Annotated in this window: 51 protein-coding genes and 2 pseudogenes (2 of these 53 cut by a window edge); 25 read left to right on the top strand and 28 right to left on the bottom strand. The window is 62.4% G+C overall.

The annotated features are described in order from the left end of the window. The 6 genes in view from PSH80_RS14210 to nirS are tightly spaced (at most 24 nt apart) and all read right to left on the bottom strand, a layout consistent with a single transcriptional unit that may run on beyond the window. A protein-coding gene (locus PSH80_RS14210; RefSeq protein WP_057436868.1) for an Lrp/AsnC family transcriptional regulator crosses the window boundary here: on the bottom strand, window positions 1-100 show its 5' portion. Its footprint begins 416 nt before the window's first position; 100 of the gene's 516 nt are visible here — the first part of the coding sequence; it begins with the start codon at window positions 98-100; its stop codon lies beyond the left edge, outside the window. Continuing rightward, entirely contained in the window at window positions 97-555 is a 459-nt protein-coding gene (locus PSH80_RS14205; RefSeq protein ID WP_057959364.1) for an Lrp/AsnC family transcriptional regulator, read from the bottom strand. The genes PSH80_RS14210 and PSH80_RS14205 overlap by 4 nt, the downstream gene beginning before the upstream one ends. A gap of 1 nt (window position 556) precedes the next feature. Further along, window positions 557-1,729: a cytochrome D1 domain-containing protein gene (locus PSH80_RS14200; RefSeq protein ID WP_305417196.1), complete on the bottom strand. Its 1,173-nt coding sequence runs from the start codon at window positions 1,727-1,729 to the stop codon at window positions 557-559. Then, window positions 1,726-2,052: a cytochrome c gene (locus tag PSH80_RS14195; protein ID WP_169960664.1), complete on the bottom strand. Its 327-nt coding sequence runs from the start codon at window positions 2,050-2,052 to the stop codon at window positions 1,726-1,728. The genes PSH80_RS14200 and PSH80_RS14195 overlap by 4 nt, the downstream gene beginning before the upstream one ends. Before the next feature lie 16 nt (window positions 2,053-2,068). Continuing rightward, window positions 2,069-2,383, bottom strand: a complete 315-nt coding sequence (locus tag PSH80_RS14190; protein ID WP_057436867.1) for a c-type cytochrome — start codon at window positions 2,381-2,383, stop codon at window positions 2,069-2,071. A gap of 24 nt (window positions 2,384-2,407) precedes the next feature. Next, window positions 2,408-3,976 carry a nitrite reductase gene (nirS, locus tag PSH80_RS14185; RefSeq protein ID WP_305420594.1) on the bottom strand — a complete coding sequence of 523 codons (1,569 nt, stop codon included), beginning with the start codon at window positions 3,974-3,976 and terminating at the stop codon, window positions 2,408-2,410. Between the two features lie 302 nt (window positions 3,977-4,278). Between nirS and PSH80_RS14180 the strand changes: the two genes are divergently transcribed. From PSH80_RS14180 to PSH80_RS14150, 7 genes are all read left to right on the top strand, one after another. After that, window positions 4,279-5,055 carry a CbbQ/NirQ/NorQ/GpvN family protein gene (locus PSH80_RS14180; protein ID WP_120733275.1) on the top strand — a complete coding sequence of 259 codons (777 nt, stop codon included), beginning with the start codon at window positions 4,279-4,281 and terminating at the stop codon, window positions 5,053-5,055. Beyond that, window positions 5,039-5,605, top strand: a complete 567-nt coding sequence (locus PSH80_RS14175; RefSeq protein ID WP_305417194.1) for a cytochrome c oxidase subunit 3 — start codon at window positions 5,039-5,041, stop codon at window positions 5,603-5,605. The genes PSH80_RS14180 and PSH80_RS14175 overlap by 17 nt, the downstream gene beginning before the upstream one ends. A 50-nt stretch (window positions 5,606-5,655) precedes the next feature. Continuing rightward, the gene (locus tag PSH80_RS14170) at window positions 5,656-5,823 is read left to right on the top strand and encodes a cytochrome C oxidase subunit IV family protein (protein ID WP_370693739.1); all 168 of its coding nucleotides are present in this window, start codon (window positions 5,656-5,658) and stop codon (window positions 5,821-5,823) included. A gap of 138 nt (window positions 5,824-5,961) precedes the next feature. Next, complete coding sequence (locus PSH80_RS14165; RefSeq protein WP_057436856.1) at window positions 5,962-6,480, top strand: sigma-70 family RNA polymerase sigma factor; 519 nt, start codon at window positions 5,962-5,964, stop codon at window positions 6,478-6,480. Continuing rightward, window positions 6,477-7,412: a FecR domain-containing protein gene (locus PSH80_RS14160; protein WP_057959368.1), complete on the top strand. Its 936-nt coding sequence runs from the start codon at window positions 6,477-6,479 to the stop codon at window positions 7,410-7,412. The genes PSH80_RS14165 and PSH80_RS14160 overlap by 4 nt, the downstream gene beginning before the upstream one ends. Before the next feature lie 161 nt (window positions 7,413-7,573). Further along, complete coding sequence (locus PSH80_RS14155) at window positions 7,574-9,964, top strand: TonB-dependent receptor (protein ID WP_305417191.1); 2,391 nt, start codon at window positions 7,574-7,576, stop codon at window positions 9,962-9,964. 117 nt (window positions 9,965-10,081) lie between these two features. Then, a complete protein-coding gene (locus PSH80_RS14150; protein ID WP_003173733.1) occupies window positions 10,082-10,297 on the top strand; it encodes a molybdopterin-binding protein in 216 nt (71 codons plus the stop codon). A 33-nt stretch (window positions 10,298-10,330) separates the two neighbouring features. Here PSH80_RS14150 and PSH80_RS14145 read toward each other — a convergent pair whose 3' ends face one another. The 3 genes from PSH80_RS14145 to PSH80_RS14135 are packed head-to-tail and all read right to left on the bottom strand — an operon-like array spanning window position 10,331 to window position 13,144. Further along, window positions 10,331-11,479 (bottom strand): MalY/PatB family protein, encoded by a 1,149-nt coding sequence (locus PSH80_RS14145; RefSeq protein WP_252117162.1) that lies wholly within the window; start codon window positions 11,477-11,479, stop codon window positions 10,331-10,333. Between the two features lie 49 nt (window positions 11,480-11,528). Then, a complete protein-coding gene (locus PSH80_RS14140) occupies window positions 11,529-12,209 on the bottom strand; it encodes a Crp/Fnr family transcriptional regulator (RefSeq protein WP_057959371.1) in 681 nt (226 codons plus the stop codon). A 47-nt stretch (window positions 12,210-12,256) separates the two neighbouring features. Further along, on the bottom strand, window positions 12,257-13,144 hold the full coding sequence (locus PSH80_RS14135; RefSeq protein ID WP_057959372.1) for a LysR family transcriptional regulator: 888 nt from the start codon (window positions 13,142-13,144) through the stop codon (window positions 12,257-12,259). 113 nt (window positions 13,145-13,257) lie between these two features. Here PSH80_RS14135 and PSH80_RS14130 point away from each other — a divergent pair, with 113 nt between their 5' ends. Beyond that, entirely contained in the window at window positions 13,258-14,118 is an 861-nt protein-coding gene (locus PSH80_RS14130; protein ID WP_057959373.1) for a DMT family transporter, read from the top strand. An 89-nt stretch (window positions 14,119-14,207) separates the two neighbouring features. Here PSH80_RS14130 and narL read toward each other — a convergent pair whose 3' ends face one another. Then, window positions 14,208-14,855: a two-component system response regulator NarL gene (gene narL / locus PSH80_RS14125; protein ID WP_081044232.1), complete on the bottom strand. Its 648-nt coding sequence runs from the start codon at window positions 14,853-14,855 to the stop codon at window positions 14,208-14,210. 11 nt (window positions 14,856-14,866) lie between these two features. Then, complete coding sequence (locus tag PSH80_RS14120) at window positions 14,867-16,672, bottom strand: ATP-binding protein (RefSeq protein ID WP_115128332.1); 1,806 nt, start codon at window positions 16,670-16,672, stop codon at window positions 14,867-14,869. Between the two features lie 310 nt (window positions 16,673-16,982). Here PSH80_RS14120 and PSH80_RS14115 point away from each other — a divergent pair, with 310 nt between their 5' ends. The 13 genes and pseudogenes from PSH80_RS14115 (at window position 16,983) to PSH80_RS14055 (ending at window position 34,271) form a co-directional block, all read left to right on the top strand. Then, entirely contained in the window at window positions 16,983-18,248 is a 1,266-nt protein-coding gene (locus tag PSH80_RS14115) for a nitrate/nitrite transporter (protein ID WP_081044233.1), read from the top strand. Continuing rightward, on the top strand, window positions 18,245-19,642 hold the full coding sequence (locus tag PSH80_RS14110; protein WP_057959377.1) for a NarK family nitrate/nitrite MFS transporter: 1,398 nt from the start codon (window positions 18,245-18,247) through the stop codon (window positions 19,640-19,642). The genes PSH80_RS14115 and PSH80_RS14110 overlap by 4 nt, the downstream gene beginning before the upstream one ends. A gap of 70 nt (window positions 19,643-19,712) precedes the next feature. Next, window positions 19,713-23,486 carry a nitrate reductase subunit alpha gene (locus PSH80_RS14105; protein ID WP_057959378.1) on the top strand — a complete coding sequence of 1,258 codons (3,774 nt, stop codon included), beginning with the start codon at window positions 19,713-19,715 and terminating at the stop codon, window positions 23,484-23,486. A gap of 1 nt (window position 23,487) precedes the next feature. Further along, the gene (gene narH, locus PSH80_RS14100; RefSeq protein ID WP_057959379.1) at window positions 23,488-25,026 is read left to right on the top strand and encodes a nitrate reductase subunit beta; all 1,539 of its coding nucleotides are present in this window, start codon (window positions 23,488-23,490) and stop codon (window positions 25,024-25,026) included. Between the two features lie 3 nt (window positions 25,027-25,029). Then, on the top strand, window positions 25,030-25,785 hold the full coding sequence (narJ, locus tag PSH80_RS14095; RefSeq protein WP_057436843.1) for a nitrate reductase molybdenum cofactor assembly chaperone: 756 nt from the start codon (window positions 25,030-25,032) through the stop codon (window positions 25,783-25,785). Further along, window positions 25,778-26,455 carry a respiratory nitrate reductase subunit gamma gene (narI, locus tag PSH80_RS14090; RefSeq protein ID WP_057436841.1) on the top strand — a complete coding sequence of 226 codons (678 nt, stop codon included), beginning with the start codon at window positions 25,778-25,780 and terminating at the stop codon, window positions 26,453-26,455. The genes narJ and narI overlap by 8 nt, the downstream gene beginning before the upstream one ends. A gap of 10 nt (window positions 26,456-26,465) precedes the next feature. Further along, window positions 26,466-27,380: a peptidylprolyl isomerase gene (locus tag PSH80_RS14085; RefSeq protein WP_305417176.1), complete on the top strand. Its 915-nt coding sequence runs from the start codon at window positions 26,466-26,468 to the stop codon at window positions 27,378-27,380. 1 nt (window position 27,381) lies between these two features. Then, a pseudogene (gene moaA / locus PSH80_RS14080) lies at window positions 27,382-28,372 on the top strand (GTP 3',8-cyclase MoaA). Window positions 28,373-28,492: 120 nt separating this feature from the next. Further along, window positions 28,493-29,548, top strand: a pseudogene (locus PSH80_RS14075) (YhcG family protein). Between the two features lie 96 nt (window positions 29,549-29,644). Next, window positions 29,645-31,639, top strand: a complete 1,995-nt coding sequence (locus PSH80_RS14070) for a ribonucleoside triphosphate reductase (RefSeq protein WP_186625158.1) — start codon at window positions 29,645-29,647, stop codon at window positions 31,637-31,639. A 64-nt stretch (window positions 31,640-31,703) separates the two neighbouring features. Next, a complete protein-coding gene (gene nrdD / locus PSH80_RS14065; RefSeq protein WP_038441552.1) occupies window positions 31,704-31,859 on the top strand; it encodes an anaerobic ribonucleoside-triphosphate reductase in 156 nt (51 codons plus the stop codon). After that, the gene (locus tag PSH80_RS14060; protein WP_057959383.1) at window positions 31,856-32,551 is read left to right on the top strand and encodes an anaerobic ribonucleoside-triphosphate reductase activating protein; all 696 of its coding nucleotides are present in this window, start codon (window positions 31,856-31,858) and stop codon (window positions 32,549-32,551) included. The genes nrdD and PSH80_RS14060 overlap by 4 nt, the downstream gene beginning before the upstream one ends. Window positions 32,552-32,651: 100 nt before the next feature. Beyond that, the gene (locus PSH80_RS14055; protein ID WP_169960676.1) at window positions 32,652-34,271 is read left to right on the top strand and encodes a methyl-accepting chemotaxis protein; all 1,620 of its coding nucleotides are present in this window, start codon (window positions 32,652-32,654) and stop codon (window positions 34,269-34,271) included. 194 nt (window positions 34,272-34,465) lie between these two features. Here the strand turns inward: PSH80_RS14055 and PSH80_RS14050 are convergent, their stop codons facing one another. The 4 genes from PSH80_RS14050 to PSH80_RS14035 are packed head-to-tail and all read right to left on the bottom strand — an operon-like array spanning window position 34,466 to window position 37,538. Next, entirely contained in the window at window positions 34,466-35,791 is a 1,326-nt protein-coding gene (locus tag PSH80_RS14050; RefSeq protein WP_305420591.1) for a 4Fe-4S binding protein, read from the bottom strand. 32 nt (window positions 35,792-35,823) lie between these two features. Further along, window positions 35,824-36,666, bottom strand: a complete 843-nt coding sequence (locus PSH80_RS14045; protein WP_115128327.1) for an FTR1 family protein — start codon at window positions 36,664-36,666, stop codon at window positions 35,824-35,826. A 17-nt stretch (window positions 36,667-36,683) separates the two neighbouring features. Continuing rightward, window positions 36,684-37,007: a cupredoxin domain-containing protein gene (locus tag PSH80_RS14040; RefSeq protein ID WP_057436827.1), complete on the bottom strand. Its 324-nt coding sequence runs from the start codon at window positions 37,005-37,007 to the stop codon at window positions 36,684-36,686. Continuing rightward, complete coding sequence (locus PSH80_RS14035) at window positions 37,008-37,538, bottom strand: iron transporter (protein ID WP_057959386.1); 531 nt, start codon at window positions 37,536-37,538, stop codon at window positions 37,008-37,010. Window positions 37,539-37,714: 176 nt separating this feature from the next. Here PSH80_RS14035 and PSH80_RS14030 point away from each other — a divergent pair, with 176 nt between their 5' ends. Together PSH80_RS14030 and PSH80_RS14025 are read left to right on the top strand one after the other, a co-directional pair. After that, window positions 37,715-37,924 (top strand): DUF3079 domain-containing protein, encoded by a 210-nt coding sequence (locus tag PSH80_RS14030; protein WP_057436825.1) that lies wholly within the window; start codon window positions 37,715-37,717, stop codon window positions 37,922-37,924. A gap of 105 nt (window positions 37,925-38,029) precedes the next feature. Beyond that, the gene (locus tag PSH80_RS14025; protein WP_057959387.1) at window positions 38,030-38,242 is read left to right on the top strand and encodes a PLDc N-terminal domain-containing protein; all 213 of its coding nucleotides are present in this window, start codon (window positions 38,030-38,032) and stop codon (window positions 38,240-38,242) included. 202 nt (window positions 38,243-38,444) lie between these two features. Here PSH80_RS14025 and PSH80_RS14020 read toward each other — a convergent pair whose 3' ends face one another. Both PSH80_RS14020 and PSH80_RS14015 read right to left on the bottom strand, forming a co-directional pair. After that, window positions 38,445-39,329, bottom strand: a complete 885-nt coding sequence (locus tag PSH80_RS14020) for an alpha/beta hydrolase (RefSeq protein WP_057959388.1) — start codon at window positions 39,327-39,329, stop codon at window positions 38,445-38,447. A 74-nt stretch (window positions 39,330-39,403) separates the two neighbouring features. Further along, window positions 39,404-40,573, bottom strand: coding sequence for a diguanylate cyclase (locus PSH80_RS14015; protein WP_305417168.1), 1,170 nt, complete (start codon window positions 40,571-40,573; stop codon window positions 39,404-39,406). 183 nt (window positions 40,574-40,756) lie between these two features. Between PSH80_RS14015 and PSH80_RS14010 the strand changes: the two genes are divergently transcribed. Next, window positions 40,757-41,353 (top strand): NUDIX domain-containing protein, encoded by a 597-nt coding sequence (locus tag PSH80_RS14010; protein WP_170059228.1) that lies wholly within the window; start codon window positions 40,757-40,759, stop codon window positions 41,351-41,353. A 97-nt stretch (window positions 41,354-41,450) separates the two neighbouring features. Next, window positions 41,451-42,038, top strand: a complete 588-nt coding sequence (locus tag PSH80_RS14005; protein WP_057445062.1) for a LysE family translocator — start codon at window positions 41,451-41,453, stop codon at window positions 42,036-42,038. Window position 42,039: 1 nt separating this feature from the next. On the opposite strand, the gene PSH80_RS14000 is transcribed toward PSH80_RS14005, so the two are convergent. The 11 genes from PSH80_RS14000 to gloB form a co-directional block, all read right to left on the bottom strand. Further along, window positions 42,040-42,861 carry an AraC family transcriptional regulator gene (locus PSH80_RS14000; protein ID WP_057436815.1) on the bottom strand — a complete coding sequence of 274 codons (822 nt, stop codon included), beginning with the start codon at window positions 42,859-42,861 and terminating at the stop codon, window positions 42,040-42,042. A 112-nt stretch (window positions 42,862-42,973) separates the two neighbouring features. Next, on the bottom strand, window positions 42,974-45,442 hold the full coding sequence (locus PSH80_RS13995; protein ID WP_305417160.1) for a TonB-dependent receptor: 2,469 nt from the start codon (window positions 45,440-45,442) through the stop codon (window positions 42,974-42,976). Window positions 45,443-45,669: 227 nt separating this feature from the next. Beyond that, window positions 45,670-46,638 carry a FecR domain-containing protein gene (locus PSH80_RS13990; protein ID WP_170044136.1) on the bottom strand — a complete coding sequence of 323 codons (969 nt, stop codon included), beginning with the start codon at window positions 46,636-46,638 and terminating at the stop codon, window positions 45,670-45,672. Continuing rightward, window positions 46,635-47,165: a sigma-70 family RNA polymerase sigma factor gene (locus PSH80_RS13985; RefSeq protein WP_115128320.1), complete on the bottom strand. Its 531-nt coding sequence runs from the start codon at window positions 47,163-47,165 to the stop codon at window positions 46,635-46,637. Before PSH80_RS13985 ends, PSH80_RS13990 begins: the two co-directional genes overlap by 4 nt. A 176-nt stretch (window positions 47,166-47,341) precedes the next feature. Then, window positions 47,342-48,952 carry an ABC transporter ATP-binding protein gene (locus PSH80_RS13980; protein ID WP_169960683.1) on the bottom strand — a complete coding sequence of 537 codons (1,611 nt, stop codon included), beginning with the start codon at window positions 48,950-48,952 and terminating at the stop codon, window positions 47,342-47,344. Between the two features lies 1 nt (window position 48,953). After that, a complete protein-coding gene (locus PSH80_RS13975; RefSeq protein ID WP_057436809.1) occupies window positions 48,954-49,973 on the bottom strand; it encodes an ABC transporter permease in 1,020 nt (339 codons plus the stop codon). A 1-nt stretch (window position 49,974) separates the two neighbouring features. Further along, window positions 49,975-51,048: a microcin C ABC transporter permease YejB gene (locus tag PSH80_RS13970; protein ID WP_057436807.1), complete on the bottom strand. Its 1,074-nt coding sequence runs from the start codon at window positions 51,046-51,048 to the stop codon at window positions 49,975-49,977. A gap of 1 nt (window position 51,049) precedes the next feature. Continuing rightward, the gene (locus PSH80_RS13965) at window positions 51,050-52,888 is read right to left on the bottom strand and encodes an extracellular solute-binding protein (protein ID WP_057959394.1); all 1,839 of its coding nucleotides are present in this window, start codon (window positions 52,886-52,888) and stop codon (window positions 51,050-51,052) included. After that, window positions 52,885-54,714 (bottom strand): extracellular solute-binding protein, encoded by a 1,830-nt coding sequence (locus PSH80_RS13960; protein ID WP_057959395.1) that lies wholly within the window; start codon window positions 54,712-54,714, stop codon window positions 52,885-52,887. The genes PSH80_RS13965 and PSH80_RS13960 overlap by 4 nt, the downstream gene beginning before the upstream one ends. A 168-nt stretch (window positions 54,715-54,882) precedes the next feature. Continuing rightward, window positions 54,883-56,295 (bottom strand): lytic transglycosylase domain-containing protein, encoded by a 1,413-nt coding sequence (locus tag PSH80_RS13955; RefSeq protein ID WP_057959396.1) that lies wholly within the window; start codon window positions 56,293-56,295, stop codon window positions 54,883-54,885. Window positions 56,296-56,393: 98 nt separating this feature from the next. Then, window positions 56,394-56,999: the 3' portion of a hydroxyacylglutathione hydrolase gene (gloB, locus tag PSH80_RS13950; RefSeq protein WP_057959397.1), read on the bottom strand. The gene runs 162 nt beyond the window's last position; only the last 606 of its 768 coding nucleotides appear in the window; its start codon lies beyond the right edge, outside the window; its stop codon occupies window positions 56,394-56,396.

Genomic DNA, 56,999 nt, shown 5'->3' with positions numbered 1-56,999 from the left:
GCTCGGCCAGGTCTTCATAGGGCCGCGACACCCTCGGCAGGCCGCGCTCCAGGCATTGGCGCAGGTCGAGCAGTTGCTCGTGGTTCAGCGGCGCGATCACAGGTGGCCTCCCAGGGCAAAGCCCAGGTCGATGCGGTAGGAGGTGAGCATCGGCAGGTCCAGAGGGATCAGGCCGGTGTCTTTTTCCAGTTCGTCGAGAATCTGTTCCAGGTGCCGGCGATTGGGCCCGGTCAGCACAAACCATAGGTTGTAGTGATGCTCGCGGGCGTAGTTGTGATTGACCTCGGGATAGCGACTGATGCGCGCGGCCACCTGCTCCAGGCGTTCGGCGGGCACCGCCAGGGCGGCCAGGGTACTGGCCCCGGCGCGGCTGTGATCGAACACCGGCCCGACCCTTGACAGTGCGCCTGCCAGTTCCAGGCGTTGCAGGCAGGCCATCAACTGTTTCTCGCTGCAGCCGAGGGTGTTGGCCATTTCCATGTAAGGCTCGGCGCACAGCGGCATGCCATGTTGATAGCGGTCGATCAGGCGCGTGGTGAGCTCGTCAAGTTCCATCTCAATACCCCATTTTTTGCGCGCGGCTGCTGAAGAAGATTCCGCTGGGGCTTTCGGCCGGCAGGGTCTTGAGCAAGGTCAAGCGATAAGGATCCCAGACCTGCACCTGTTGGCCGTCGCGAACCGACAGCCACAGCTGCTCACCGCGCCCGGTGAATTCCATATGCAGCACACCAGGGCCGGGACGCAGGTCCGCGACCACCTGGTGGGTTTCAGTGTCGAGCACCTGTACCCGGTCGTTGTCCGGGTAGGCGAAGTTGACCCACAACTGGCGCCCGTCGGGCCGTGCGGTGACAAAAATCGGTTGGCCGGCCACGGCAATGGTGGCGGTCTGTTGCCAGGTGCGCGCATCCATCACCAGCACCTGATGGCGGCCTACGGCGGGCACGAAGGCCTGGTTATCGGCCACGGCCCAGCCTTCCAGATGCGGCATCTTGTACACCGGCAGTTTTTGCTGGCCGCGACCGTAGTCGGCGAGCACACGCTTGACCCCATGTTCGGGGTGCCACAGGTCGAGCTGGGCCATGCCGTCCTCGCCAAACAACCCGGCCATGTAGTAACGGCCATCGGCGGTGATCAGCGCGTCATAGGGCTGGCGACCAATGCCAGTGAAGCGGGTGATGGCCGGGGTGTTGCCCTGGCTGAAATCGGCGCTCCAGATCTCGTCGGTATCGAACAGGCTGAACACAAAGCGTTGTCCCGGCGCATCCACCAGGCCCACCACCCGCGAGCGTTTGCCGTCGGCCAGGGGCGTGGCCGGGATATCGGCCACCTGTTGCAGGGTCACGGCGTCGAACACCTTGACGCCACCGGGCTGGTAGTTGGAGACGGCAATCAAACGCCCGTCCTGGCTGATCGCGCCACCGATGCTGTTGCCCCCCTGGATCAGGCGTTTGTCGATGCGCTGGGTCAGCAGGTCGACCTTGGTCAGCCCGCCGTCACGGCCAAACAGGTAGGCGTAGCGCTGGTCCCGGGAAAACACTGCCGAGGCGTGGGACAGGTCGCCCAGCCCCGAGACCCGTGCCAGGCGGGCCTGGTGGCTGCTGTCGATAATCAGCAGGCTGCCGCTGGCGCGCTCCACCACCAGGCCCAGGTCGCCGCTGCCGCGCAACGGTGGATGGGAGCAGGCGGTGAGCAACAGGCCGGCAATGCAGGCAAGCAGGGGACGGATCATGGCGCGGGGGTTCCTTGCAGGAGGCGATCCACCAGCCAGGCAATATCGCCGGCATTGAGCAACGGCGCCCAGCCGGGCATCGCCAGGGCAGGGCGGCCATAGGTCACGGTGGCAATCAGGCTGTCGCGGGTTTGCCCGGACAGGGCTTGCGGGGTCAGGGCCGGGCCCAGGCCACCGGTCAGGTGCAGGCCGTGGCAGGCGCCACAGTCCTGGGTCAACAGGTGTTCCAGTTGGACCTGGCGCGCAGGCGCCGGTGCTCCGTGCACCGGCGCAGGAATGAGAAAGAGCAGCGCCATGGCCGAACCGATCATCGAGATTTGCATGGCGCGCTCCTTGTGCTTATTTCAGACTCAACACCCATTGGGCGAGGGTCAGGGCTTCGGCATCCGTGACGGGGTTGGCCGGCATCGGAATCGGTCCCCAGTTACCCTGGGTGCCGTTCTTGATGTGGCTGGCCAAGGTTTTGTCAGCGTCCTTGACGCCGGCATTTTTTGCCGCCACTTCCTTGAGCGCCGGGCCCACCATCTTGCTGTCGATGGTGTGGCAGGCGGCACAGGGTTTGCTCTTGAACAGCGCCGCGCCGTCATCGGCCATTGCGGTGGACAGGCTCAGGGCCGCGCCCAGGGTCGCCAGTGCAAGCAGGATATTTTTCATTGGTTTGCCTCTTGTTGATGAAGCTCAATAAATGTCGAATTGGGTGTTGTAGACGTTGAACTTGCCGGTCGGGGTAATCAGGCGCTTGTCCCGGATCACGTTCTTGAGCTTGAGGGTCTTGTCATCGACCACCACCAGCGCCGACTCCTCTTCCTGGCCGTTCCACACCGAGAACCACACTTCATCGCCTGCCTTGTTGTATTCCGGCTGCACCACGCGCAGGGCGCCTTGCTTGATGCCCGACCATTCGGCAATCGGCAGTACGGTGTAGCCAGCGTCGAGCTTGTCGATGTTGAACACCGCGACCGACTGGCTGAGCTTGGTGTGGGGGTTGAGCGTGGTGTCGACATACAGGTGCCGCGAGTTGGGGTGGGTCTTGATAAACAGCGAGCCACCGCCCTGGCCGTTGAGCGAGGTCACTTGCTTCCAGGCGTACTGCGGGTGCTTGACCGGGTCGGTGCCGATCACCGAAACCCCACCGTCACCCAAGTGACTGGTGGCCCACACCGGACCGTATTGCGGGTGTACAAAGTTGGCGCCACGGCCGGGGTGCGGGGTCTTGCCGACATCCACCAGAGCGGTGAGCTTGCGCTCCTTGGAGTCAATCACTGCAACCTTGTTGGAGTTGTTCGCCGCCGTCATGAAGTAGCGATGGGTGCTGTCCCAGCCGCCGTCGTGCAGGAAGGGCGCGGCGTCGATGGTGGTGATGGTGAGGTTTTTGATGTCTTGGTAATTGACCAGCATGACCTTGCCGGTTTCTTTGACGTTGACGATGAACTCGGGCCATTCGTGGGACGCGATGATCGCCGCCACCCGTGGTTCCGGGTGGTATTCCTGCTTGTCCACGGTCATGCCGCGGGTCGAAACGATCTGCTTGGGCTCCAGGGTCTCGCCGTCCATGATGGTGAACTGCGGCGGCCAGTAGGAACCGGCAATCGCGTACTTGTCTTCATAGCCTTTGAACTTGGAGGTCTCCACCGAACGGGCCTCGATGCCCACCTTGATCTCGGCGACTTTGGTCGGCTCGGCAGGCCACAGGTCGATCATGTCGATCTTGGCGTCACGGCCGATCACCAGCAGGTAGCGGCCCGAAGCGGAAATCCGCGAGATGTGCACGGCGTAGCCGGTGTCGATGAGCTTGACGATTTTCTTGCTGTCGCCGTCGATCAGGGCGATTTTGCCGTCGTCACGCAGGGTCACGGAGAACAGGTTTTCCAGGTTCAGCTGGTTGAGCTGCTTCTTCGGACGGTCTTCGGGTTTGACCAGCAGCTTCCAGGTCTTGAGCGTCTCGGCCATGCCCCATTCCGGTGGGGTGGGCGCGGTGTGCTGGATGAAGGTCGCCATGCTGGTGATCTGCGCCTTGGTCAGCGCATTGGAGGTACCCCAGTTCGGCATGCCGGCGGGGGAACCGTAGGTGATCAGGGCTTCCAGATACGCCTGGCCCCGGGCCTGGGTGATGTCCGGGGTCAGCGGCTTGCCGGTGGCGCCTTTGCGCAACACACCATGGCAACCGGCGCAGCGCTCGAAGTAAATCTGCTTCGAGGCATCGAACTCGGCTTGGCTCAAGTCCGGTGCGCCAGGGCTCTTGACCATGGCTGCAGCCGGCGCGGGAGCCGCGGCGAAGGCCTGTGTTGAGAGGGCCAGGGCCAGCGCGCAGCTGAGCCTGGCCAGCGTCAGTACGAAGGGTGTTTTGTTGCGAGTCAGCATTCCATATCTCCTCAGGCAAGACCTTTGCGATCTGGGTAGAGCGCAGGTTCTTAGTGCCAGCAGAGACTATGTCGCGGCGGGTGAATGACCGCTTGACGGCGATCAAGTTTGCCCTGAGTACGGCTTGCCAGGTTGTCGCAGGCCCCCGTAGCGTGGCTGCCAAACCCGCTGTCCATGCAAGGTGCGCTATGACCGAACCCTTCTACCAAGCCGTCAACAACGAACATGAGTTGTTCGAGCACGCCTGGCGTCACCGCATGCCGGTGCTGATCAAGGGCCCCACCGGCTGCGGCAAGACCCGCTTCGTCCAGCACATGGCCCACCGTCTGCAATTGCCGCTGTATACCGTGGCCTGTCACGACGACCTCAGCGCCGCCGACCTGATCGGCCGCCACCTGATCGGCGCCCAGGGCACCTGGTGGCAGGACGGCCCGTTGACCCGCGCAGTGCGTGAAGGGGGCATTTGCTACTTGGACGAAGTGGTCGAGGCACGGCAAGACACCGCCGTGGTCCTGCACCCGGTGGCCGATGACCGTCGCGAGCTGTTCCTGGAACGCACGGGCGAAGTCCTCAAGGCGCCGCCGTCGTTCATGTTGGTGGTGTCCTACAACCCCGGTTACCAGAACCTGCTCAAAGGAATGAAACCCAGCACCCGCCAGCGGTTTGTGGCGATGCGCTTTGGTTATCCCGCGACAGCCGAAGAAGAGCGCATCGTCGCCCGCGAAGCCCAGGTGGATGGCGCCTTGGCGGCCCAGGTGGTGCGCCTGGGGCAGGCCTTGCGCCGGCTGGACCAGCATGACCTGGAAGAAGTGGCGTCCACGCGCTTGCTGATCTTCACCGCCCGCCTGATTGCCGCTGGCATGCTCCCGCGCGAAGCCTGCATGGCCTGCCTGGCGGAAGCGCTGAGCGACGACCCGCAAACCGTCGCGGCCCTGATGGACGTGGTTGATGTTCATTTCAGTTGAGCGGCGGCTGCCGGGTGATTTGGCGATGTGGTTCTTTATCCTCGCCGAACTCTCGGTGTTTGCGATTCTGATCCTCGCCTTTGCCGTGACCCAGACGCTGCGGCCCGAGGTCTTTGCCGAGGGCCGCGCACAGTTGGATACCTCCACCGGCCTGGCGATGACCCTCAGCCTGCTGACGGCCGGCCTACTCGCCGCGTTGGCACAGCAACAGGTCATTGCAGGTCGCCCACGGCGGGCAGGTGGGTTATTGGCGTTGGGACTGGCGGTGGCGGCGGTTTATGTGTGGATCAAACTTGGCGAGTACGGGCACCTGGCTGCGGCCGGTCTGGGCCTGGAGCGCAGCACGTTCTTTACCCTGTACTGGATTTTGACCGGGTTTCATTTTCTGCATGTGCTGTTGGGCATGGTGATCCTGGCGTGGTTGGCGTTGCGCTGCTGGCGCCGGGCCTATGGTCTGGGGCGTCAGTCGGGGTTCGAGTCCGGGGTGTTGTACTGGCATATGGTGGATCTGGTGTGGGTGGTGCTGTTTCCGTTGGTGTACGTGTTGTGAAGTTGCTGGCGTGCTGGGCCGGGCTGGTGCTGCTGAGCGTGGGCACCGTCATGTCCGGTGCGGCGGGCTGGTGGTGGCTGGTGGTGTTGGCAGCGGTGGCCAAGGCTTGGGTGATTGCCGATGGGTTTATGGAATTGCGACATGCGCCTTGGGGATGGCGGGCGGCGATGTTGGCGTGGCCGGTGGTGCTGCTGGCAGGGATGGTCGTGATGCGTTGATGGACCTCCTGGGAGGGGGCAAAGACTTCAAGGAGAGCCGGCGGTCTGCCCGGTAAAAAGATCATGGTGTGGCGCAGGGATATTAAATAGAATGAATCTCATTTGAGACTCACTCGCGCCGCCCAGGGTTCGCTTGCCATGAATGATGCCGTATTGCCAACGACCGCCGCAGAACCCAGCCTGAGCACCTTGTACCGCGACCATCGCAGCTGGCTGGAAAGCTGGTTGCGCCGGCGCCTGGGCAACGCCTGGGATGCCGCCGACCTGAGCCAGGACACCTTCCTGCGGGTGCTGGCCAGCGCCCAGCCAGTGGCGCAATTGCAGGAACCACGGGCCTATCTGGTGACGGTGGGCAAGCGCCTGCTGGTCAATTTCCACCAGCGCCGCAGCCTGGAGCAGGCGTATCTGAATGCCTTGGCACGCCTGCCTGAAGAGTGCGTGCCGTCGCCGGAGCAACGCTGGTTGCTACTGGAAACCCTGCAGGCCCTGGATGAATTGCTTGACGGTCTGGCGCCGGTGGTGCGCCGGGCGTTTCTCTGGAGCCAGCTCGAAGGCCTGGGCTACCGGGAGATTGCCGAGCGTCTCAAGGTCTCGGAGCGCACGGTCAAGCGCTATATGGCCCAGGCCTACGAACATTGCCTGCTGGTGGAACTGTGAGCCGTACCCCAGCGGATGTGGCCCGGGCCGCGGCGCACTGGCTGGCGCTGTTGGAATCCGGCACCGCTGGCGAGCGCGACCATGCCGGCTTGCAACAATGGCGCGACAGCCATCCCCAGCACGAACAGGCCTGGCAAAAAGCGCAACTGCTGCGCCAGCGCTTTGCCGACTTGCCATCCTCCCTGGCCATGGCCAGCCTCGACCGCCCGCAACCGGGCCGGCGCGCCGTGCTCAAGCGTGCCCTGGGCGTGGCTGCGCTGGTGCCGGCGGCCTGGTTGCTCAGTCGCCAGTTACCCCTCGACGTATGGCGTGCCGACCTGCATACCGCCACTGGCGAGCGCAAGCGCGTGCCGCTGGTCGATGGCAGCACCCTGCAACTGAACACCGCCAGCGCGGTGGATGTGGACCTCGCTGCGCGGCGCCTGACCCTGGTCGAAGGGGAGATGGCGCTGACTGTACCCGGTACGGCGGCGCTGAACGTACACAACCGTTATGGCCAGGTTATCGCCAGCCAGGCCGTGGTCTGCGTGCGCCAGTTGGCGGATGCTTGCCTGGTGTCGGTACTCAAGGGCCGGGTACAAGTACTCGACGGGCACGGGCGTGCTGCCTGGGTGCAAGGTGGGCAACAAATACGGCTGCAACCTGTGGGGCTGGGTGCGCCGATGCCGTTCGACGTGCAGCAACTGGGGTGGCGCGACGGTGTACTGACGGCGCAGAACCAGGCGCTGGGTGACTTCCTGCGCGAACTGGATCGCTACCGCCCGGGCGTCCTGCGCTGGGACCCGAGCCTGGAAACCTTGCGCGTCACCGGCAGTTTCCGCCTGGACGACACCGACTCCATCCTCAGCCTGTTGGCCACCACTCATGGGCTGCAGGTGCAGTTCCGCACACGCTATTGGGTCACGCTGCAGCCGCGCAAAACCCTGGGCTGATCGCGATCTTATTGTCCCGGCAGATCCCATGGGGGAGCGGGCAAGCCCACTCCCACACAAGCCCTTTCCCACCTTTTTATCGGCCAGTTCGCAAGACCGTGGCCCTTTTTTTCGGCTCGCCTGTCATCCAAGGCAAGTGAACGAAAACAGAGAGCCTTTTAATGCCCGTCGTCCCGCCATCATTGTTGCGCCTGAGTTTGGTGCTGAGCCTGAGTGCCAGTCCGTTGTTTGTTCCTGTGAGCTGGGCCGAGGACGCGGCCCGACGCAGTTATCAGGTGCCGGCCGGCACCCTGGGCAGTGCGTTGACCCGCTTTGCCGGGCTGGCCGGGGTCAATCTGTCGGTCGATCCGGCCCTGGTCAGTGGCCGGCAAAGCGCCGGGATCTCCGGTGAGTTTGCCGTCGAGGAAGGCTTCGCGCGTCTGCTGCAGGGCTCGGGCCTGCAATTGCAGGCGGTGGGTGAGCGTGCCTACACCTTGATCCCCGCGCCGCAGGGCGGTACCTACCAGTTGCCAGCCACCTCGATTCTCGGGGCCGCGAACACACCCGTCGCCGAAACCTACGCCGGTGACCAGGTCACGCGCAAAGGTGCGCAGGGCATGCTCGGCGACGGCGACTTTATGGATACGCCGTTCAACCTCACGTCCTATACCTCCAAGGCAGTGAAAAACCTGCAGGCGCGGACCCTCGGCGAGATGGTTGCCAGCGATCCTTCGGTGCGCATCACCAACCCGGCCGGCGGGCGTTTCGAGCAGTTCTCGGTGCGCGGTTTCAGCCTGTTCAACAGTGATGTGTCCTACGGCGGCCTGTATGGCGTGCTGCCGACCTACGCCATCGACATGGAAATGGTCGAGCGCGTCGATATCCTCAAGGGCCCCGGCGCCTTGCTCGGTGGCATCGCGCCTCGGGGCAGCGTCGGTGGCGGGATCAATATCGAGCCCAAGCGCGCCGGCGACACACCGCTCACCGAGTTCACCGGCAGCTATGCCTCGGCCGGGCAGTTCGGGGGGGCGGTGGATATCGGTCGGCGGTTTGGCGATGAGCAGCAGTTTGGCGTGCGCTTCAATGGCGTGAAGCAGTCCGGCGATACCGAATGGGATCACCAGGAGGTGGACCGTGAAATGACAGTGATCGGCCTCGACTACCGCAAGGAGCGGGTGCGCCTGTCCCTCGACCTCGGGCGCCAGGAACGCACCGGCGACGCACCTCAGGAGCGCGTGGAAATCGCCAAGGGTAGCGTGATGCCCAAGGCCAAGGACATCCGTGACAACTTCGCCCAGTCCTGGACCTACTCCCATACCAAAGACACCTTTGGCGCGGTGCGTGGCGAGTTTGATGTCAGCGATTCATTGATGGTCTATGCCGCAGCCGGGGCGCGCAAAGGCAACTACGACTTCCTGCGCCACGGCGTGCAGGCAACCCAGAGCAATGGCGACTTCACCGTGGTGCCGCGCAGCTTCCGTCGCGACGAAGACGTCAAGACCGTCACCGTCGGCGCGCGCAGTTGGTTCGACACCGGCCCGGTAGGGCACACCCTCAATGTCAGCCTCAATCAGTTCAATATGGATTTCGACAATGCCGGCGAGCGCTACACCCCCGGCAAGAGCAACCTCTACAACCCGGTGGTTTTGCCCCACCCAGGCAAGGCCGTGCGCTGGGACACCAGCACCCACACCGAAAACCGTTTCACCAGCCTGGCCCTGGCCGACACCCTGGCGTTTTTTGATGAACGGGTGCTGCTGACCCTCGGCGCCCGCCTGCAAAAGGTCCAGGTCACCTCCTGGAGCAATGGCATCAAGGATCAGCCGGAGTACGACGAACAAGCTACCTCGCCGGCCCTGGGCCTAGTGGTGAAAGTCACCGATCAGTTGTCCCTGTACACCAACTACATGGAAGGCTTGAGCCAGGGCGAGACCGCGCCATCGAGCGGGGTGCGCAATGAAAACGCGATCTTCCCACCGACCAAGAGCAAGCAGGTGGAAGTCGGCGCCAAGTACGACATGGGCAGCTTCGGCATGAGCGCCAGCGTGTTCCGGATCAAGCAGCCGGCCTATGGCATCGACAGCCAGGGTTTCTTCAAGCCCAACGGCGAATTGCGCAACCAGGGTGTGGAACTGAACGTGTTTGGCGAGCCCCTGACGGGCGTGCGCCTGCTCGGTGGGGTGATGCTGCTCGACAGCGAACAGACCAAGACCGCCCAGGGCCTGACCGACGGCAAGCGCGGCACCGGTGCGCCGATTGCCAACGTCAACCTGGGCGCCGAATGGGATATCCCACGCCTGCAAGGCGTGACCCTGACCGCCCGTGCGATCCATACCGGCGCGCAGTACCTGGATGCGGCCAACCAGCAGAAAATCGACAATTGGGAACGCTATGACCTGGGCGCGCGCTACACCTTCAAGGTCAAGGAAAACCCGGTGACCCTGCGCGCGACCGTGGAGAATGTGCTGGACACCACTTACTGGGCGTCGGCCGCGACCTCCAGCGACAGCGCGCCGGGCCTGACACTGTCGACGCCGCGGACGTGGCTGGTGTCGGCAACAGTGGGTTTTTAATATTCAAAAAAGGAATAAATAAATAGTTATTTATTCCTTTTATTGTTGGTGCGGAGGGCGCATTTTAAAGGCCTGCGCATTCGTGCGGATTGACCCAACATTGAAAGGAAAACCCACATGACCATCAAAGCGATCAACGTGCGCAACCAGTTCAAGGGCGTGATCAAGGAGATCCTGCTCGGCGAAGTGGTGTCCGAAATCGACGTGCAGACGGCGTCCGGAATCGTCACTTCGGTGATCACCACCCGCTCGGTGCGCGACCTGGAGTTGAAGGTGGGCAGCGAAGTGATTGCCTTCGTCAAATCCACCGAAGTGTCCATCGCCAAGCTCTGAGTCCAGCCCTTGCAGGCGTCGGCAAGCCGGCGCTTACAAGGTTTTCAGCGCACGTTCCAGGCGTGAAATACCTTCTTCGAGCAACGCCCGCGGGCAGCCGAAGTTCAAGCGCACGAACTGCTGGCTGTCATCGCCAAACTCCACACCTGCACTCAAACCCACCTTGGCCTGTTCCAGGAAAAACCGCTGTGGGTCGTCCAGGCCCAGTGCGCTGCAATCCAGCCAGGCCAGGTAGGTGCCTTGCGGGGCATGCATGACCACGCCGGGCAGGTGTTTTTGTACGGCATCCAGCAGGTAGTCGCGGTTGTCTTGCAGGTACGCCACCAACGCTTTCAACCATTCATCACATTGGCTATAGGCCGCCCAGGTGGCTTCCAGGCCCAGGGGGCTGACGCTGTCGACCATGCCGCAGCGCGCCTTGTTGAAGCGTTCGCGGATAAGCGGGTCCTGGACAATGGCAAAGCAGGTCTTCAGGCCGGCGACGTTGTAGGCCTTGCTGGCTGACATCAGGGTAATGGTGCGGCGGGCGATTTCTGCGCTCAGCGACGCGATGGGGATATGCCGGCGCCCGTCAAAGCACAGCTCGGCATGGATTTCGTCAGAGATAATCAGCGTGCCCTGATCCAGGCAGGCGTTGGCCACGGCCAGCAGCTCCTCGCGGGGGAACACCTTGCCCAGTGGGTTGTGGGGGTTGCTCAACAGCAACGCACCGGCGCCTTTCAAGGCCTGGCGCAAAGCGGGCAGGGGGGTGAGGTATTCGCCCTGGTCGTTCAGTTCGAAGGGCACTTCGATCTTGGGCAGGTTCCAGTTGCCCGCGGCATGGCGCAGCGGCGCATAGTTGGGGGTTTGCAACACCACCGACTGGCCTGGCTGGACAAAGGCGTGCAGAGCCATGTTGAAACCGGGCTCGACGCCCGGCAGGAACAACAGTTCATCGGGCTGCACGCGCCAGGCGTACTTGTCCCACAGGTCGTGGATGATCGCTTCGCGCACTTCTGGCCGGGCGACGCTGTAGCCGAGCATCTGCTGGTCCAGGCGTGCGTGCAGGGCCTTGAGGATCGCCGGTGGCGCGGCGATATCCATGTCGGCAATCCACATCGGCAAGACATCTTCTGGGTAACGGCTCCACTTGGTACTGCCGGTGCCGAGGCGAGGGTGGATCGTGTCGAAATCAAAGCTCATGGGGGCGCTCGTGTCAGGAAGGCGGGCGAAGAATGCCGTCGATTCTAAGTCAGCCGGCCTGATAGGTCATCAATTGCTCCTCGCACATAATGCGGATGGTGCGCCGTTGCACTTCAATCAGCCCGGCGTCCACCAGCCGATGCAGAATCCGCGAAAACGTTTCTGGCTGAATCCCCAGTTTGGAGGCCACCAGGCGCTTGGGCACTTGCAGCACTACATCGCCACTGGCCAGATCGCGCTCCTGGATCAGGAAGCTGATGACCCGGCGGCTGGCGTTGGCCAGGCTCAGGGTGTCGATGTCCTTCAGGCGTTGATGCAGGTGGATGCTCATCGTGCCGAGGATCGCCAGGCAGATCTGCGGCTGGTCCTCCAGGGCCTTGCGGTAATGATGGCCCTCGATGCTCACCAGCACGCTGTCCTTGAGCGCCGTGGCACTCACCGGGTACGCCTTGGCCTGGCTGAACAACAGCGCTTCGGCAAAGGTCTGGCCGGGGCGGATAACCTCCACCAAGTGCTCCTGGCCTTCGCCGGTGACCCGGTGCAACTTGACCTGGCCGCTGACCAGCAGGAAAAACCGATCGGCAGGGTCGCCCTGGTGCATCAGGGTCACATGCCCGGGCAGACGCTTGAGGTTGGCCAGGGTGCAGACGTCCTGGAAGATCTTCTCCGGCAACGGACTGAACAGATGATGCCGGCGCAGGGTTAAGACGATGGATGGGTGGGTCAACATGGCGTACCTCCGCTCCCGCCCATGGTAGGGCGTGCGGCCGGCGGGGCCTATGCCTCGTTGGAGGTAGCCCCGTAGAGGGAGTGTTCGCGCAGCAGTGCCGAAAATGCATCCCGGGCCGGGTGACAACCAGCATGGGCGTGCCAGTAAAACCGGTTGTCGATGTGCGTCAGTTCCGCGAACTCATGGCCTTGCCAGTTGGCACCCTGGCGGTATTGCTCGTAGATCCCCCGAGGCACCAGCGCGGCGCCGCTGCCAGCACTGACACAACCGACAATCGTGCCGTAGCTGGCGATGCTGACGATGGGGCAGACCTGGTCGTGGCGAGACAACCACTGCTCCAGCGCCAGGCGATAGGGGCAACCTGAGGGCCACATAAACAGGGTCAGGCCCTGCAGGTCCGCGACGCTGCGCACCGGGCCCAGCGACGTGGGGGCAATCAGTATCAGGTCTTCGCTGTACAGCACCGCGCTTTCCAGCCCCGGGCGTTGCACATCCACGGCGACAATCGCCGCGTCCAGCCGATGGTGCTGGATATCATCGAGCAACTGCGACCAGGTGCCGGTGCTCAACTCCAGCGACACTTGGGGGTACAACGCGTGATAACGCGCCAGCAGCTGTGGCAAGCGCCCGGTTGCACTGGACTCGATAGCACCGATGCGCAGTCGCCCATGGGGCGTGCCACCGGGGGCCACGGCACGCCGGGAGGCTTCGGTCAGGTCGAGGATTTTCGTCGCATATTCGATAAACACTTCGCCGGCGGGGCTGACCCGCAGACCCCGGCCCTCGCGCACAAACAGCGCGACGCCGAGTTCCTGCTCGAGGGACTTGAGCCTTGCGGTGATATTGGACGGCACGCAATGCAGCTGCTGCGCCGCACGGGCGATGCTGCCCAGTTCGTAGACCGCCTTGAACATGCGCAGTTGGGACAGTTCCATGGTTCACCTGGAGTGAAGAGTGGGCTCAGTTTAAGTCACTTTTTTCCGGGGCTGGGGTTTCTCATACTTTTGCCAGGCAGTGCCTGTGTGCTGCCACGTCCCTGAGAACGCTCATGCCCCGTGCAAAAATTATCCTGGCAACACTCTTCGTCATTCTCTGCTGGGCGTATTCGCCGATCGGCATCCATATCGCGTTGCAAGCTTATGCGCCCGATAACCTGGCGTTGTTGCGTTTTTTGATCGCCTCCGGGTTCATGGCCGGTGTGGCCTGGATCAAGGGGATTTCCCGGCCCAGACTGCGGGATTTGCCTTTGTTTGCGGTGCTGGGATTGTTTGCCGTGACGCTGCACCACATCGCCCTCAACTACGGCCAGCGCGGTGTGAGTGCCGGCGCTGCCAGCGTCCTGGCGCAATCCACGCCCTTGTTCAGCGCGTTACTTGCCAGCACGCTGTTCAAGGAGCGGCTCGGGGCCTGGCAGTGGGGCTGTGTGCTCGGCGGCCTGCTCGGCGCCGGAGTCGTGGCGGTAGGGGATCGCGGCTTGGGCGAGCTGGATGGGCATGGGTTGTTGATCCTGCTGGCGGCGGCGTCCTGGAGCCTGTATTTCGCTCTGCAAAAGCGTTATTCCCAGCATTACGACGGGCTGACCCTGGTGTGTTTCACCCTCTGGTCAGGTACGGCGTTGCTGCTGGTGTATCTACCAGGGCTGCCGGCGGAGTTGGCCCAGGCCTCGGTGTCGGTGAACCTGGCAGTGCTGGTGCTGGGCATCTTTCCCAGTGCGCTGGCGTACCTGGCCTGGGCTTATGTACTGACGCATAGCCAGGTCAGTCGGGCAGCGATTGCGCTTTATCTCATACCGCCGGTGGCGATGCTGATGGCGTGGGTGATATTGGCGCAGCGGCCTTCGGTGATGGTGATTGTGGGGACGGTGATTGTCCTGGCGAGTGTGGGGGCGTTGACGGTGAAAGTGCGGTGACGTAACTGACTGTCGCCGTTGGGTGGCTGGCGATGGCCATGTTTGGGGTGGGGTACAGATCCGTTGTTGCGATGGCGGTACATCAGTCCCTAACCAGCCTGACGCAAATGCTCCATCGCCCACACCGCCGCTTCCACCCGCGAGCGTAACCCCAGCTTGTGCAGCAAGTTCTTCACATGCACCTTCACCGTGCCCTCGGTAATCCCCAGTTTGTGCCCGATCACCTTATTGCTATACCCCCCGGCAATGGTCTTCAACACCTGCCGCTCGCGCTCGGTCAGTTCCACCGCCGCATGGGGCTGGGGCGAGCGCAGGGCCTGGGCCAGCACCCGGGTCAGGCCGGGGCTGATCACCAGGGCGCCGTGCAGGGCATCGCGGATGTACTGGATCAGCAACTCCGGCTCCATGTCCTTGAGCAGATACCCATTGGCATCCAGGCGCAGGGCGTCGCGGATGTCGTCTTCGGCATCGGACACGGTAAACAGCAAGACCTTGCCGCCATAGGCCATGGCCCGCAGGCGGCGCAGGGTTTCCAGGCCGTTCATCTGCGGCATGTTGTTGTCCAGCAGCACCAGGTCCGGTTGCAGCGATTCGATCAGGCCCAGGGCTTCTTCGCCATTGCCGGCTTCGCCCACCACGTGCAGGTCATCTTCCAGTTCGAGCATCTGGCGCATGCCGTGGCGCATCATCGGATGGTCGTCGACAAGCAGGATGCGGTGGCGGACTGATGGGTTGATGAGCGCCGTGTTCATGACAAGCTACCTTCTTGTAGGGAGGGCCCGAGAAATTCCGGGCGAAACAGCAAGTGCACCCGGGTGCCCTGGGGCTCGCGGGAGGAAATGTCCAGCTGGCCGTGCAGGCTGCGGGCGCGTTCGTCCATGATGGTCAGGCCGTGGTGTTCACGTTGGTCCACCGGCTCGCTGAAGCCGCGGCCATCGTCTTCAATGCTCAGGCTGACGGTTTCGCCATGCTGGCGCAGTTGCAGCCAGGCATTCTCGGCATGGGCATGGCGCAGGCAGTTGGACAGGGCTTCGCGGGTCACCTGCAACAGGTGGATCTGTTCACTGGCCGACAGCTGGAAGGCCAGGGCATCCACGTGCAGGTGTACCTGGAACTCGCCACGCCGGGAGAATTCCTCGGCGGTGTCTTTTAGCTCCTGGACCAGCCCGGCATCGTGAATTTGCAGGCGGAAGGTGGTGAGCAGCTCCCGCAGTTGCCGATAGGCATTGTTCAGGCCTTCGCGCAGTTCGCCGGTGACGGTTTCCAGGGTGGCCTTGGGTTCGTCGCGGCGCAGCAGGGTCTGCATGCGGCTGACTTGCAGCTTCATATAGGACAGGGCCTGGGCCAGGGAATCATGCAGTTCGCGGGCGATGATGGTGCGTTCGTCGAGCAGCAGCAGGCGGTGGTCCTGCTCGCGCTGGCGTTTGAGGGACAGCGAGGTGCCGATCAGGTTGGCCAGGGCCTGGATCAGTTGTTGCTCCCAGGCCTGGGGCGCATGGCCGTCGACAAAGTGCGCCTTGAGTTCGCCCAGTTCCGCGCCCTGGTTGCTGATGCTGAACACCTGGGGCGGGGCCACGTGATGGCGCTCGCAGGTGGCGCAATCGCCAATGGCGCAGACGTTGCGGCTGTTGCCGCCGTGCAGCGCGAGCATCTGTTGCGCCGGGGCGAGGAAGTGCCCTTGCAGGCACAGCGACAGGCGCAGGCCCGGCAGGCGTTTCTGGAAGCGCCGGATCAACTCGTCGAGACCTTCGGCGTTGGCCAGGCGCGTGGCCAGGCTGCGACTGCTCTCGTAGAGCAATTCTAGGGCGGCGTTGGCCTGTTGCAAGTTGAGGGTTTTTTGCTGCACCTGGCTTTCCAGGGTGCGGTGGGACTGCTCGATGGTTTCGGCCAGGGTGTTGAAGCTCAGGGCCAACTGCCCCAGCTCATCCTGGGAGCGGTGATTGACCCGGGTCTGGTAATCCCCCTCACGAAAGCGCCGGGTGGCGTCCACCAGTTCCTTCAAGGGGGTGACCACGCCGTACTGCAATTCATACAGCCCAAGCAGCAGGATGATCAGCGTGCTGAACAGCGCCAGGCCCTGGATCAACTGTTGCCAGCCTTGTTTGTGCTCGCTCTGTTGCTGCAACAGGCTGACGAACTGGTTCAGTTGCTCGACAAAGGCCGGCGCGCGTTCGCGGAAGAGGGCGCCGTCGTCGCGCTCGATGGCCGGGCGCAGCTCCTGGTTCCAGTGTTGCTGGATCTGCCGGTAGCTCTGTTGCAAGGCGCTGTGGGGGCCGTCTTCCAGTACCGCTTTCAGCGACTGGCTGTCGAGGCGCCGTTGCAGGCTTTGAGTGATGGCCTGGATCTCGTTGGCGGGGGCATGGTCGGCGAGCTTCCAGCTCAGGTGGTAGGTCTCCATGCGCACCGAGCCTGCGGTGTTGATGGCCGCGCCATCGCCCTGGCTGAACCAGGCGATCAGCCCGGCGCTCAGGGAACTGGCCAGGGCCAGGATTGCAATCAGGATCACCGCGACACCGGCGCGTGCGGGCAGGGAGCTGCGCAGCCAGTTAAACATCACGGCGTAATCGAAGGGGTAAGAACAGCAGCATGACGGCACCTGGCACGGGAAACAGCATTGAATTGTGCATTCCCTGGCGCACTACCTCTAAAGAGTTGCCGGCGGACCCTCCCACGGGAAAAAGCCGGCACAAGAGATCAATCCATTGATAAATAAAGACTTTCTCTTGTTATTGGGCCTACCTCCTTAGAGGTAGACGGGATAAGCATAGGCCAATACCCCCCAGGCGGACGTTGATCTGGGTCAAGTTCCTGGAGGGCCTCGCCCCTAACCTGCGCTCATGGAATCACTTCTGGGAGCGCAAACCGTGACTCAACCCCGTGTAAGACAGGGCCTGGTGCTGGGCATGAGTACACTGGCCTTCACCGTGTGCTTTATGGTCTGGATGATGTTCGCCGTCCTCGGCGTGCCGATCAAAGAGCTGCTGCAACTCAACGAAACCCAGTTCGGCCTGCTGGCCGCCACCCCGGTACTGACCGGCTCCCTGGTGCGCCTGCCCCTGGGCCTGCTGACTGACCGCTTCGGCGGGCGCATCGTGTTCTTTGTCTTGATGCTCACCTGCGTGCTGCCGCTGTACTTGATCACCTACGCCACCGCTTTCTGGCAATTCCTTGTGCTGGGGCTGTTTGTCGGCCTGGCCGGCGGCTCGTTCTCGGTGGGTATCGCCTACGTCGCCAAGTGGTTCGACAAAGACAACCAGGGCTTTGCCATGGGCGTGTTCGGCGCCGGCAACGCGGGGGCTGCAGTCACCAAGTTTCTGGCGCCGGCCCTGATTGCCCTGGGGACCTGGCACCTGGTGCCGAAAGTGTTCAGCGCGATCCTGTTTATCACCGCGCTGCTGTTCTGGTTCCTCACCAGCGAGAACAAGGCCCACCGCAGTGCCGGTGGCGCGACCTTGCGCGAGCAACTGCTGTGTCTCAAGGACCCGGCCGTGTGGCGCTACTGCCAGTACTACTCGATTGTGTTCGGCGGCTACGTGGCCCTGGCGCTGTGGGCGACCAAGTACTACGTGCAGGAATACGGCTTCAGCCTGCAAAGCGCCGCGCTGTTGGCCGCGTGCTTTTCCCTGCCCGGTGGCGTGCTGCGCGCTGTGGGCGGCTGGATGTCCGACCGCTGGGGCGCACAGAGCGTGACCTGGTGGGTGCTGTGGGTCAGCTGGATCTGCCTGTTCCTGCTCAGCTACCCGCAGACCCAGTTGCAGGTGCAAACCGTCAATGGCCCGCTGGACTTCCATATCGGCCTCAACGCCACCCTGTTCACCGTGCTGCTGTTTGTGATGGGCATCGCCTTCGCCTTCGGCAAGGCCTCGGTGTTCAAGTACATCGCCAATGACTATCCGCAAAACATGGGCGCGGTGTCCGGCATCGTCGGCCTGGCGGGCGGCCTTGGCGGCTTTGTCCTGCCAATCATGTTCGGCGCCCTGGTGGACCTCACCGGCGTGCGCTCCTCCTGCTTCATGTTGATGTACGGCGTGGTCTGGGTATCCCTGACCTGGATGTACTTCAGCGAAATCCGCAAGCAACCGCTGCTTGGTAAAGCGGCGGCCCAGCCTCTCCAAGGAGAATCCGCATGACTATCGCGCAAAAGCCCAACTCGGGCCCGGTGATCCACGACTGGCGCCCTGAAGACCCGGCGTTCTGGGGCGCCAGCGGCAAGCAGACCGCGACCCGCAACCTGTGGATCTCGATCCCGGCGCTGCTGTTGGCCTTCGCCGTGTGGATGGTGTGGAGCACGGTGATCGTGCGCCTGAACGCCATCGGCTTCAGCTTCACCACTGACCAGCTGTTCTGGCTGGCGGCATTGCCCGGCCTGTCTGGCGCCACCTTGCGCGTGTTCTATTCGTTCATGGTGCCGATCTTCGGTGGCCGCCGCTGGACGGCCCTGAGCACTGCGTCGCTGCTGATTCCATCACTGTGGATGGGCTTCGCGGTACAAGACCCGAGCACCTCCTACAGCGTGTTTGTATTGATCGCGCTGCTGTGCGGCTTCGGTGGCGGCAACTTCGCCTCGAGCATGTCCAACATCAGCTTCTTCTATCCCAAGTCCCAGCAAGGCACTGCCCTGGGCCTGAACGCCGGCCTGGGTAACCTGGGGGTGTCGGTGATGCAGTTCTGCGTGCCGCTGGTGATTACCTTCGGTGTGTTCGGCCTGATTGGCGGCCAGCCCCAGACCCTGGAAGACGGCAGCCAGTTGTGGCTGCAGAACGCCGGGTTTATCTGGGTACCGTTCATCATCACCGTGACCCTGTTTGCCTGGTTCGGCATGAATGACCTGTCCAGCGCCCGCGCTTCGTTCAGCGAGCAGGCGGTGATCTTCAAGCGCAAGCACAACTGGCTGATGTGCTGGTTGTACCTGGCCACCTTCGGCTCGTTCATTGGCTTCTCGGCCGCCTTCCCGATGCTGATCAAGACCTCGTTCCCAGACGTCAACGCCTTGAAATTCGCCTTCCTCGGCCCGCTGGTAGGTGCCCTGGTACGCCCATTGGGTGGCTGGCTGGCCGACAAACTGGGCGGTGCGCGGGTGACCTTGTGGAACTTCGTGCTGATGATCGTGATGGTGTTCGGCGTCCTGCACTTTTTGCCCCTGAACGGCGAGGGCGGCAGCTTCTACGGCTTCCTCGGCATGTTCATGCTGCTGTTCATCACCACCGGCATCGGCAATGGCTCCACCTTCCGCATGATCCCGGTGATCTTCCGCACCCAGCATGAAAAGGCCAGCGCCGGCAAACCTGCCGCCGTGCGTGAGCAAGCCCTCAAGGATGCCAGCAAGGAGTCGGCAGCAGTGCTGGGCTTCAGCTCGGCAATGGGCGCCTTCGGTGCGTTCTTCATCCCCAAGACCTTTGGCTCGTCCATGGCCTACACCGGCAGCCCGGCCATGGCGTTCTACATGTTTGTCGGCTTCTACCTGACCTGCATCGTCGTGACCTGGTGGTGGTATGCGCGCAAAGGCGCCGAGACCCCCTGCTGAGTCGACCCCGAATTCAAACCTTGCGTGGGCGGGGCACAGAACCCCGCAGCAAGCCTGAGAGGAAAGCACCATGAGTCATTTACTGGATCAACTGCGGTTCTTCAATCGCAAGCAAGACGAGTTCTCCGAAGGTCACGGCGAGACCCGCAAGGAGTCCCGCGACTGGGAAAACGTCTACCGTTCGCGCTGGCAGTACGACAAGATCGTGCGCTCCACCCACGGGGTGAACTGCACCGGCTCGTGCTCGTGGAAGATCTACGTGAAGAACGGCCTGATCACCTGGGAAACCCAGCAGACCGACTACCCGCGCACCCGTAACGACCTGCCCAACCACGAGCCGCGCGGCTGCCCCCGTGGTGCCAGCTACAGCTGGTACATCTACAGCGCCAACCGCCTGAAGTACCCGAAGATCCGCAAGCCATTGCTCAAACTGTGGCGCGAGGCACGCCTGACCCTGTCGCCGGTCGAGGCCTGGGCGAGCATTGTCGAGGACAAGGTCAAGGCCGACTCCTATAAAAGCAAGCGTGGCATGGGGGGCTTCATCCGTTCCAACTGGGATGAAGTCAACGAGATCATCGCCGCGTCCAACGTCTACACCATCAAGCAATATGGCCCGGACCGCATCGTCGGCTTCTCGCCGATCCCGGCCATGTCCATGGTCAGCTACGCCGCAGGTTCGCGTTACCTGTCGCTGATCGGCGGTGTGTGCCTGAGCTTCTATGACTGGTACTGCGACCTGCCGCCAGCCTCGCCGATGGTCTGGGGCGAGCAGACCGACGTGCCGGAATCGGCCGACTGGTACAACTCCAACTACATCATTGCCTGGGGTTCCAACGTTCCGCAGACCCGTACCCCGGACGCGCACTTCTTCACCGAGGTGCGCTACAAGGGCACCAAGACCGTGGCGATCACGCCTGACTATTCGGAAGTGGCCAAGCTCACCGACCTGTGGCTCAACCCCAAGCAGGGCACCGACGCGGCACTGGCCCAGGCCTTCAACCATGTGATCTTCAAGGAATTTCACCTGGATAAACCGAGCGCCTACTTCACCGAATACGCCAAGCGCTATACCGACTTGCCGGTGCTGGTAATGCTCAAGCCGATGACCGGTTTTGCGCCGGGTGCAGGCTTCCAGCCGGACCGCTTCCTGCGCGCCTCGGACCTGGTCGACAACCTGGGCCAGGACAACAACCCGGAATGGAAAACCATCGCCCTCGACGAAAGCGGCGAGCTGGTTTCGCCACAAGGTTCCATCGGCTATCGCTGGGGCGAGAAGGGCAAGTGGAACATCCTGGCCAAAGAAGGCGGTGAAGGTCGCGAGATCGACCTGAAACTGAGCCTGATCGGCGATGACGTCGCCGAAGTGGCGTTCCCGTATTTTGCCGGTGAAGCCCACGACTACTTCCAGCACGTGGCCGGCGATGCCGTGCAATTTCGCCGGGTACCGGTACACAGCGTGACCCTGGCCGATGGCACGGTGGCCAAAGTGGCGACGGTGTTCGACCTGTCGGCGGCCAACCTGGCCATCGACCGTGGCCTGGGCGGCAACAACGTGGCCAAGGACTACAACGACGCCAGCGTACCGGGCACGCCAGCCTGGCAGGAGGCAATCACCGGGGTCAGCCGCGAGAAGGCCATCCAGATCGCCCGTGAGTTTGCCGACAACGCCGACAAGACCCGTGGTCGCTCGATGATCATCGTCGGCGCGGCGATGAACCACTGGTACCACATGGACATGAACTACCGCGGGCTGATCAATATGCTCATGCTCTGCGGTTGTGTCGGCCAGACCGGCGGCGGTTGGGCGCACTACGTGGGCCAGGAAAAACTGCGTCCGCAATGCGGCTGGCTGCCCCTGGCATTCGGCCTGGACTGGAACCGTCCGCCACGCCAGATGAACGGCACCAGCTTCTTCTACGGCCACAGCTCGCAATGGCGCCACGAGAAGATGAGCATGCACGACATCCTCTCGCCGCTGGCCGACAAGTCGCAGTTCCCGGAACACGCCCTGGACTACAACATCCGTGCCGAACGCGCCGGTTGGTTGCCCAGCGCGCCACAACTCAATACCAACCCGCTGCATATCTGCCGTGATGCGGCGGCTGCCGGTATGGACCCCAAAGACTACGTGGTCAAATCCTGGCAGGACGGCACCCTGCGCTTTGCCTGCGAGCAGCCGGACAGCCCGGTGAACTTCCCGCGCAACATGTTTATCTGGCGCTCCAACCTGCTCGGCTCGTCGGGCAAGGGCCACGAGTACATGCTCAAGTACCTGCTCGGCACCAAGAACGGGGTGATGAACGAAGACATTGGCCACAGCACCGAATGCAAGCCAACCGAGGCCGAATGGGTCGAAGACGGCGCCATCGGCAAGCTGGACCTGGTGACCACCCTGGACTTCCGCATGTCCTCGACTTGCGTGTATTCCGACATCGTCTTGCCGACCGCCACCTGGTACGAAAAAGACGACATGAACACCTCGGACATGCACCCGTTCATTCACCCGCTGTCGGCGGCGATTGATCCTGCGTGGGAGTCGCGTTCGGACTGGGAAATCTACAAAGGCATCGCCAAGGCGTTCTCGGCCATGTCGGTCGGCCATCTGGGTGTGGAACAAGACCTGGTCACCGTGCCGTTGATGCATGACAGCGTGGGTGAATTGGCCCAGCCGTTTGGCGGCACTGACTGGAAAAGCGCCGGTGTGGCGCCGGTACCGGGCAAGAATGCGCCGAACATGGCGGTGGTGGAACGGGACTACCCGAACATCTACAAGCAGTTCTCGTCCCTCGGCCCGATGCTGGAAAAACTCGGCAACGGCGGCAAGGGCATCAACTGGAACACCGATGAAGAAGTGCAGTTCCTCGGTGAACTCAACCACCACGAAGGCGACGCGGGCATCAGCCACGGCCGGCCAAAAATCGACACGGCGATTGACGCGGCCGAGGTGATTCTGTCCCTGGCTCCGGAAACCAACGGCAAGGTCGCCTTGAAAGCCTGGGCGGCGCTGTCGGAATTCACCGGCATCGACCACAGCCACCTGGCGATTTCCAAGGCCCACGAAGCAATCCGCTTCCGCGATATCCAGGCACAGCCGCGCAAGATCATCTCCAGTCCCACCTGGTCGGGCCTCGAAGACGAACACGTGAGCTACAACGCCGGCTACACCAACGTCCATGAAAACATCCCATGGCGCACCATCACCGGCCGCCAGCAGTTCTACCAGGATCACCCGTGGATGCAGGCGTTCGGCGAGCAGTTGATGAGCTACCGGCCACCGGTCAACACCCGCACCATCGAAGGCGTGAAGGGCAAGCGCAGCAATGGCGAGACCGAGATCGTCCTGAACTGGATCACGCCGCACCAGAAATGGGGGATTCACAGCACCTACAGCGACAACCTGCTGATGCTCACCTTAAGCCGTGGCGGCCCGATTGTGTGGCTCTCGGAAATCGACGCCAAGCGCGCCGGGATCGAGGACAACGACTGGATCGAATGCTTCAACGTCAACGGCGCGCTGACCGCCCGTGCGGTGGTCAGCCAGCGGGTCAAGGAAGGCATGGTGATGATGTACCACGCCCAGGAACGCATCGTGAACGTACCGGGTTCGGAAACCACCAAGACCCGCGGCGGCCACCACAACTCGGTCACCCGCGTGGTGCTCAAGCCGACCCATATGATCGGCGGCTATGCCCAGCAGGCCTACGGTTTCAACTATTACGGCACGGTCGGCTGCAACCGCGATGAATTCGTGGTGGTGCGCAAGATGGTCAAGGTCGATTGGCTCGATGGCTCCAGCGGTGATGATCTGCCGCGTCCATTGCCGACCGATATCGAGGAGAACTGAGATGAAGATCCGCTCACAAATCGGCATGGTCCTGAACCTGGACAAATGCATCGGCTGCCACACCTGCTCGATCACCTGCAAAAACGTGTGGACCAGCCGTGAAGGCATGGAATACGCCTGGTTCAACAACGTCGAATCCAAGCCCGGGATCGGCTACCCGAAAGAATGGGAAAACCAGGACAAGTGGAAGGGCGGCTGGATCCGCAACGCCAACGGCTCGATCAACCCACGCATCGGCGGCAAGTTCCGCGTGTTGGCGAACATCTTCGCCAACCCCGACCTGCCGAGCCTGGACGACTACTACGAACCGTTCGACTTCGACTACCAGCACCTGCACACCGCGCCTTTGGGCGAGCACCAACCGACCGCGCGGCCGCGCTCGGTGGTGTCCGGCAAGCGCATGGAAAAAATCGAGTGGGGCCCCAACTGGGAGGAAATCCTAGGCACCGAGTTCGCCAAGCGCCGCAAGGACAAGAACTTCGACCAGATCCAGGCCGACATTTATGGCGAGTACGAAAACACCTTCATGATGTACCTGCCGCGCCTGTGCGAGCACTGCCTGAACCCGGCGTGCGCGGCATCGTGCCCCAGCGGCGCGATCTACAAGCGTGAAGAAGACGGCATCGTGCTGATCGACCAGGAAAAATGCCGCGGCTGGCGCATGTGCATCAGCGGCTGCCCGTACAAGAAAATCTACTTCAACTGGAAGAGCGGCAAGTCCGAGAAGTGCATCTTCTGCTACCCACGGATCGAAGCCGGCATGCCTACCGTTTGCGCAGAAACCTGCGTCGGGCGTATCCGCTACCTCGGCGTGCTGCTGTATGACGCCGATCGCATCAGCGAAGTGGCCAGCACCGCCAACGAGCACGACCTGTACGAGAAGCAGCTGGAAATCTTCCTCGACCCGAACGACCCGGCGGTGATCCGCCAGGCCCTGGCCGATGGTGTACCGCAGTCAGTGATCGACTCGGCCCAGCGTTCGCCGGTGTACAAAATGGCCGTGGACTGGAAGCTCGCGCTGCCGCTGCACCCGGAATACCGCACCTTGCCGATGGTCTGGTACGTGCCGCCACTCTCGCCGATCCAGAACGCGGCCGCCGCTGGCACCGTGGGCATGAACGGGGTGATCCCGGATGTCGACAGCCTGCGTATCCCCCTGCGTTACCTGGCCAATATGCTCACAGCCGGTGACGAAAAACCGGTCAAGCGTGCCCTGAAACGCCTGCTGGCCATGCGCGCTTTCAAGCGTTCGCAGCAAGTGGATGGGGTTGAAGACCTGCAAGTGCTGACCGACGTGGACCTGAGCGTGGCCCAGGTGGAAGAGATGTACCGCTACCTGGCGATTGCCAACTACGAAGACCGTTTTGTGGTGCCCAGCGCCCACCGTGAAGACGCGATGAGCGATGCGTTTGCCGAGCGTTCCGGCTGTGGTTTCAGCTTCGGCAGCGGCTGCAGTGGCAGCTCCGACACCAATATGTTCGGCGCCAAAAAGGCTAACCGCCGCGACGTGTTGAAAACCGTCCAGATCTGGGAGGACTGAGCCATGCGCATTCTTAAAGTGATCTCGTTGCTGCTGGACTATCCCACCCAAATCCTGGTCGACGGCCATGATGAGCTGGAAAAGGCGATTATCGAATCGCGGGAAATCAGCCCCAAGCAGCGCGGTGCGCTGTTTGAGCTGCTCGAACTGATCTGCAGCAATGACCTGATGGACGGCCAGGAGCACTACGGCGCGCTGTTTGGCCGTGGCCGCTCGCTGTCGCTGCTGTTGTTCGAACACGTGCATGGTGAGTCGCGGGACCGTGGCCAGGCCATGGTCGACATGATGGCCCAGTACCAGGAAGCCGGGTTTGCCATCGGCGTCAAGGAGCTGCCGGACTACATCCCGCTGTACCTGGAGTTCTTGTCCACCCGCGAAGACATTGAGGCCCGCGAGGGCCTGGCGGATGTGGCGCACTTGCTGGCCCTGCTGGCGGCGCGCCTGGATGAGCGTGAAAGCGCCTACGCGAGTTGCTTCCGTGCGCTGTTGCAGATCAGCGGCGCCGAGCCGCACCAGGCCATCGCCGAGTTGCGCGCCCAGGTCGCCGCTGAAGTCCGCGACGACTCCCTCGAAGCCCTGGACAAGGTCTGGGAAGAGGAGGCCGTGGACTTTATGCAGGCCGAGCAGCAGGACCGTTGCAGCTCGATGCCCAGCGCACCGGGCAAGGCCCGCGAAGAAAGTGCGGTGCCCTTGCACTGGGTGGATTTTCAGCACGAAGGGCTGGCCGCTGTGCCAGCCAAGGAGGTGGGTAATGTCTAAGTGGAATTTGTTGGTATTTGGCGTGTATCCGTATGTCGCCCTGGCCATTTGCCTGTTGGGCAGCTGGGCGCGGTTTGACCTGTCCCAGTACACCTGGAAGGCCGGTTCCAGCCAGATGCTCAGTAACCGTGGCATGCGCGTGGCGAGCAACTTCTTCCATATCGGTGTGCTGTTCGTGCTGGCCGGGCATTTTGTCGGCCTGCTGACCCCGGCGTCGATCTACCACCATGTGATCAGCACTGAGCACAAGCAACTGCTGGCGATGGTTTCCGGTGGTTTCTTCGGCCTGCTGTGCCTGGTGGGCCTGCTGATGCTGGTCAAGCGCCGCCTCACCGATCCTCGGGTACGGGCCACGTCGAGCCCGTCGGACATCTTGATCCTGCTGGTGTTGCTGGCGCAGCTGGTGCTGGGCTTGCTGACCATCGTCGCCTCCACCGGGCATATGGACGGCTCGGTGATGGTGATGCTCGCGGACTGGGCGCAGAACGTCGTGCTGCTGCGACCTGTGGAAGCGGCCGCCGCGATTGCCCCGGTGAGCCTGATCTACAAATTGCACGTGGCGCTGGGTTTGACCCTGTTTGTGCTGTTCCCGTTTACCCGTCTGGTGCATATGGTCAGCGCACCGATCTGGTACCTGGGGCGTCGTTATCAAATCGTGCGGCAGAAGTGAGGAGAACGTCATGACTACAGGATGCGGATGTGGTGGCGGCGGTGCAGGCGGTGGCGGCTGCAGTTCTTCGGCCAAGGCTGTGGACGTTGTGGTACCCGAGGTCGAGGTGGCGGATGAGCCGCAACTGATCGCCAGTAGCGAGCAGGAATGGCCGATTGTCAGCGTCAACGGGGTGGTGATCACCCCGGAAAACATGGCCCAGGAGTTGCAATATCACCCGGCTGAAAGCCGCGAGGAGGCGGTGTTCCTGGCTGCCCGCGCGCTGGTGATCCGTGAGCTGTTGCAGCAGCGGATTCGCGAGTTGGGTGTGCAACTGGAAGTCGGCGCCGGCGAGAACGAAGAGGAGGCGGCGACCCGCCTGTTGCTGGAGCGCGAAGTCCAGGTGCCGGACTGCGACGAGGCCACTTGTGTGCGCTACTTCGAGAGCAATCGCGGGCGCTTTCACAGCGCGCCGTTGCTGGCGGTGCGCCACATCCTGCTGGAGTGCGCGCCGGATGATGCTGAGGCGCGTCATCAGGCCCATGCCCAGGCCGAGGTGCTGTTGCAGAGCCTGGAAGAGTCGCCCGGCAGCTTTGCCGAGCTGGCGCTGCAGTATTCGGCGTGCCCCTCCAAGGCCCAGGGCGGCTCTCTGGGGCAGGTCAGCAAAGGCCAGACCGTGCCGGAGCTGGAGCGCCAGTTGTTCACCCTGGCCCCGGGCCTGGCCGGCAAACCCCTGGAAAGCCGCTACGGCTGGCATGTGATCTGCGTCGATCAACGCATCGAAGGCCAGGCGCTGCCATACGAGGCGGTGGCCACGGCGATCCGCACCCAGTTGCAGCAAGGGGTATGGCAGAAGGCATTGGTGCAATACCTGCAAACCCTGATTGGCGCGGCCGATGTGCGTGGCATCGCGTTGCAGGGCGCCGACTCGCCGTTGGTGCAGTGACATGAGCCTGGTGGATGGTGTGGGCCGTTCCATTGACTACCTGCGGTTGTCGGTGACCGATCGTTGTGATTTGCGCTGTGTGTATTGCATGGCGAAAAACATGACGTTCCTGCCGCGCCAGCAGGTCCTGACCCTGGAGGAGCTGCAACGGCTGGCGACGGTGTTCGTCAGCCAGGGTGTGCGCAAGATCCGCCTGACGGGGGGCGAACCGCTGATCCGTCCAGGCATTGTCGAACTGTGCCGCCATATCGCCGCGTTGCCCGGCCTGCGTGAGCTGGTGATGACCAGCAACGGCACGCAACTGGGGCGCCTGGCCCGGCCGCTGGTAGAGGCTGGGGTCAAGCGTATGAATATCAGCCTCGACAGCCTCGACCCCGAGCGCTTTCGCGCGATTACCCGCAACGGCGACCTGCGCCAGGTGCTGGACGGCATCGAGCGGCGCGCGGGACGCCGGGTTCGAGCGGGGTCAAGCTCAACTGGCGTGGTGATGAAGGGCGCGCAATTTCGATGAAGTCCCGGCGCTGGTGCAGTACGCCATCGACCAGGGCATTGATATCAGCTTTATCGAAGAGATGCCGCTGGGCGATGTAGGGCGCTCGCGGGGCGAATCCTTTTGCTCCAGCGAACAGGTGAGGGCGTTGATCGCCAAGCATCATGGCTTGCTCGACAGCACCGAAAACAGCGGCGGCCCGGCGCGCTACGTGCGCCTGGCCCGCCATCCGCGCACGCGCATCGGCTTTATCTCGCCCAACTCCCATAACTTCTGCGCCAGCTGCAACCGGGTGCGGATGACGGTGGAAGGGCAGTTGCTGTTGTGCCTGGGGCAGGACAATGCGGTGGATTTTCGGGCGTTGGTACGCCGCTATCCGCTGGATGACCGGCCGTTGGTGGAAGCGCTGCACAAGGCGTTGCGGGGCAAGCCATTGCGCCATGATTTCACCGGGCAGGGCGAGGTGCAGGTGGTGCGGTTTATGAATATGAGTGGGGGGTGAGGCTGGCCAACGGTAGTTCCCATTGTTTTGTATCAAGGGCATTCCGCTGGCCCGCGTGGCTTTTTTCGGTCGTTACCATTGCCGGTTTCTACAACGAGCACTATCGAAAAGGAGTTAGGTATGAATCGACCCCCTGACGGACTCACCGCACCCCACCTGAGGGATATGGCGACTGGTTGAAAGAACTGAAAAGCCGCATCCACTCTGCCCAACTGCGTGCATCTCTGGCGGTAAACCGTGAGCTGGTGCTGCTGTACTGGCAGATTGGCCAGGACATATTGACCCGACAGGCGCAGCAGGGATGGGGAGCAAAAGTCATCGAGCGTCTGGCGCGGGATTTGCGTTCAGCTTTTCCTGATATGAAAGGTTTTTCGCCACGCAACCTCAAGTACATGCGCGCATTTGCTGAAGCCTGGCCGGACGCTGAGTTTGTGCAAGGGGTGCTTGCACAATTGCCTTGGTATCACCAATTAGCGTTGCTCGATAAGCTACCCGGCCCCGAAACCCGTCGCTGGTACGCCGCCCAAGCCATTGAACACAACCTGGTCACGCAACATTCTGGTCATGCAGATCGAGACCCGTTTGCTCGAGCGCAGTGGCAATGCTGTCAGCAACTTCGAAACCCTGCTGCCCAAGCCCCAGTCGGACTTGGCCCGCGAGTCGCTGAAAGATCCTTACCGTTTCGACTTTCTGGGACTGACCCTGGACGCGCAGGAGCGCGAGATCGAAAGCGCACTGATCAGGCATGTCACCGACTTTCTACTGGAGCTGGGGGCAGGCTTTGCCTTTGTCGGCAAGCAGGTGCTGCTGGATGTGGGCGGCGAGGAGTTCTTCCTTGACCTGCTGTTTTATCACCTGAAACTGCGCTGTTACGTCGCGATCGAGCTCAAGGCGGGCAAGTTCAAACCAGAACATCTGGGGCAGTTGGGTTTTTACCTCGCTGCGGTGGACGCCCAACTCAAGCACCCACAAGACAGCCCCACCATCGGCCTGCTGCTGTGCAAAAGCAAAAACAAGATAGTGGCTGAATACGCTTTGCGTGACAGCGCTCGCCCCATCGGGGTGGCGGAGTACCAGTTGGTCGACTCCCTCCCGGCAGAACTCCAAATCAGCTTGCCCAGCATTGAACAGATTGAACGTGAACTGGCCTGTGACGATACGTCTTCGCAAACTTGACCCTGGTCAATTGCAACCCGGCATTCACTGCGTACCATCACTGCATCTTGTGTTTATACGAACTATTAAATCTATATGTAGTGTTTGGAGCCCCCAATGCAGATCACCTCAAGCCCGCTGGTCAGTACCCGCCTACACAAGCGCGATGGCACCCAGGTCGCCTTTGACGCCGAAAAAATCCGCCGGGCGATAATCGCCGCCGGTAACGCCACCGGCGAGTATCAGGAGGCCGAGGTCGATCTGTTGTTGGGGGCGGTGCTCGCCAGGTTGCGCGGGATCGCCCGGCTGGATGTGGAGCAGATCCAGGACAGCGTCGAGCGGGTGTTGATGGATGCCGGGTACTTTATGGCGATGCGCGCCTATATCGTCTACCGCGAGCAGCACGGGCGCCTGCGCCGGGATCGCAAGACCCTGGTGGAGGTCGCCACCTCGATGAACGAGTACCTCGACCGCGAGGACTGGCGCGTGCAGGCCAATGCCAACCAAGGCTATTCCCTGGGTGGGCTGGTGCTTAATGTGTCGGGCAAGGTCACGGCCAATTACTGGCTGGACGAGGTCTACAGCCAGGAGATCGGCCAGGCTCACCGTGAGGCGGACTTGCATATCCACGACCTGGACATGCTCGCGGGATACTGCGCCGGCTGGTCCCTGCGCACGCTGCTGCACGAAGGCCTCAATGGCGTGCCTGGCCGTGTCGAAGCCGGGCCACCCAAGCATCTGGGCAGCGCCCTGGGGCAGATGGTCAACTTCCTCGGCACCCTGCAAAACGAGTGGGCCGGCGCCCAGGCATTCAGTTCGTTCGACACCTACCTGGCGCCCTTTGTGCGCAAGGACCAACTGACGTTCCCCGAGATCCGCCAGGCGGTGCAGGAGTTCATCTACAACCTCAATGTGCCGTCGCGCTGGGGCACCCAGACACCGTTTACCAACCTCACATTCGACTGGGTCTGCCCGGAAGACCTGCGCGAGCAGATCCCGATTATCGGCGGCGAAGAAATGCCGTTTGCCTACGGCGATCTGCAAGTGGAAATGGAGCTGATCAACCGCGCCTATATCGAAGTGATGCAGGCGGGCGACGCCAAGGGCCGGGTGTTTACCTTCCCGATCCCGACTTACAACATTACCCATGACTTCCCGTGGGACAGCGAAAACGCTGACCGCCTGTTCGAGATGACCGCGCGCTACGGCCTGCCGTACTTCCAGAACTTCCTCAACTCCGATATGCAGCCCAACCAGGTGCGCTCGATGTGCTGCCGCCTGCAACTGGACGTGCGCGAGTTGCTCAAGCGTGGCGGCGGGTTGTTCGGCTCGGCGGAACAGACCGGTTCATTGGGGGTGGTGACGATCAACTGCGCGCGCCTGGGCTACCTGTTCAAGGGCGATACCAGTGGCCTGCTGCAACGCCTGGACCACTTGATGGAACTGGCGATGGAGAGCCTGGAGGTCAAGCGCAAAGTGATCCAGCACCATATGGACGCCGGCTTGTATCCCTACACCAAGCGCTACCTGGGCACCTTGCGCAATCACTTCTCGACCATTGGCCTGAACGGCATGCACGAGATGCTGCGTAATTTCACCGGCGACGAGGAGGGCACCCATACCGCCCGTGGCCGCGAGTTTGCGCTGCAGGTGCTGGACCATGTGCGCGCCACGTTGCTGCGCTTCCAGGAAGACACCGGCCACCTGTACAACCTGGAAGCCACACCGGCCGAAGGCACTACCTACCGGTTTGCCAAGGAAGACCTCAAGCGCTACCCCGACATTCTCCAGGCCGGCAGCCTTGATGCGCCGTACTACACCAACTCCTCACAACTGCCGGTGGGCTTTACCGAAGACCCCTTCGAAGCCCTGGAGCTGCAAGACGAACTGCAATGCAAATACACCGGCGGCACCGTGTTGCACCTGTACATGGCCGAGCAGATTTCCTCGGCCCAGGCCTGCAAGCAACTGGTGCGCAAGGCCCTGGGACGCTTCCGCCTGCCATACCTGACGGTAACCCCCACGTTCTCCATCTGCCCGGTGCACGGCTACCTGGCGGGCGAACACGAGTTCTGCCCCAAGTGCGACGAAGCCCTGGGCCTGCCCCATTAATCAGTGGTTACCACAAGTGCCTGTTGCCGGTTTGGCAATTGGCTTCACCCCAAGGAGATTGACCATGCAAACCTCTCAGCCCCAACGCCAACGCTGTGAAGTCTGGACCCGTGTGATGGGCTACCACCGACCGGTTTCGGCCTTCAATCCCGGCAAGCAATCGGAGCATCGCGAGCGCGCGCACTTTACCGAAAGTGCCGCTGCGGCCGGGCGCCAATGAGCCGAGCGCTACGGGTCGGGGGCCTGGTGCCCCTGACCACCCTCGACTACCCCGGCATGCTCGCCTGCGTACTGTTTTGCCAGGGCTGCGCCTGGCGTTGTCGGTATTGCCATAACCCGGACCTGATCCCCCCTCGCGGCAGCGATGAGGTGGATTGGCGCCGGGTTTTGCTGTTTCTGCAACGCCGCCAGGACCTGCTGGACGCCGTGGTGTTCAGCGGCGGCGAACCGACCTTGCAGGAAGGCCTGCCGGCAGCCATGGACGAAGTGCGCCATATGGGCTTTCGCATTGGCCTGCACAGTGCCGGGATCAAGCCTGCCGCGTTCGGCCACGCCCTGGCCCATGCCGACTGGGTCGGGTTCGACGTCAAGGCCCTGGCCGAGGATTGCCAGTTGATCACCCAGGTCAAAGGCAGCGGCGCCGCCAATTGGCGCAGCCTCGACCTGCTGCTGCACAGCGGCGTGGACTATGAGTGCCGCACCACCGTGCACTGGCACCTGATTGACCCGCAGCGCCTGCTGCTGCTGGCCCAGCGTTTGCAGGAACGAGGAGTCAAGCGTTTCGCCGTGCAGCTGGTGCGCACCGCGCGCATGCTCGATGAGCAGTTGCCGAGCGTTTCGGCGCAAGCCTTGCTGCCAGAACTGTGGGAAAAAATGCGGGCACTGTTCCCGGCATTTGTTTTACGGGGTTGAGCCTTTCGCACAACCCCTTTCAAGCGTGGCGACTGAACTCCCACCGGATCTACAAAGATGCTGCCCCTTGTGGGCAGGTATTCATCAGGGAGCTTATGACATGACTCGATTAACCACCGCCCGCCGCATCGCCATCGGCTTTGCTATCGCCCCCCTGGCCCTGGCCGGCATGGCGTTGTACGCCTTGCACGACCTGGGCACCCTCAAACAACAGTCGGAGCTGATCGTGCAGCAGGACTGGCCGAAAATCGCCCCGATCATGGTGATTGCCACCGGTGTGCGCGATAACGGCCGCAACACCCGTGACTTGCTGATCGACCAGGATAACCAGGCGGCCCAGCAGGCCATTGGTACTACCCGGCAACGCATCACCGACGCCTTTACCCAGTTAGAGCCGTTGTTCGATACGGCCGCCGGCCAGGCGGCCTATGCCGACCTGAAGAAACACCGCGAAGCCTATGTGGGCGCCTTTACCCAGGTGCAGGCACTGATCCGCCAGGGCGCCCATGCCGAGGGTGTGGCCCAGCTCAAGCAAAACGTACAACCCGCCGAGCAGGCGGTGTTCAAGAGCCTGGAGGCGATGATGGCCCTGCAGGGGCAGATTTTTGCCGAGCGCGAACACGCAGCGCAAACCCTGTACAGCGACGCGCGGCGCAATATGCTCGGGCTGTTCCTGCTGTGCGTGGCCCTGGTGGTGGCGGCAGCGGTGATTGTCACCCGCAGCGTGACCCGGCCCCTGGGCGGCGAGCCCGACGAGGCGGCGCGGGTGTTGAGCCAGATTGCCCAGGGCGACCTGACCACGGTAGTGCCAACGGCAGGCAGCGCTGACGGCAGCGTGATGAAGAACCTGCAGCACATGCAGCACAACCTTAACGAAATGGTGCGCCAGATCGCCGCGTCGGTGGACCGCGTGGCCAGTTCGTCCGAGGAGTTGAGCGCGGTCAGTAGCCAGACCAGCAGCAGCCTGCAGTCGCAAGGTATGGAGATTGAACAGGCGGCCACCGCGGTCAACGAGATGACGGCGGCGGTGGATGAGGTGGCGCGCAATGCCGTCAGCACCAGCGAAGCCTCGCGTCTGTCGGCGCAGACCGCCCAGCTTGGGCGTGATCAGGTGCAGGAAACGGTCGCCTCGATCAGCACCCTGGCAGAGGGTGTGAGCGGCACGTCGGTGCGCATCCAGCAACTGGCCGGGCGGGTGCAGGACATCAGCGGCGTGCTGGAGGTGATCCGCAGTATTGCCGACCAGACCAACCTGCTGGCGCTCAACGCGGCCATCGAAGCGGCACGGGCCGGGGATGCCGGGCGTGGTTTTGCGGTGGTGGCTGATGAAGTGCGGGCCCTGGCCCATCGCACCCAGGCCTCGACCCAGGAGATCGAGCAGATGATCGGCAATATCCGCCTGGACACCGAACAGGCCGTGACCGCGATGCAGGGCAGCAGCGACCTGGTGCGAGCCACCTTGAGCGTGGCACAGCGCTCTGGCGAGGCGCTGGAAGCGATTACCCAGTCGATCTCGCAGATCAACGAACGCAACCTGATGATCGCCAGCGCCACCGAAGAACAGGCATTGGTGGCGCGGGAAGTGGATCGCAACCTGGTGGGCATTCGCAACCTGTCCGAGCAGGTGTTGCTGGGGGCCCGGCATACCGATACGGCGGGGCATGAGCTGGCGCAGATGGCCAGCGAGTTGCACCTGACAGTCGCCAGGTTCCGCGTTTAGCGCTGGGCCTGTGTGCGGGCTTGCCCGAATGCCGTTCAGTTAAGCGCAGATCCCCTGTGGGAGCGGGTTTGCCCGCGAAGACGTCGGCCCAGTAAACATTAATGTTGACTGACCCACGGCTTTCGCGAGCAAGCCCGCTCCCCCATTTGATCTGCGCCGCTTTGAGTATTGCGTTCGCTTGACCGAACGGCGTCTTACAGGTTCCAGCCCCAGAACTGTAGCCACCAGCCATACGCCACCAGCCCATTACCCAGTAGCAGGCAAGCCGAGGCAGCGCAGCGTCGCGCCAGGGGTAGATCGGCCAGCTGTGTCCACGCCAGCCACACACACCAACCAACAGCCCCGACCAGCAATGCGCCGCGCGCCGGTTGGACCCATTCGAGCAGCAACCCTTCGTAGCGCAACAACTTCACCGTGGTGGCCGATAGCCCGAGGAACAGCCCCGCACCGCCCAGGGGCGTCAAGGTCAACGCCAGGGCCCAATACCGTGCACGATCACCGCTGATTCTTGCGGCCAGGCGCACCAGCCCCATCAAGGCGCCGCCGATCAGCAGGCTGCTGGCGCCCAGGTACGCGACGATGCAAAAGCCGTCCAGCCAACTGAAACTGTCGTTGGCCTGGGGGTAATGGGTCAACAGCCACCAGGGCGCGCTGTCCTGCAATGGCCACAGCCAGTCGCGCTCCACCAGCCACTGCGCCAGGGACTGCTTGAGCGTGATAAACCATGGGCTGACGGTCCACTGGAAGGCGCCCATCGCCAGGCCGATCACCCCGAACAGCAACAAGCGCGTATCCCAGGCCAACGCGGGTTTGCGTGGGGCCTGGAGGATTTCGCTATTGCATGAGCGGGCAATCAACTGCACCGCGCCCCGTTGCCCGCTGCAGCGCCCGCAGGCGTGGCAATCGCTGGCGCCTTGCAGGCGGCGGATGTCCAGCAGCGGCGCGCAGTTGGGCAAGGGCAGGCGCGGGCCGTCGTTGGCTTTCCAGCGTTGTTCGTCGACCTGGAAATGCACCGGTGCCAGGCGCGCGAGCAGGGCGAACACACCGCTGACCGGGCACAGGTAGCGGCACCACACCCGTTTGCCGCGCACGAACAACAACCCCACCAGCACGGCGGCCACGGTCGAACCGCCGAGAATCAGCAGGGCCGCCTGGGCGTAGTCGTAGACACTGATCAACTGGCCGTAGAGGGTGGTCAGGCAGAAGCCTACCGTGGGCCAGCCGCCCCAGCGGATCCAGTTCGGAATGCCCAGGCCACGTCCATGGCGGCTGGCCCATTCGCTCAAGGAGCCCTCGGGGCAGAGCACACCGCACCACACGCGGCCGAACAACACGATGGACAGCACCACGAACGGCCACCACAGGCCCCAGAACAGGAACTGTGCCAGCAGCGTCAGGTTATCCATCAGGCGTGCCTGGCTGTCGGGCAGCGGCAGCCACGCCGGCACTACCAGCAGCCCGGCGTAGAACAGCACCACGGCCCATTGCACGCCACGAATCACCCGCCCATGGCGGCGCATGCCATCCCCCAGGCGTTGCAGCCAGGGGGTGTTCACAACGGCGCTCGCCGGGCCCGGTACAGCCCGCGGCCGACCAGCAACCAATACCCCGCCAGCACCAGCAGGGTGATAGTGCTGGGCGTCGCGCGGTAGCCGGCAAACCCTGCGAGCACGGCGCCCAGGCCGTGGCTGTCACTGAGCAGCACGCTGCTGTCCCACCAGGCTTCGCCGACCAGGGTGTAGACCCAGTTGGGCATGTCCATCGCCAGCAGTTGCCCGCCGATACGTTCCACGGCGGCCACTAGCAAGGAGGCTGCCAACAGCAGTAACAGAGCCTCGCTGAGGGCGAAAAAACTCGACCAGGAAATCAACCGGCGTGTACTGCGCAGCAGCATCACTGTGAGCCCGGCCAGCACCAGGCCCAGCCCGCCGCCAATGGCGAACAGAGCCAATGCCGGGCCGTCCAGATGGGCGCCGGCGCCGTACAGAAACACCACGGTTTCGCTGCCTTCGCGGCTGACCGCCAACAGTGCCAGCAACAGCAACCCCAGGCCACCCTGGCGTGCCGCGCGCTGATCGGCTTCGCGCAGCAGGGTATGGCGCAGGCCCGGCCCGTGGCGATGCATCCAGAACACCATCTGCACCATCAGTAGGCTTGCCAACAGGGTCATGCCGGCCTGGAACCATTCGCCGCCAGGCCCGCTCATGGCTTCGCCGGCCCACAGCATCAGGCCGGCCAGCCCGGCAGAACACAGCAGGCCCAGCACCACGCCAGCCCACAGGAAGCGCCCCAGGCGCGAGTCCTCGGGCTGCTGGCTGATCCAGGCCTGAAGGATGCCGATCACCAGCAACGCCTCGACGCTTTCGCGCCAGACGATAAACATCGATTGATTCATCAAATGCTCCTGGGCCGTTATTCGGCGAGGATGCTGCCTTCGGGCAGCTGTGAGTTGAATTCGTCGAAAAACGGATAGGCGCCCGGTTTGAGCGGGTGGATCACCACGAAGGTGGTGACCCCCGGTGACAGCACCTTTTCCACGCGCAGTGGTGTGCTCTCGAACTCGGCCGGGCCCTGGCCGATGTTTTTCAGCACGATCTTGAAGCGCTGGCCGGCCGCCACCTTGAGTTGCGCCGGAGTGAAGTGGCCGTCTTGCAGGGTCAATTCATAGGTGGGCAAGGGCGCGGCCAGGGCCGAGCCACAGGCCAGCAGGGCGCAGAGGGCGAGGGGGCGGCGCATTCAGTAGCCGCCTTTTTTGCCGATCCCCGCGTAGACGAATTCGTAGTGCACTTCACAGCGCTCGAACCACGGCGCGACCCCGGTTTCCTTATCGGTGTGTCGGCCCAGTGAGCCATGGCCGCTGGGCGGCATCACGGTGAAGGTCAGCTGATATTTGCCCGGACCCAGCAGCTTGACGTTGTCGCCGTAGTGCGGCCCGTCGTTGGCCACCATGGCGTGGAACTCACCGATGATCGGGCTTGCGCCGCTTTGTTTCTGCAGGCGGAACGACACGTTGAGGTAAGGCACGAAACTGCCCTCCTGGAAGCCCTGCTGGTTGTCGGCGGTGGCGCGGATATCGGCTTCCAGATGCACATCCGAATCGGCGGTGGCGCGCATCATGCCTGGCGGTGCCATCTCGATCGGTTGCAGATAGACCGCGCCGACTTCCAGGCCAGGGCACATTTGTGGCTCGCCGATCGGGTATTCCTTGGCGACGGCTGCGCCAGTCGACAACAGCAGGGCCAGTGACAGCGTGAAGGGGATACGCATGGGTACTTCCTGACAGGGCAAATGAGAAGTCGAGTCTAGAAAGCTTTGCTGTAAATAATAATGATTCCTGTCAAGTTTCCAGGGATATACACATAACCATTCTTGACGTTGGTCAAGGCCGTGGGGCGGCGCCAGCCGTAGGATCCAATCACTGCCCACCGCTGTGGAGCCTGCTCATGGCCAAGCCATTCCCGCTCAACCCCAAACACCCCGAACGTATCTGCTGGGGCTGTGACCGTTACTGCGCAACCACCTCCCTGGCCTGCGGCAACGGGGCTGACCGCACCATGCATCCGGCCGAGATGATCGGCGACGATTGGTACCTGCATGGTGATTGGGGGATTGAGTTGCCGATTGCTACGGACAAAGTGCCGGAAGCTGGCTGACCGGTGGTGAGGGGACTTGCCAGGTGCCTGAGCAGTCGTTGGCATTTTTTCTGAACCCTCACGTTCACCCCTGGCCCTAAGGTATATGACCTCAGGAGGTGAACCATGCAAATCGAATACATCTGGATTATTTTGGCAACGCTGTTGGTGCTGGCTGAGTTGTGGGCGATCAACTGCGTATTGCGCAGTGCCAGTCGAGCCGAAACCAAGATGCTGTGGGTCGTGGTGATTGTATTCGTGCCCCTGCTGGGCATGATTCTGTGGGCGATCACCGGGCCCAAGGCGATTGCCAAGGAAAACGCCGGCGCCAATCGGTGAACCTCCCGCGTAAAAAAATCGTTTAAATGCCAAAAGAGTTGTCCACGAAAACCGTGGGTATCTCTGTGGATAACCTTGCGCGGGCCCGGCAGCGCTGGCGATTCAACCCGCGGTTAATATTTGATCAGGATCGTTCGCAAGCCTTTTGGCGTGCGGCTTGCGCTTGACACGCGTCGCTGAAATCGGTGCCGGATCCGCTGTTCTACAGCAAACCCTGGAGCGCCTGGCGATAGCTGCGACCACCCAGGCTCAGGCTGTTGTTATGACTGGCCCCCGGCACCAACAGCAGGTGCTTGGGCTCCAGGGCCGCATCAAACAGTTGCTGGCTGAAGCGCGGCGGCACATAGCGGTCGTCAAGGCCATGCACTACCAGCAAGGGCATATGGATCTCGGCGATCTTGTCGATGGAATCAAACTTCTGCGACAGCAACCAGCGCACCGGCAGCGAGGTATTCGCCACGGCCGCCGCCACGTCGGCCAGGGAGGTAAAGGTGGACTCGATCACCAGCCCGCGCACCGGCGGCGGCAGCTGTTTATCGGCGGCCTGCTGGCCCAACTCGGCCGCCAGGTCGATGGCGACGGCGCCGCCCAGGGAATGGCCATAGATCAGGCGCTTGCCTGGATCAGGTTGCAGCACCTGGAAGCGCTCCCAGGCAATCCGCGCATCTTCATAGACGCTGGTCTCTGACGGCAAGTCGCCCTGGCTCTGGCCAAACCCTCGATAGTCGATGGCCAGCACCGAGTAGCCCTGGGCGTGCAGTTGCTCGATGCGAAACAGCTGGCCAGTGAGGTTCCAGCGCACGCCGTGCAGGTACAGGATCGCCGGCGCGTCTTTTTTCGCCGCCGGCCACCACCAGCCATGCAGGCTCTGCCCGGACTTGAAGCTGGCCGGCTTGAGTTCGAACTCCTGTAAGCCTTGCGGCAGGCCGCGGTACCAACTGGCGGTGCCGGGCTCGATGCGAAACACCAGCTCGCGCTCCTTGTGTTGAAGCACATTGCAGCCCACGGGCAGGCCGATGATCAGCAATGCCATGCACAGCAGGGGCAACCAGCGCAAACGCAGGCGCGAGAGAAAACGTGAGGCCATGGAGGTTCCAGGACAGGAGCGAAGCCGGATTTTTACCAGATGCCTGGCCAGTGAGGGGAATATTCAGACCACCGTCAGGGGGCGATTGCTTGCAAAGTGTTACAGGCGGTCTGCACGCGATTGCGCCCCTGATCCTTGGCGCGATACAGCGCCTGGTCGGCCTGGGACAGCAGGCGCGACAGATCGTGGCAGGCCGGCGTGGTGGTCACCACCCCGATGCTCACACTGAGGAACCCCGGTGCCAGCAGGTCCAGTTCGGCGAACCGCTGGCGAATGCGTTCCGCCACTTGCACGGCGCCTCGTTCATCGGTATTGGCCAGCAGGCAGGCAAACTCTTCGCCACCAATACGCGCAAACAGATCGTGCTTGCGCAAGATCGACGCGGTCAGTTGGCTGAAGGCGATCAACGCCTGGTCGCCCATGGGATGGCCAAAACTGTCGTTCAGGCGCTTGAAGTAGTCGAGGTCACACAACAGCAATGTCACCGGCTGCCCGCGCAGCATGCTGTCGGCCAGCAGTTGTTCGCCATGGAGCATGAACGCCCGGCGGTTGCCGATACCGGTCAGCACGTCGGTGAAGGCGGCCGCCTTGAAGTTGAGTTCGGCGCGCTCCTTGACCATCGCCAGGGTGACGTAGGCGATGCCGATGGCATACAGCATGGATTCGAACAGCATGAACGAAAAAAGCTGTACGCCGTCGTTCATCAATGCGTTCGGGTCCTTGTACGGCATGCCGGGATCGAGCACGGCGCGCACGCAGTAAAAGGTCGTATGCAACAGCATCAGCACCACGGCTGGCAGATAGGCCACTTCCAGGTGTTGACGGTGGCGCCACAACTCCAGGGCCGACAGCACGCCGTAGCTCGCGGCTATCAGGGAATACAGGGTCACCCGGCTGGACATCGAGCCATAGAACTGCGGGACCAGGCACATCACCAGCCACAGCGCCGGCCCGGCAAGGATGCCCGGCAGGTGTGGCTTGCCCTGGACAAACAGGCGCATGGCGGTCCAGTTCATTGCCGCGCTCATCAGGAGCACCACATCGCCTATCACCAGCGCGACGAAGTCCACGCCCACCCCGCGCACGACCATCAACGCCGTGCCGAGGGAGGCCAGCAACAGCATCACGCCAAGATAGCCCAGGGTGGGCTCACGTACGCGATGCCAGGCATGCACGGTGAGCAAGCCCATCAGGCAAAAAACGAAGACGGCAACTATCAGGAGCGTCGGTATGTGCAGCATCATGTCCTTGACCCCGAAGGATGCACTGTCGAGATCACCCCGTCGGACACATGCCTGGGCGGTGATCCGGTGCACAAAGGGCGCAATTGTAGCTGGATAACCCATAACAATGCTGGCCTATGGACAGCTTGACGCTGGCAGGGCGTCACCGACATGCTGCGCGACCCTGCGACCAAAAGGCTCCCCATGGACAACAGCCCCGTACGCATCACCGCCGAAGAGTTGCTCTCGGACAACTGGTACCTGCTGAAAAAATACAGCTTCGACCTGCGTCGCCGGGACGGCAGCTGGCAAGCCCAGACCCGCGAGGTGTACGACCGCGGCAACGGTGCAACCATCCTGCTGTACAACACCTTGCAGCGCACAGTGTTGCTGATTCGCCAGTTCCGCATGCCGACCTTCGTCAATGGTCATGACGGCTACCTGATCGAAACCGCCGCTGGCTTGCTGGACAACGCCAGCCCCGAAGAACGTATTCGCCTGGAAGTCGAGGAAGAAACCGGCTACCGCGTAGGCCACGTGGAGAAAATCTACTCGGCCTTCATGAGCCCGGGCTCGGTGACCGAGCGCATTCATTTCTTTATCGGTGAGTACCAACCTGGCGACCGCGTGGGCGAGGGCGGCGGGTTGGAGCACGAAGGCGAAGATATTCAGGTGCTGGAGTTGGGATTCGACGAGGCCATCGCCATGGTTGGCCGCGGCGAAATTGTCGATGGCAAGACCATCATGCTCCTGCAATACCTGGAGCTGCGGCTGCTCAAGGCGGCGCTGACCCACGCGTAGAAGCCAGCGCCTCCAGGGGCATTTTCTTCAATACGCACTGGCTACAGGGACGTAGCGTACAGGCCTGTCCACCTGTCATTACAAAAAAGGAAGTGCAATGAGTTTGATCATGTCCATGGCCGCCTTCGCCTTGGCGACGTCCATCACCCCCGGCCCGGTCAATGTGGTCGCCCTTGGCTCGGGCGCGCGCTTTGGTTTTGCCGCCAGCCAGAAACACGTGGCCGGCGCGGCCTTGGGCTTCACCTTGCTGCTGGTGTTGATTGGCCTGGGCCTGCACGAACTGCTGGTGCGCTGGCCGATCCTGACCCAGGGCATCCAGTGGGGCGGGGTGGCCTTTCTGCTGTACATGGCCTACAAGCTGGCGATGGACGACGGCCGGCTGGATGCGCAAGACGCGGCTGTTGCGCCGTCGATGCTCTATGGCGCGGTCATGCAATGGCTCAACCCCAAGGCCTGGCTGGCGTGTGTGGCGGGCATGGGCCTGTTTGCGGCCGATGGTGAGGCTGCGCGGGTCTGGCAACTGGCGGCGGTGTACCTGGTGATTTGCTATCTATCGGTGGCGTGCTGGGCGTATGTCGGCACGTTCTTTCGTCGTTACCTGAGCAATGCCCGGGGCATGCGCCTGTTCAATCGGGCCATGGCGCTGTTGCTGGTGATCAGCGTGGTGTACCTGTTGCTGGCGTGAGTCAGCCGCGATACTGCCCCGGCGTGGCCGCCAGGTGTTGCTTGAACGTGCGCTGCAGATGCGCCTGGTCGGCAAAACCGGCGGCCAGTGCCACATCGGCAATCAGGTGGCCGCTACGCAACTGGTTGCGGGCGAACTGGACGCGCTGGTTGATCAGGAACGCATGGGGCGTCATGCCGTAAGCCTGCTTGAACGCGCGGATCAGGTAAGACGGCGACAACTGCGCCGCCTGGCAGATAGCTTCCAGCTTCAGCGCCTCGGTGCAATGCGCGCGGATGTACTCGGCGGCGTGTTCCAGCTTGTGATTGACCTCGCGTACAGGCTCGGCAGCCGGGTTCAGGCGCAGTTGCACCTCAGTGAAAAAACTCACCACGGCGCTGTGTTTCTGCAGGTGCTCGGTGTGCTCGTCGACCAGCACGGTGTACAGCTCCAACAGGCCGGCAAACAGCAGCGGGTCGTCGGTATGGGTCGCGTCGAAGCGGCGAAAGCCCAAGTCACTGGCAAACCCCAACTGGTGTTGCAGATCGGTCAGCCAGGGCGTGTCGATGTAGAGCATGTGATACGACCAGGGTTGGTCGTCGATGGGGTTGCAGGCATGCACATCGCCCGGGTTCATCAGCACCACAGTGCCGGCGCGGATGTGGAAGGTGTCCGGGCCATGGAGATACAGGCTTTGCCCGGCGGTGATCGCGCCAATCGAGAAGTGGTCGTGGGCATGCCGGGTGTAGCAGACCTTGCGCCCATCCTCGATGGTACGCGCCTCGATAAACGGCAGGCTGGCATCACGCCAGAAGCGTGGGGCGGCGAGGTCGGGCAGCGCCATGGTGCAATCTCCGGGGGACCTTGTAGGACCACGATGATTGCACATAAATACGCCGCCGACCTTATGTAGAAGCCGGCAAGCCCCCACATTTCTCAGGGGGCGCCCCCCAGGCTTAGAAGTCCCAGCGCGTCGCCAGTTGCAGGCTGCGCGGCTCGCCGTAGAACCCGGTGCCGAAGTTGCCCAGGCCGGTGTAGTACTTTTTATCCAGGGCATTTTTCACGTTCAACGTCGCGCTCAAGTGCTCGTTGAAGCGATAGCGTGCCATCAGGTCCACCAGGTAGTAGCTGTCCTGGGTGATGCGCGCGTATTGGCCAAAGTTGACCGTGTCATTCGGGTTGGGCTGGAACACATTGCCGAAGAACTCGCTCTGCCAGTTGACCCCGGCGCCGAGGGTCACCTTGTCCAGCGCGCCCGGCAGGCGATAGGTGTTGAACAGGCGCACCACTTGTTGCGGCGTGGTGGTTTGCAGCACCGAGCTGTAGACGTAATCGTCGTTGGCATCGCGGGTGTGCTGGTAGGTGTAGCCGGCCGAGACATTCCAGCCGTCCAGCACTTCGCCGGCCAGTTCCACCTCAAAGCCCTTGGTGGTGGCGCCGGCAATCGGGCGATAGATCGAGTCGCTTTCAAAGCCCGAGACGTATTGCGCGACATTGTCCTGTTCGATGCGGAACGCGGCGAAGCTGGCGTTCAGGCGGCCGTCGAAAAAGGCCGCCTTGAGCCCGGCTTCATAAGTGTCGCCCTCAATCGCGTCGAGCAATTTGCGGTCGGCATCCTTGCTGTTTTGCGGGCGGTAGATCTTGGTGTAGCTGCTGTACACCGACCAGATGTCGTTGAGGTCATAGACCACCCCGGCGTAGGGCGTCACCACCCCGGTTTGTTTGTAGCTGGTGCGGGCGTCGGTGCTCGTCGCAGCGTAGAAGTCGGTGGTGTCGGTGTTGCTGAAATTGCTGACGCGGGTACCCAGGATCACCGACAGGTCATCGGTAGGCTTGAGGCGGGTCGCCAGGTAGGCGCCGGTTTGGCGTTGCACAATATCGTTCTGGCCGCTGCGCGGGATATCCGGCTTGGCGTACTCACCACGCCAGTCATAAATGCTGCCGCCCACCGGCGGGTAGATCGAACCGTAGACCGGCACGTCCTGTTTCGAGCGGGTTGCCATAAAGCCCATGATCAACTCGTGCTCGCGACCCAACAGGCTGAACGGGCCGTTGAGGTTGACGTCAAGGGTGTTCTGCACCTGGTCGCCCTTGTACTTGCCCATGAACATGTACATGCCCTCACCAGTGACCTGGTCCGGGTTGCCGCCACTGGCGGAGGCGAGCAAGGTGTCGTGCTGGCTGCGCTTGCGGTCCAGGCTGACTTTGAGCGACCAGTCGTTGGCCAGCTTTTGCTGGACCGAGGCGAAGATTGTCTGGTTCTGGAAGTCGCGGCGGCTCCAGTCGGCGGCCGGGTTGAACGAGCGCGAGAAATTCGTGCGATTGCCATTGCTGAAATACATCGGGAAACCGGTCCAGCTGGCGCCACGGGAGCGGGTGTCCTGCTGGTCGATACCGAAGGTCAGCAGGGTGTCGGGAGTCAGATCGGCTTCGAGGATGCCGTAGGCAATGTCCTTGGTGTGCTGGTAGTGGTCCAGGTACGACGAGCGATCCTGATAAACCCCGACAAAACGCCCGCGCACATTGCCCGACTCGGTCAGCGGCCCGGAGATATCGCCTTCGGTGCGGTAGTTGTCCCAGGAGCCCACGGTGCCGGTAACCGAGGCCTTGAAGTCCTTGGTGGGCTTTTTACGGATCAGGTTGACCGTGGCCGACGGGTCGCCCGAACCGCTCATCAGGCCCGATGAGCCCTTGATGATTTCCAGGTGGTCGTACACCGCCATGTCGGTGCTGGTGGTGCCGTAGTCATACACGCCGTCATAGGTGGAGTTGACGCCGTCGTACTGGAAATTGGTGATCGGCAGGCCACGGCTGGAGAACTCCCAGCGCTCGCTGTCGTAGTTCTGCACGCTGACGCCAGGGGCGCGGCGCAGGGTGTCGGCGATGTTGTTGGAACCCTGGTCATCCATCTGCTGGCGGGTGATCACGGTGACCGACTGCGGCGTCTCGCGGATCGACAGCGGCAGGCCGGTGGCCGAGGCCATCGAGCCGGTGGTGTAGGAATGACTGTCTTCGGTGGTGGCGCCCAGGGCCACGCCGGAAATGGTGGTGGCACCGAGCTCCAGCTCGCCGGTATTGAGCGGCACCAGCTCCAGCACATAGCCATTGTCGCCCTGGGGCTGGGCCTGCAAACCGCTGCCTTGCAACAAACGCTGCAAGCCGGCTGCGGGGGTGTAGCTGCCACTGAGTCCAGGGCTGGTCTTCCCGGCTGCCAGGCTGTTGTGGCCGGCGATAAACACCCCGGACTGCTCGGCAAAGCGATTCAGCACGCTGACCAGCGACCCGGCGCCAATGTTGTAGCTGCGCGTGGTTTCCTGGGTCGACGGCGTTTCCACCGCCTGCACATTGAGCGGGCCCAGGCAGAGCAGGGTCGCGGTGATGGCCAGCGCCAGGGGGCGCAGCGTGAAAGCAGCGGGTTGCGACATGGAAGGTTCCCTACGGATTCGGCGAATATGAAAGCGTCTGCTGGGTTAACCGAACGAACGTCGAAAAGGGGAACAGGTGGAGCCAAAAAAACTGCTCGCCTTGAGCCAGGCCTGTTGTGGCGAGCGGGCTTGCCCGCGTTGGACTGCGCAGCAGTCCCATCTTTTGGGGCCGCTACGCGACCCAACGCGGGCAAGCCCGCTCGCCACAACAGCCCGGATGGTTGGCGTTAGGTAGCGTGTGTTTTGGGCCCCACGCTGACCCACCACGGCAGCACTCTGTCCACCTGGATCGGCAATGCCGCCTCCAGCAGCCGCAACGCATGCTCGCTGTCCTTGAGCGGGAACGAGCCCATCACTGGCAGATGGGCCACGGCCGGGTCACAACCGAGGTGGCCGGGCCGGTAGCGGTTCAGTTCACCGATCAATTGGCCCAGGGGCAGGTTGTCGGCCAATAGCACGCCGCGGCTCCAGGCCTCGCGGGTGGCGGATGCGGGCACTGTGCTGCGGATCGTGTGCCGACCGAACACCGCCTGTTGTCCGGACTCGATAATGCGTACCTGCTGGCCGTCGGCGGTGCGCACTTCTACCCGGCCGTCGAAGACATTCAGGGTGGTGCTGTCTTCGCTGTGCAGCACACTGAAGCGCGTACCCAGGGCACGCAGGTGGCCGTGCGCCGTGTCGACCAGGAACGGCCGCTGGAGGTCCTTGGCGGTGTCGATCAACACTTCGCCAAAACGCAGGTGCAGCAGGCGCTGCTGCGCATCGAAGCGTACATCCATGGCGCTCAGGGCGTTGAGCCAGATATGTGTGCCGTCGGCGAGCAATGCGTCGCGGATCTCGCCGCTGGCCGTGGCGTAGTCGGCGCTCCAGCCGCCGATCACCCGGGGCAGGGCAGTGCCGCGCCAGGTGCCCCAGGCCAAGGTCGAACCGGCGCACAGTACCAATAATGTCTTGAGGGTTTGCCGCCGCGTGCTGCGCAGGGCGCGGCCGGCGCCGATGGGCTCGTCGGTCAGGGGCGCGAAGCGTTGGCTGACGCGCTCGACATAGCGCCAGGCAGCCTGATGCTCGGGGTTCTGCCCCAGCCATGTCTGCCAATGCTGTTGTGCCTGGCTGCCGCCTTGCGGGTCCTGTAGGCGCACATACCATTGGGCTGCCTGCTGCAGGCTGGCGTGGCTGAGTTTTCCGCTGGGGTTCATTCCACCAGCAACCCGTCGAGTTCGGCTTCCAGCACCGCGCAGTGCAACAGCGCCTGGGCCATGTATTTTTTCACCATGCGCTCACAGACCCCCAACTGCAGGGCGATTTGCTTGTAGGTCAGGCCATGCAGTTGCGCCAGCAGGAAGGCGTCGCTGACCTTGCGCGGCAGGCGCGCGAGCATGGCATCGACCTCGTACAGGGTTTCGACAATGATCGCCCGCTGCTCCGGCGATGGCTGCACCGCCTGTGGGCGGTCGGCGAGGCTTTGCAGCCAGGCCTGCTCCAGTTGGCGGCGGCGCCAATGGTCGATGCACAGGCCACGGGCGATGGTGGCCAGGTACGAGCGCTCGCGCACGGCGTCAGCCTGGTCAGGCGGGCGCTTGAGCACGCGGATAAAGGTGTCTTGCGCCAGGTCGGCGGCATCCCAGCGGTTGCTCAGGCGCCGGCGCAACAGGCCCAGCAGCCAGGAGTGGTGGCTGCCGTAGAGCTGACTGAAGGAAGCGGGGGAAGTCGACACAATATCCAACCGGCGCTGGCGCCACGACGTGAATAGGAATTGGTCGCGATTAAAGCAAAGGCCTGCGGGCAGCGCAAATGATATTGGTTTGCTTTTGCGAAAGGCTTTGCCTGCAGAGCTGCACAAATCAAATGTGGGAGCTGGCAAGCCAGCTCCCACAAGGCGTCTCCGGCATAAACTCAAGATCAGCTACGTGAGGTCGGCACCAGAAACGCGGCCTCCAGCAACTGCCGGGTATAGGCATGCTGGGGATCGGCGAAGATGGTTTTGGCATCCCCCTGTTCCACCACTTGCCCCTGTTTGACCACCATCAACTGATGGCTCAGGGCTTTGACCACCGCCAGGTCATGGCTGATAAACAGGTAAGTCAGGTTGTACTTGGCCTGCAGGTTGCGCAGCAGTTCCACCACCTGGCGCTGCACCGTGCGGTCCAGGGCCGAGGTGGGCTCATCCAGCAGGATCAGGCGTGGCTTGAGCACCAGGGCGCGGGCAATGGCGATGCGCTGGCGTTGACCTCCGGAGAATTCGTGGGGGTAGCGGTGACGGGTCTGCGGGTCGAGCCCTACCTCCTTGAGCGCGGCGATAATCGCTGCTTCCTGCTCGGCCGCGGTGCCGATCTTGTGGATGCGCAAACCTTCGCCAACGATCTCGCTGACGCACATACGCGGGCTCAGGCTGCCAAACGGGTCCTGGAACACCACCTGCATTTCCCGGCGCAATGGCCGCACCTGTTGCTGGGTCAGTTGGTCCAGTTGCTGGCCCTCAAAACGGATCCCGCCCTTGCTGCCGATCAACCGCAGGATCGCCAGGCCCAGGGTAGATTTGCCCGAGCCGCTTTCGCCGACAATGCCCAGGGTCTGGCCCTGGGGCAGGCTGAAGTGGATACCGTCCACCGCCTTGACGTAATCGACGGTATTGCGCAGGAAGCCTTTTTTGATCGGGAACCAGACTTTCAGGTCGTCGACTTCCAGCAGCGGTGGGCCAACCGCGTTGCTTGCCGGACCGCCACTGGGCTCGGCGGCCAGCAGTTCCTGGGTGTACGGATGCTGCGGGGAGCGAAACAGTTCTTCGCAGGACGCCTGCTCGACAATGCAACCGCGCTGCATCACACACACGCGGTGGGCAATGCGCCGCACCAGGTTCAAGTCATGGCTGATCAGCAACAGCGCCATGCCCAGGCGCGCCTGCAACTCCTTGAGCAGTTCGAGGATCTTCAACTGCACGGTCACGTCCAGGGCCGTGGTCGGCTCGTCGGCGATCAGCAGTTCCGGCTCGTTGGCCAGGGCCATGGCGATCATCACCCGCTGACGCTGGCCGCCGGACAACTCATGGGGCAAGGCCTTGAGGCGCTTGTGCGGTTCGGGGATGCCCACCAGGTCCAGCAGTTCCAGGGTGCGCAGGGTCGCAGCCTTGCCGGTCAGGCCCTTGTGCAGGCCCAGCACTTCGTTGATCTGCTTTTCGATGGAGTGCAGCGGGTTCAGCGAGGTCATCGGCTCCTGGAAGATCATCGCAATGCGGTTGCCGCGAATCTGGCGCAGGGGCTTTTCTTTCAGGGTCAGCAGATCCTGCCCGGCATACTTGATCGTGCCGGACGGATGCCGCGCCAGGGGGTAGGGCAGCAGGCGCAGAATCGAGTGGGCGGTCACCGACTTGCCGGAGCCGCTTTCGCCGACCAGGGCCAGGGTTTCACCGCGGCGGATATCGAAGCTGATATTTTCCACCACGCGCTGATGCTGCTCGCCGGTGACGAACTCGACGCTGAGGTCGCGGACTTCGATCAGATTGTCCTGATTCATCTCATTTCCTCGGGTCGAAGGCATCGCGAGCGGACTCGCCGATAAACACCAGCAAACTCAACATGATCGCCAGCACCGCAAAGGCACTGATGCCCAGCCATGGCGCCTGCAGGTTGGATTTGCCCTGGGCCACCAACTCGCCCAGGGACGGCGAACCGGCGGGCAGGCCGAAGCCCAGGAAGTCCAGGGCGGTGAGGGTGCCAATCGCGCCGGTGAGGATGAAGGGCATAAAGGTCATGGTCGAGACCATGGCATTGGGCAGGATATGGCGGAACATGATCGCGCCGTTCTGCATGCCCAGGGCCCGGGCCGCGCGCACGTATTCCAGGTTACGGCCGCGCAGGAACTCGGCGCGCACCACGTCCACCAGGCTCATCCAGGAAAACAGCAACATGATCCCCAGCAGCCACCAGAAGTTCGGCTGCACAAAGCTGGCGAGGATGATCAGCAGGTACAGCACCGGCAACCCCGACCAGATTTCCAGGAACCGCTGGCCGGCCAGGTCGACCCAGCCGCCATAAAAACCCTGCAGGGCCCCGGCCGCCACACCGATGATCGAGCTCAACACCGTCAGGGTCAGGGCAAACAGCACCGAGACTCGAAAGCCATAGATCACCCGCGCCAGCACGTCGCGACCCTGGTCGTCGGTGCCCAGCAGGTTATCCGCCGAGGGCGGCGCCGGCGCCGGGACTTTCAGGTCGTAGTTGATGCTCTGGTAGCTGTAGGGGATCGGTGCCCATAGCGTCCAGGCATCCTTGGCCTTGAGCAGTTCGCGGATGTACGGGCTTTTGTAGTTGGCTTCCAGGGGGAATTCGCCGCCGAAGGTGGTTTCCGGGTAGCGCTTGAGCGCCGGGAAGTACCAGTCGCCGTCGTAATGCACTGCCAACGGCTTGTCATTGGCGATCAACTCGGCGCCCAGGCTCAGGCCAAACAGGATCAGGAACAGCCACAGCGACCACCAGCCACGTTTATTGGCCTTGAAACGCTCGAAGCGGCGGCGATTGAGGGGGGATAGCGTCATCTCAATGCTCCCGGCTTTCGAAGTCGATACGCGGGTCGACCAGGGTGTAGGTCAAATCACCGATCAGTTTCACCACCAGGCCCAGCAGGGTGAAGATAAACAGCGTGCCGAACACCACCGGGTAATCGCGGTTGATCGCCGCTTCAAAGCTCATCAGGCCCAGGCCGTCGAGGGAGAAGATCACTTCGACTAGCAGCGAGCCGGTAAAAAAGATGCCGATAAACGCTGAAGGGAACCCGGCGATCACCAGCAGCATGGCGTTGCGGAACACATGGCCGTAGAGCACCCGGTGATTGGTCAGGCCCTTGGCCTTGGCGGTGATCACGTACTGCTTGTTGATCTCGTCGAGAAAGCTGTTTTTGGTCAGCAGGGTCATGGTGGCGAAGTTACCGATGACCAGGGCCGTGACCGGCAGCGCCAGGTGCCAGAAGTAGTCGAGGATCTTGCCGCCCCAGCTCAGTTCGTCAAAGTTGTTGGAGGTCAGGCCTCGCAACGGGAACCAGTCAAAATAACTGCCGCCGGCAAACACCACGATCAACAGAATGGCAAACAGGAACGCCGGGATCGCATAGCCGACGATGATTGCCGAACTGGTCCACACGTCAAAGTGGCTGCCATGGCGAGTGGCCTTGGCGATCCCGAGGGGGATCGAGACCAGGTACATGATCAGGGTGCTCCATAACCCGAGGGAGATGGACACCGGCATTTTCTCCTTGATCAGGTCGATGACCTTGGCGTCGCGAAAGAAGCTGTCGCCAAAGTCCAGCTGGGCGTAGTTCTTGACCATGATCCACAAGCGTTCCGGCGCCGACTTGTCGAAGCCGTACATCTTCTCGATTTCCTTGATCAGCGTCGGGTCCAGGCCCTGGGCCCCGCGGTAGCTGGAGCCGGCCACCGAGACTTCGGCACCGCCACCGGCGATGCGGCTGGTAGCACCTTCAAAGCCTTCGAGCTTGGCGATCATTTGTTCCACCGGGCCGCCGGGGGCGGCCTGGATAATCACAAAGTTGATCAGCAAAATGCCGAACAGCGTGGGGATGATCAGCAGCAACCTGCGAAAAATATAAGCCAGCATGTCAGTCGCCTCCGCTCGCCGGATCGGCCGTGGTCTGGGGTTGCGGCGTCACGGCCGGGGCCTGATCGGGCTTGATCCACCAAGTGGCAATGCCCACGTCATAGCGCGGCGGGACTTTAGGGTGGCCAAGGTGATTCCAATAGGCCACGCGGTAGGTCTTGATATGCCAGTTGGGGATCACGTAGTAGCCAAACTGCAAGACCCGGTCCAGGGCCTTGGCGTGGGCCACCAGGCTGTTACGCGAGTCGGCGTTGATCAATTGTTCCACCAATTCGTCGATGGCCGGGTCCTTGAGGCCGATGTAGTTGCGGCTGCCGGGCTTGTCGGCACTGCTCGATTGCCAGAACTCACGCTGCTCGTTACCCGGTGAAGAGGACTGCGGAAAGCTGCCGACCATCATGTCGAAGTCCCGCGAGCGCACGCGGTTGACGTATTGCGAGACATCGACCCGGCGGATCACCAGTTCGATGCCCAGGTCCGCCAGGTTGCGCTTGAACGGCAGCAGGATGCGCTCGAAGTCGGTCTGGGCCAGCATGAACTCGATGCTCACCGGCTTGCCGGTGGTGTCGACCATCTTGTCGTCAACAATGCGCCAGCCGGCCTCTTGCAACAGTTGGTAGGCTTCGCGCTGCTGGGTGCGGATCATGCCGCTGGCATCGGTTTTTGCCGGGGCGAAGGCCTGGGTGAAGGCTTCGTCAGGGATCCTGCCGCGCAGCGGTTCGAGAATCGCCAGTTCGGCAGGGCTGGGCAGGCCGGTGGCGGCCATGTCCGAGTTCTCGAAATAGCTGCGGGTACGGGTGTAGGCGCCGTTGAACAGTTGCTTGTTAGTCCATTCGAAGTCCATCAACAGGCTGATCGCCTTGCGCACCCGCACGTCCTGGAACATCGGCTTGCGGATATTGAACACAAAACCCTGCATCCCGGTGGGATTGCCGTTCGGCAGTTCTTCCTTGATCAGCCGGCCCTCGGCCACGGCCGGGACGTTGTAGGCGTTGGCCCAGTTCTTGGCCGTCATTTCCTGCCAGTAATCGAACTGCCCGGCCTTGAGCGCCTCCAGGGCCACGGTGCTGTCGCGGTAGTAATCGCTGACGCGGTAATCGAAGTTGTACAGGCCCTTGTTGACGGGCAGGTCCTTGCCCCAGTAATCCTTGACCCGCTCGTAGCGGATCGAGCGCCCTGGCTTGACCTCGGCCACTTTGTACGGGCCGCTGCCCAGGGGGATCTCCAGGCTGCTCTTGGCAAAGTCACGCCCGGCCCACCAGTGTTTGGGCAACACTGGCAATTGGCCGAGGATCAACGGCAGTTCGCGGTTGCTGGTGTGCTTGAACTTGAACAGCACGCGCAACGGGTCTTCGGCGATCACTTCGGCGACGTCGGCGTAGTAGGTGCGGTAGATCGGGCTGCCCTGGGTGATCAGGGTTTCAAAGGTGAACACCACATCTTCGGCATGCACCGGATGGCCATCGTGGAAGCGCGCTTCGGGCCGCAGGTAGAAGCGTACCCAGCTGTTATCCGGGGCTTTTTCGATCTTGCCGGCGATCAGGCCATATTCAGTGATGGGCTCGTCCAGGCCCTGCTGGGCCAGGGTGTCGTAGACCAGGGTGATGTTATCGGCGGGCACGCCCTTGCTGATAAACGGATTGAGGCTGTCGAAGCTGCCCATGGCTGCTTCGCGAAAGGTGCCGCCTTTGGGCGCATCCGGGTTGACGTAGTCGACATGCTTGAAATTGGCCGGGTACTTGGGCGGCTCGTCATACAGGGTCAGGGCATGTTGTGGGGCAGCAACGGCCTGGGCGCAAAACAACAGGCCACTGATAATCGCAGTACGCAAAGGCATCATTGGGGTTTCTCCGAAGCTTTCAGCCACCACGCTCTCAGGCCCAGGCTGTAGGGCGGCGTGGTGACGAAGGCGAACCGGTTACGGTACGCCAGGCGATGATAGTTGAGATACCAATTGGGAATACTGTAGTGCTGCCACAGCAGGACCCGGTCCAAAGCCCGGCCGGCGGCGACTTGTTGGTCGCGGGTCTGCGCGGCGAGCAGTTGCTCCAGCAGGTGGTCGACCACCGGGTTGGCGATGCCCGCGTAGTTCTTGCTGCCTTTGATCGCGGCCTGGCTGGAGTGGAAGTACTGCCACTGCTCAAGGCCAGGGCTCAAGGTCTGGTTGAGGGTCATCAGGATCATGTCGAAATCAAACTGATCGAGGCGCTGCTTGTACTGCGCGCGGTCTACCGTACGCAGGCGGGCATCGATGCCGATGCTGCGCAGGTTTTCGACGTAAGGTTGCAGGATGCGCTCCAGGTTCGGGTTGACCAGCAGGATTTCGAAACGCAGCGGCTGGCCATTGCTGTCGAGCAGGCGCTGGCCAGAGAGTGTCCAGCCACCTTCGGCCAGCAGGCCGAGGGCACGACGCAAGGTTTCCCGGGGGATGCCGCGCCCGTCGGTCTGCGGCAGGCTGAAGGCCTGGGTAAACAGATTGGCCGGTAGTCGGTCGCGATAGGGTGAGAGCATCAGCCATTCATGACCCACCGGCAGGCCGCTGGCTGCGAATTCGCTGTTGGGGTAGTAGCTCAGGGTGCGTTTATAGGCGCCGCTGAACAGGGTGCGGTTGGTCCACTCGAAATCGAACATCAACCCCAGCGCTTCGCGCACCTTGGCCTGGCTGAAAGTGGCGCGCCGGCTGTTCATGAACAGGCCCTGGCTCTGGGTCGGAACCTGGTGGGCAATCTGCGCCTTGATGACTTCGCCACGGTTCACCGCCGGGAAGTTGTAGCCATTGGCCCAGTTTTTGGCCTGGTGTTCGATATAAATGTCGAATTCGCCGGCCTTGAATGCCTCGAAGGCCACGTCGCTGTCGCGATAGAACTCCACCTCGACCTTGTCGTAGTTGTAGAACCCGCGATTGACCGGCAGGTCTTTGCCCCAATAGTCCTTGACCCGCTCGAACACCAATTGCCGGCCCGGTTGGACCTGGCTGATGCGATAGGGCCCGCTGCCCAGCGGTGGCTCGAAGGTGGTGGCCTTGAAGTCGCGGTTTTTCCAGTAGTGCTGAGGCAGCACCGGCAACTCACCCAGGCGCAGGATCAACAACGGGTTGCCGGCGCGCTTGAACACGAAGCGGATGCGATGGGGGTTGAGTACATCCACCCGGGCCACTTCCTGCAGGTTGGTGCGGTATTGCGGATGGCCTTCGGTCAGCAACGTGCGGTAGGAAAACGCCACGTCGTCGGCGGTAATGGGCTTGCCGTCATGGAAACGCGCTTGCGGGCGCAGGTTGAACACCACCCAACTGCGGTCCTCGCTGTACTCCACAGATTGGGCAATCAGGCCATAACTGGACGTGGGCTCGTCGCCGGACGGGGCGTACTGGCCGGTGCCGACCATCAGCGGCTCGTTGAGCTCATTGACGCCGTATTGCAGGAAATTGGCGGTTGAGACTGGGCTGGAGCCCTTGAAGGTATAGGGGTTGAGGGTATCAAACGTGCCAAATGCCATGACCCGCAAGGTGCCGCCCTTGGGCGCTGCGGGGTTTACCCAATCGAAGTGGGTGAATTTGGCCGGGTACTTGAGCGTACCGAACTGCGCATAACCGTGGTTCTCGGTAATGGTCGCATTCGCACAAAAGCTCAAGGCCAGACTTATTAGTAGAAGGAGGGGACGCTTCAAGTCAGAGATCCGATCCGGGCGGCTTGGGCTTTATGATCGGTACAGTAACAGCTTGTTCCACTTGGAAAAAGACTGTTGAAAAGGCCATTTTCAGGCTCGGAGGGATCTTGAGCGGTACGCAGGGCAGATATGGGAGCTGGCTCCCATACAGGCCTGCGTGCACTCGGTTTATCTTGGCCCGGAGACCACCAGCATCTGCCCCGGCTTCAAGGCCTGGCCAGTGCGAGGGTTCCAACGCTTGAGATGTTGCATCTCGACGTTGAAGCGCTTGGCAACCAAGTACAGCGAGTCACCTTTCTTGACCTTGTATTGCACCGGCTTCTTGCCGCGAGCCTTGGCCACCAGTTTACGGGTGTCCTGCATCACCAGGGTCTGGCCGACCTTCAAGGCCTGGCCATTGAGCTTGTTCCAGCGCTGCAGGTCATGCACGTTGACCTTGTTGGCCTTGGCAATCAGCGTCAGGTTGTCGCCGCTCTTGACCTTATAGCTGCGCGAGCGCCCGGCCACGGCCTTGTGCTCGACTTCGTCAAACACCGGCTTTTTCGGGCGCAGGCTCAACAATTCCTCGGGGTTCATCGAGGACAGGCTACTGGCCAGTAACTGCGCCTTGGAGGTGGGCACCAACAAATGCTGGGGACCGTCCAGGGTGGTGCGTTGCTTGAAGGCCGGGTTGAGCTGGAACAGTTCGTCTTCGTCGATCTCGGCCAGCGCGGCGACCCGGGACAGGTCCATGCTTTGCTTGACTTCGACCATTTCGAAGTATGGCGTGTTGGCAATCGGGTTCAGGTTGACGCCGTAGGCCTCGGGGGCCAGCACCACCTGGGACAGCGCCAGGAACTTGGGCACGTAGTCCTTGGTTTCCTGGGGCAGTGGCAGGTTCCAGTAGTCGGTGGGCAGGCCGAGCTTCTCGTTGCGCTCGATGGCCCGGCTGACGGTGCCTTCACCCGCGTTATAGGCCGCCAGGGCCAGCAGCCAGTCGCCGTTGAACATGTCATGCAGACGTGTCAGATAGTCCAGGGCGGCGGTGGTGGAGGCGGTGATGTCGCGACGGCCGTCGTAGGCACGGGTCTGGCGCAGGTTGAAGTAGCGCCCGGTGGAGGGAATGAATTGCCACAGGCCGACCGCATCGCTGCGTGAATAGGCCATTGGGTTGTAGGCACTTTCAATCACTGGCAGCAGTGCCAGTTCCAGGGGCATGTTGCGTTCTTCAAGGCGTTCGACGATGTAGTGAATATAGAGGCTGCCGCGTTCGCTGGCGTTCTCCAGGAAGGACGGGTTGCTGGCGAACCACAGGCGCTGTTGCTCGATACGCGGGTTGACGCCGACACCGTCCTGCAGTTGGAACCCCTGGCGCATGCGCTCCCAGACATCCTGGGGTACCTGCGGGCTTGGCTTCTCTGAGAGCCAAAGGGGTTTTTGCTTGATCTTGGCTGTGAGTACGGGTTTGGGTTGCACGGTGGATTGTGCAGCGAAATGAGTGGTTTGGCAGCCCGCCAGAGTTGCGGATACGGCCACCGCAATGGCTTGAGCCAGGCGGGTCAATGCGTCTGAATGGTTGGACTTACGAATAGATGACGACATTGGCTGGAAGTTAGTTCCGGGCAAAAATGTCGGGCGATTCTAGAAAGCGCTTGGGTTCCGGTCAACCATTCAGAAATTTCGTATCAGAACCTGTCTGCTTAGAACGTGTCTTTCCACGCTCGCAAGCTAGCAAAAACCTCGCTCCCGGCGCGGTTATCGCGGTTCCCCCACTCGTCCGCTTTTTGTTTAACGGATGTTTCAGCGGTGCGCAAAAACGGGTTGGTGAGTTTTTCCAGGGCCAGGGTCGAGGGCACCGTCATCTTGCCGGCTGCCCGAAGTTGGCTGACTTTAGCCACCCGTTCGGCGATATCGGCGTTGTGCGGTTCCACGGCCTGGGCAAAGCGCAGGTTGCTTTGGGTGTACTCGTGGGTGCAGTAGACCAGTGTGTCGGCCGGCAGCGCGGCCAGGCGCTCCAGGGAGTTGTACATCTGTTGCGGCGTGCCTTCGAACAAACGCCCACAACCGGCGGCGAACAGGGTGTCGCCGCAGAACAGCAAGCCATGATGATAAAAGGCTATATGTCCCAGGGTGTGTCCCGGCACGGCGAGCACGTCGAAGCCCCAGCCCAGCACCTCGATCCGGTCGTTATCGTTGAGCGCGACGTCACGGGCCGGGATTTTTTCGCTGGCCGGGCCATAGACCTTGGCGCCTGTGGCTTGCTTGAGCTGCTCTACACCGCCCACGTGGTCATTGTGGTGGTGGGT

Origin of the sequence: Pseudomonas sp. FP818, assembly GCF_030687335.1 — a bacterium.
In the GTDB taxonomy this organism is placed as follows: Bacteria; Pseudomonadota; Gammaproteobacteria; order Pseudomonadales; family Pseudomonadaceae; genus Aquipseudomonas; species Aquipseudomonas shahriarae.
This window is presented reverse-complemented; position numbering and strand designations above follow the sequence as displayed.

Bases quoted from the DNA above. Each gene is read 5' to 3' on its own strand.
- PSH80_RS14135 (WP_057959372.1), bottom strand. From the start codon at position 13,144: ATGGAACTGTCCCAACTGCGCATGTTCAAGGCGGTCTACGAACTGGGC.
- PSH80_RS14045 (WP_115128327.1), bottom strand. From the start codon at position 36,666: ATGAATCAATCGATGTTTATCGTCTGGCGCGAAAGCGTCGAGGCGTTG.
- PSH80_RS14190 (WP_057436867.1), bottom strand. From the start codon at position 2,383: ATGAAAAATATCCTGCTTGCACTGGCGACCCTGGGCGCGGCCCTGAGC.
- PSH80_RS14175 (WP_305417194.1), top strand. From the start codon at position 5,039: ATGTTCATTTCAGTTGAGCGGCGGCTGCCGGGTGATTTGGCGATGTGG.
- PSH80_RS13980 (WP_169960683.1), bottom strand. From the start codon at position 48,952: ATGAATCAGGACAATCTGATCGAAGTCCGCGACCTCAGCGTCGAGTTC.
- PSH80_RS14010 (WP_170059228.1), top strand. From the start codon at position 40,757: ATGGACAACAGCCCCGTACGCATCACCGCCGAAGAGTTGCTCTCGGAC.
- PSH80_RS14015 (WP_305417168.1), bottom strand. From the start codon at position 40,573: ATGATGCTGCACATACCGACGCTCCTGATAGTTGCCGTCTTCGTTTTT.
- PSH80_RS14050 (WP_305420591.1), bottom strand. From the start codon at position 35,791: ATGCGCCGCCATGGGCGGGTGATTCGTGGCGTGCAATGGGCCGTGGTG.
- PSH80_RS13995 (WP_305417160.1), bottom strand. From the start codon at position 45,442: ATGTCGCAACCCGCTGCTTTCACGCTGCGCCCCCTGGCGCTGGCCATC.
- PSH80_RS14205 (WP_057959364.1), bottom strand. From the start codon at position 555: ATGGAACTTGACGAGCTCACCACGCGCCTGATCGACCGCTATCAACAT.
- PSH80_RS14085 (WP_305417176.1), top strand. From the start codon at position 26,466: ATGACTACAGGATGCGGATGTGGTGGCGGCGGTGCAGGCGGTGGCGGC.
- PSH80_RS14200 (WP_305417196.1), bottom strand. From the start codon at position 1,729: ATGATCCGTCCCCTGCTTGCCTGCATTGCCGGCCTGTTGCTCACCGCC.
- PSH80_RS14030 (WP_057436825.1), top strand. From the start codon at position 37,715: ATGGCCAAGCCATTCCCGCTCAACCCCAAACACCCCGAACGTATCTGC.
- PSH80_RS14130 (WP_057959373.1), top strand. From the start codon at position 13,258: ATGCCCCGTGCAAAAATTATCCTGGCAACACTCTTCGTCATTCTCTGC.
- PSH80_RS13975 (WP_057436809.1), bottom strand. From the start codon at position 49,973: ATGACGCTATCCCCCCTCAATCGCCGCCGCTTCGAGCGTTTCAAGGCC.
- PSH80_RS13990 (WP_170044136.1), bottom strand. From the start codon at position 46,638: ATGAACCCCAGCGGAAAACTCAGCCACGCCAGCCTGCAGCAGGCAGCC.
- PSH80_RS14070 (WP_186625158.1), top strand. From the start codon at position 29,645: ATGCAGATCACCTCAAGCCCGCTGGTCAGTACCCGCCTACACAAGCGC.
- nrdD (WP_038441552.1), top strand. From the start codon at position 31,704: ATGCAAACCTCTCAGCCCCAACGCCAACGCTGTGAAGTCTGGACCCGT.
- PSH80_RS14055 (WP_169960676.1), top strand. From the start codon at position 32,652: ATGACTCGATTAACCACCGCCCGCCGCATCGCCATCGGCTTTGCTATC.
- PSH80_RS13955 (WP_057959396.1), bottom strand. From the start codon at position 56,295: ATGTCGTCATCTATTCGTAAGTCCAACCATTCAGACGCATTGACCCGC.
- PSH80_RS14060 (WP_057959383.1), top strand. From the start codon at position 31,856: ATGAGCCGAGCGCTACGGGTCGGGGGCCTGGTGCCCCTGACCACCCTC.
- narJ (WP_057436843.1), top strand. From the start codon at position 25,030: ATGCGCATTCTTAAAGTGATCTCGTTGCTGCTGGACTATCCCACCCAA.
- PSH80_RS14165 (WP_057436856.1), top strand. From the start codon at position 5,962: ATGAATGATGCCGTATTGCCAACGACCGCCGCAGAACCCAGCCTGAGC.
- narH (WP_057959379.1), top strand. From the start codon at position 23,488: ATGAAGATCCGCTCACAAATCGGCATGGTCCTGAACCTGGACAAATGC.
- PSH80_RS14020 (WP_057959388.1), bottom strand. From the start codon at position 39,329: ATGGCCTCACGTTTTCTCTCGCGCCTGCGTTTGCGCTGGTTGCCCCTG.
- narI (WP_057436841.1), top strand. From the start codon at position 25,778: ATGTCTAAGTGGAATTTGTTGGTATTTGGCGTGTATCCGTATGTCGCC.
- PSH80_RS14025 (WP_057959387.1), top strand. From the start codon at position 38,030: ATGCAAATCGAATACATCTGGATTATTTTGGCAACGCTGTTGGTGCTG.
- PSH80_RS14155 (WP_305417191.1), top strand. From the start codon at position 7,574: ATGCCCGTCGTCCCGCCATCATTGTTGCGCCTGAGTTTGGTGCTGAGC.
- PSH80_RS14005 (WP_057445062.1), top strand. From the start codon at position 41,451: ATGAGTTTGATCATGTCCATGGCCGCCTTCGCCTTGGCGACGTCCATC.
- PSH80_RS14180 (WP_120733275.1), top strand. From the start codon at position 4,279: ATGACCGAACCCTTCTACCAAGCCGTCAACAACGAACATGAGTTGTTC.
- PSH80_RS14000 (WP_057436815.1), bottom strand. From the start codon at position 42,861: ATGGCGCTGCCCGACCTCGCCGCCCCACGCTTCTGGCGTGATGCCAGC.
- PSH80_RS14035 (WP_057959386.1), bottom strand. From the start codon at position 37,538: ATGCGTATCCCCTTCACGCTGTCACTGGCCCTGCTGTTGTCGACTGGC.
- PSH80_RS14195 (WP_169960664.1), bottom strand. From the start codon at position 2,052: ATGCAAATCTCGATGATCGGTTCGGCCATGGCGCTGCTCTTTCTCATT.
- PSH80_RS14150 (WP_003173733.1), top strand. From the start codon at position 10,082: ATGACCATCAAAGCGATCAACGTGCGCAACCAGTTCAAGGGCGTGATC.
- PSH80_RS14145 (WP_252117162.1), bottom strand. From the start codon at position 11,479: ATGAGCTTTGATTTCGACACGATCCACCCTCGCCTCGGCACCGGCAGT.
- PSH80_RS13970 (WP_057436807.1), bottom strand. From the start codon at position 51,048: ATGCTGGCTTATATTTTTCGCAGGTTGCTGCTGATCATCCCCACGCTG.
- PSH80_RS14120 (WP_115128332.1), bottom strand. From the start codon at position 16,672: ATGTTTAACTGGCTGCGCAGCTCCCTGCCCGCACGCGCCGGTGTCGCG.
- PSH80_RS13965 (WP_057959394.1), bottom strand. From the start codon at position 52,888: ATGATGCCTTTGCGTACTGCGATTATCAGTGGCCTGTTGTTTTGCGCC.
- PSH80_RS14170 (WP_370693739.1), top strand. From the start codon at position 5,656: ATGTCCGGTGCGGCGGGCTGGTGGTGGCTGGTGGTGTTGGCAGCGGTG.
- PSH80_RS14140 (WP_057959371.1), bottom strand. From the start codon at position 12,209: ATGTTGACCCACCCATCCATCGTCTTAACCCTGCGCCGGCATCATCTG.
- PSH80_RS14105 (WP_057959378.1), top strand. From the start codon at position 19,713: ATGAGTCATTTACTGGATCAACTGCGGTTCTTCAATCGCAAGCAAGAC.
- PSH80_RS14040 (WP_057436827.1), bottom strand. From the start codon at position 37,007: ATGCGCCGCCCCCTCGCCCTCTGCGCCCTGCTGGCCTGTGGCTCGGCC.
- nirS (WP_305420594.1), bottom strand. From the start codon at position 3,976: ATGGTCAAGAGCCCTGGCGCACCGGACTTGAGCCAAGCCGAGTTCGAT.
- PSH80_RS14110 (WP_057959377.1), top strand. From the start codon at position 18,245: ATGACTATCGCGCAAAAGCCCAACTCGGGCCCGGTGATCCACGACTGG.